The 57,671-nt window shown below is 46.5% G+C and carries 57 protein-coding genes and 1 riboswitch (1 of these 58 only partly in view); of the genes, 6 read left to right on the top strand and 51 right to left on the bottom strand.

Features of this window, described 5'->3' with window-relative positions:
• Nucleotides 1–38 precede the first annotated feature (38 nt).
• The 39 genes from DEP07_RS15510 to DEP07_RS15700 all read right to left on the bottom strand — a co-directional run bounded on the left by DEP07_RS15510 (nt 39) and on the right by DEP07_RS15700 (nt 38,067).
• Nucleotides 39–1,013 carry a Gfo/Idh/MocA family protein gene (locus DEP07_RS15510; RefSeq protein ID WP_173596418.1) on the bottom strand — a complete coding sequence of 325 codons (975 nt, stop codon included), beginning with the start codon at nt 1,011–1,013 and terminating at the stop codon, nt 39–41.
• Between the two features lie 12 nt (nt 1,014–1,025).
• Nucleotides 1,026–2,048: a Gfo/Idh/MocA family oxidoreductase gene (locus DEP07_RS15515; RefSeq protein WP_242775242.1), complete on the bottom strand. Its 1,023-nt coding sequence runs from the start codon at nt 2,046–2,048 to the stop codon at nt 1,026–1,028.
• Nucleotides 2,048–2,929 carry an SGNH/GDSL hydrolase family protein gene (locus DEP07_RS15520; RefSeq protein ID WP_173596416.1) on the bottom strand — a complete coding sequence of 294 codons (882 nt, stop codon included), beginning with the start codon at nt 2,927–2,929 and terminating at the stop codon, nt 2,048–2,050. The genes DEP07_RS15515 and DEP07_RS15520 overlap by 1 nt, the downstream gene beginning before the upstream one ends.
• Before the next feature lie 27 nt (nt 2,930–2,956).
• Nucleotides 2,957–3,784: an SDR family oxidoreductase gene (locus DEP07_RS15525; protein WP_173596415.1), complete on the bottom strand. Its 828-nt coding sequence runs from the start codon at nt 3,782–3,784 to the stop codon at nt 2,957–2,959.
• Nucleotides 3,765–4,484 (bottom strand): acylneuraminate cytidylyltransferase family protein, encoded by a 720-nt coding sequence (locus DEP07_RS15530; protein ID WP_173596414.1) that lies wholly within the window; start codon nt 4,482–4,484, stop codon nt 3,765–3,767. The genes DEP07_RS15525 and DEP07_RS15530 overlap by 20 nt, the downstream gene beginning before the upstream one ends.
• On the bottom strand, nt 4,481–5,392 hold the full coding sequence (locus DEP07_RS15535; RefSeq protein WP_173596413.1) for a Gfo/Idh/MocA family protein: 912 nt from the start codon (nt 5,390–5,392) through the stop codon (nt 4,481–4,483). Before DEP07_RS15535 ends, DEP07_RS15530 begins: the two co-directional genes overlap by 4 nt.
• A complete protein-coding gene (locus DEP07_RS15540) occupies nt 5,389–6,438 on the bottom strand; it encodes a nucleotidyltransferase family protein (RefSeq protein WP_173596457.1) in 1,050 nt (349 codons plus the stop codon). Before DEP07_RS15540 ends, DEP07_RS15535 begins: the two co-directional genes overlap by 4 nt.
• 13 nt (nt 6,439–6,451) lie before the next feature.
• Complete coding sequence (locus tag DEP07_RS15545; RefSeq protein WP_173596412.1) at nt 6,452–7,084, bottom strand: acetyltransferase; 633 nt, start codon at nt 7,082–7,084, stop codon at nt 6,452–6,454.
• Complete coding sequence (gene neuB / locus DEP07_RS15550; RefSeq protein WP_173596411.1) at nt 7,081–8,160, bottom strand: N-acetylneuraminate synthase; 1,080 nt, start codon at nt 8,158–8,160, stop codon at nt 7,081–7,083. The genes DEP07_RS15545 and neuB overlap by 4 nt, the downstream gene beginning before the upstream one ends.
• Before the next feature lie 15 nt (nt 8,161–8,175).
• Nucleotides 8,176–8,847, bottom strand: a complete 672-nt coding sequence (locus DEP07_RS15555) for a PIG-L deacetylase family protein (protein WP_173596410.1) — start codon at nt 8,845–8,847, stop codon at nt 8,176–8,178.
• The gene (gene neuC, locus DEP07_RS15560; RefSeq protein WP_173596409.1) at nt 8,847–10,007 is read right to left on the bottom strand and encodes a UDP-N-acetylglucosamine 2-epimerase; all 1,161 of its coding nucleotides are present in this window, start codon (nt 10,005–10,007) and stop codon (nt 8,847–8,849) included. The genes DEP07_RS15555 and neuC overlap by 1 nt, the downstream gene beginning before the upstream one ends.
• Entirely contained in the window at nt 10,004–10,663 is a 660-nt protein-coding gene (locus DEP07_RS15565) for an HAD family hydrolase (RefSeq protein ID WP_173596408.1), read from the bottom strand. The genes neuC and DEP07_RS15565 overlap by 4 nt, the downstream gene beginning before the upstream one ends.
• Complete coding sequence (locus tag DEP07_RS15570; protein WP_173596407.1) at nt 10,635–11,537, bottom strand: ATP-grasp domain-containing protein; 903 nt, start codon at nt 11,535–11,537, stop codon at nt 10,635–10,637. The genes DEP07_RS15565 and DEP07_RS15570 overlap by 29 nt, the downstream gene beginning before the upstream one ends.
• A 28-nt stretch (nt 11,538–11,565) precedes the next feature.
• Nucleotides 11,566–12,093, bottom strand: coding sequence for a TylF/MycF family methyltransferase (locus DEP07_RS15575; RefSeq protein WP_217365012.1), 528 nt, complete (start codon nt 12,091–12,093; stop codon nt 11,566–11,568).
• A gap of 179 nt (nt 12,094–12,272) precedes the next feature.
• The gene (locus DEP07_RS15580; protein WP_173596406.1) at nt 12,273–13,448 is read right to left on the bottom strand and encodes a LegC family aminotransferase; all 1,176 of its coding nucleotides are present in this window, start codon (nt 13,446–13,448) and stop codon (nt 12,273–12,275) included.
• Nucleotides 13,445–14,455 (bottom strand): NAD-dependent 4,6-dehydratase LegB, encoded by a 1,011-nt coding sequence (locus tag DEP07_RS15585; RefSeq protein WP_173596405.1) that lies wholly within the window; start codon nt 14,453–14,455, stop codon nt 13,445–13,447. The genes DEP07_RS15580 and DEP07_RS15585 overlap by 4 nt, the downstream gene beginning before the upstream one ends.
• Nucleotides 14,456–14,470: 15 nt before the next feature.
• On the bottom strand, nt 14,471–16,348 hold the full coding sequence (locus DEP07_RS15590) for a motility associated factor glycosyltransferase family protein (RefSeq protein ID WP_287102697.1): 1,878 nt from the start codon (nt 16,346–16,348) through the stop codon (nt 14,471–14,473).
• Nucleotides 16,335–16,916, bottom strand: a complete 582-nt coding sequence (locus DEP07_RS15595; protein WP_173596403.1) for a hypothetical protein — start codon at nt 16,914–16,916, stop codon at nt 16,335–16,337. Before DEP07_RS15595 ends, DEP07_RS15590 begins: the two co-directional genes overlap by 14 nt.
• Nucleotides 16,917–17,046: 130 nt before the next feature.
• Complete coding sequence (locus tag DEP07_RS15600) at nt 17,047–17,871, bottom strand: flagellin N-terminal helical domain-containing protein (protein WP_173596402.1); 825 nt, start codon at nt 17,869–17,871, stop codon at nt 17,047–17,049.
• 195 nt (nt 17,872–18,066) lie between these two features.
• Nucleotides 18,067–18,765 (bottom strand): class I SAM-dependent methyltransferase, encoded by a 699-nt coding sequence (locus DEP07_RS15605; protein WP_173596401.1) that lies wholly within the window; start codon nt 18,763–18,765, stop codon nt 18,067–18,069.
• Nucleotides 18,762–19,037, bottom strand: coding sequence for a carbon storage regulator CsrA (gene csrA / locus DEP07_RS15610; RefSeq protein WP_173596400.1), 276 nt, complete (start codon nt 19,035–19,037; stop codon nt 18,762–18,764). The genes DEP07_RS15605 and csrA overlap by 4 nt, the downstream gene beginning before the upstream one ends.
• An 11-nt stretch (nt 19,038–19,048) precedes the next feature.
• Nucleotides 19,049–19,465 carry a flagellar assembly protein FliW gene (locus DEP07_RS15615; RefSeq protein WP_173596399.1) on the bottom strand — a complete coding sequence of 139 codons (417 nt, stop codon included), beginning with the start codon at nt 19,463–19,465 and terminating at the stop codon, nt 19,049–19,051.
• Nucleotides 19,466–19,478: 13 nt separating this feature from the next.
• Nucleotides 19,479–20,057: a DUF6470 family protein gene (locus DEP07_RS15620; protein WP_173596398.1), complete on the bottom strand. Its 579-nt coding sequence runs from the start codon at nt 20,055–20,057 to the stop codon at nt 19,479–19,481.
• A 21-nt stretch (nt 20,058–20,078) separates the two neighbouring features.
• The gene (flgL, locus tag DEP07_RS15625; protein ID WP_173596397.1) at nt 20,079–20,981 is read right to left on the bottom strand and encodes a flagellar hook-associated protein FlgL; all 903 of its coding nucleotides are present in this window, start codon (nt 20,979–20,981) and stop codon (nt 20,079–20,081) included.
• Between the two features lie 17 nt (nt 20,982–20,998).
• Nucleotides 20,999–22,486, bottom strand: coding sequence for a flagellar hook-associated protein FlgK (flgK, locus tag DEP07_RS15630; protein WP_280648634.1), 1,488 nt, complete (start codon nt 22,484–22,486; stop codon nt 20,999–21,001).
• Between the two features lie 12 nt (nt 22,487–22,498).
• Nucleotides 22,499–22,990, bottom strand: a complete 492-nt coding sequence (locus DEP07_RS15635; protein WP_063230725.1) for a flagellar protein FlgN — start codon at nt 22,988–22,990, stop codon at nt 22,499–22,501.
• A gap of 36 nt (nt 22,991–23,026) precedes the next feature.
• Nucleotides 23,027–23,302 (bottom strand): flagellar biosynthesis anti-sigma factor FlgM, encoded by a 276-nt coding sequence (gene flgM, locus DEP07_RS15640; RefSeq protein WP_063230724.1) that lies wholly within the window; start codon nt 23,300–23,302, stop codon nt 23,027–23,029.
• Between the two features lie 132 nt (nt 23,303–23,434).
• Nucleotides 23,435–23,866, bottom strand: a complete 432-nt coding sequence (locus DEP07_RS15645) for a TIGR03826 family flagellar region protein (RefSeq protein WP_122962640.1) — start codon at nt 23,864–23,866, stop codon at nt 23,435–23,437.
• Nucleotides 23,867–23,951: 85 nt separating this feature from the next.
• Nucleotides 23,952–24,809: a ComF family protein gene (locus DEP07_RS15650; protein WP_280648635.1), complete on the bottom strand. Its 858-nt coding sequence runs from the start codon at nt 24,807–24,809 to the stop codon at nt 23,952–23,954.
• Nucleotides 24,806–26,839 (bottom strand): DEAD/DEAH box helicase, encoded by a 2,034-nt coding sequence (locus DEP07_RS15655; RefSeq protein ID WP_280648636.1) that lies wholly within the window; start codon nt 26,837–26,839, stop codon nt 24,806–24,808. Before DEP07_RS15655 ends, DEP07_RS15650 begins: the two co-directional genes overlap by 4 nt.
• Before the next feature lie 232 nt (nt 26,840–27,071).
• Nucleotides 27,072–27,449: a glycosyltransferase gene (locus DEP07_RS15660; RefSeq protein ID WP_254456800.1), complete on the bottom strand. Its 378-nt coding sequence runs from the start codon at nt 27,447–27,449 to the stop codon at nt 27,072–27,074.
• A gap of 67 nt (nt 27,450–27,516) precedes the next feature.
• Nucleotides 27,517–28,224, bottom strand: coding sequence for a response regulator (locus DEP07_RS15665; protein WP_287102698.1), 708 nt, complete (start codon nt 28,222–28,224; stop codon nt 27,517–27,519).
• Between the two features lie 35 nt (nt 28,225–28,259).
• Nucleotides 28,260–29,402, bottom strand: a complete 1,143-nt coding sequence (locus DEP07_RS15670) for a sensor histidine kinase (protein ID WP_287102699.1) — start codon at nt 29,400–29,402, stop codon at nt 28,260–28,262.
• Nucleotides 29,399–30,415 (bottom strand): polysaccharide deacetylase family protein, encoded by a 1,017-nt coding sequence (locus DEP07_RS15675; RefSeq protein ID WP_122962635.1) that lies wholly within the window; start codon nt 30,413–30,415, stop codon nt 29,399–29,401. The genes DEP07_RS15670 and DEP07_RS15675 overlap by 4 nt, the downstream gene beginning before the upstream one ends.
• A 143-nt stretch (nt 30,416–30,558) precedes the next feature.
• Nucleotides 30,559–31,770, bottom strand: coding sequence for a methionine adenosyltransferase (gene metK / locus DEP07_RS15680; RefSeq protein WP_122962634.1), 1,212 nt, complete (start codon nt 31,768–31,770; stop codon nt 30,559–30,561).
• Between the two features lie 132 nt (nt 31,771–31,902).
• Nucleotides 31,903–32,003: riboswitch (SAM riboswitch) on the bottom strand.
• A gap of 178 nt (nt 32,004–32,181) precedes the next feature.
• Nucleotides 32,182–34,752: a S8 family peptidase gene (locus tag DEP07_RS15685; protein ID WP_173596394.1), complete on the bottom strand. Its 2,571-nt coding sequence runs from the start codon at nt 34,750–34,752 to the stop codon at nt 32,182–32,184.
• A gap of 286 nt (nt 34,753–35,038) precedes the next feature.
• Entirely contained in the window at nt 35,039–36,034 is a 996-nt protein-coding gene (locus tag DEP07_RS15690; protein WP_122962633.1) for an SLAP domain-containing protein, read from the bottom strand.
• A gap of 40 nt (nt 36,035–36,074) precedes the next feature.
• Nucleotides 36,075–37,037 carry an SLAP domain-containing protein gene (locus DEP07_RS15695; RefSeq protein WP_122962632.1) on the bottom strand — a complete coding sequence of 321 codons (963 nt, stop codon included), beginning with the start codon at nt 37,035–37,037 and terminating at the stop codon, nt 36,075–36,077.
• Between the two features lie 82 nt (nt 37,038–37,119).
• The gene (locus DEP07_RS15700; RefSeq protein ID WP_122962631.1) at nt 37,120–38,067 is read right to left on the bottom strand and encodes an accessory Sec system S-layer assembly protein; all 948 of its coding nucleotides are present in this window, start codon (nt 38,065–38,067) and stop codon (nt 37,120–37,122) included.
• A gap of 229 nt (nt 38,068–38,296) precedes the next feature.
• Between DEP07_RS15700 and DEP07_RS15705 the strand changes: the two genes are divergently transcribed.
• The 6 genes from DEP07_RS15705 to DEP07_RS15730 are packed head-to-tail and all read left to right on the top strand — an operon-like array spanning nt 38,297 to nt 43,790.
• Nucleotides 38,297–38,494: a hypothetical protein gene (locus tag DEP07_RS15705; protein WP_173596393.1), complete on the top strand. Its 198-nt coding sequence runs from the start codon at nt 38,297–38,299 to the stop codon at nt 38,492–38,494.
• Between the two features lie 59 nt (nt 38,495–38,553).
• A complete protein-coding gene (locus tag DEP07_RS15710) occupies nt 38,554–40,128 on the top strand; it encodes a spore germination protein (RefSeq protein WP_287102700.1) in 1,575 nt (524 codons plus the stop codon).
• A gap of 31 nt (nt 40,129–40,159) precedes the next feature.
• Nucleotides 40,160–41,260 (top strand): GerAB/ArcD/ProY family transporter, encoded by a 1,101-nt coding sequence (locus tag DEP07_RS15715; RefSeq protein WP_122962629.1) that lies wholly within the window; start codon nt 40,160–40,162, stop codon nt 41,258–41,260.
• Nucleotides 41,257–42,432 (top strand): Ger(x)C family spore germination protein, encoded by a 1,176-nt coding sequence (locus DEP07_RS15720; RefSeq protein ID WP_287102701.1) that lies wholly within the window; start codon nt 41,257–41,259, stop codon nt 42,430–42,432. The genes DEP07_RS15715 and DEP07_RS15720 overlap by 4 nt, the downstream gene beginning before the upstream one ends.
• Nucleotides 42,429–42,650 (top strand): hypothetical protein, encoded by a 222-nt coding sequence (locus tag DEP07_RS15725; RefSeq protein ID WP_122962627.1) that lies wholly within the window; start codon nt 42,429–42,431, stop codon nt 42,648–42,650. The genes DEP07_RS15720 and DEP07_RS15725 overlap by 4 nt, the downstream gene beginning before the upstream one ends.
• A 36-nt stretch (nt 42,651–42,686) precedes the next feature.
• Entirely contained in the window at nt 42,687–43,790 is a 1,104-nt protein-coding gene (locus DEP07_RS15730; RefSeq protein ID WP_173596390.1) for a GerAB/ArcD/ProY family transporter, read from the top strand.
• Nucleotides 43,791–43,911: 121 nt separating this feature from the next.
• Here DEP07_RS15730 and DEP07_RS15735 read toward each other — a convergent pair whose 3' ends face one another.
• From DEP07_RS15735 to DEP07_RS15790, 12 genes are all read right to left on the bottom strand, one after another.
• Nucleotides 43,912–44,079: an aspartyl-phosphate phosphatase Spo0E family protein gene (locus DEP07_RS15735; protein WP_063230709.1), complete on the bottom strand. Its 168-nt coding sequence runs from the start codon at nt 44,077–44,079 to the stop codon at nt 43,912–43,914.
• A gap of 88 nt (nt 44,080–44,167) precedes the next feature.
• On the bottom strand, nt 44,168–44,878 hold the full coding sequence (locus tag DEP07_RS15740) for a YjjG family noncanonical pyrimidine nucleotidase (protein WP_173596389.1): 711 nt from the start codon (nt 44,876–44,878) through the stop codon (nt 44,168–44,170).
• Nucleotides 44,879–45,033: 155 nt separating this feature from the next.
• On the bottom strand, nt 45,034–46,329 hold the full coding sequence (locus DEP07_RS15745) for a glycosyltransferase family 2 protein (RefSeq protein ID WP_173596388.1): 1,296 nt from the start codon (nt 46,327–46,329) through the stop codon (nt 45,034–45,036).
• Nucleotides 46,322–46,465, bottom strand: a complete 144-nt coding sequence (locus tag DEP07_RS15750) for a hypothetical protein (protein WP_167470231.1) — start codon at nt 46,463–46,465, stop codon at nt 46,322–46,324. Before DEP07_RS15750 ends, DEP07_RS15745 begins: the two co-directional genes overlap by 8 nt.
• A 34-nt stretch (nt 46,466–46,499) precedes the next feature.
• Nucleotides 46,500–47,375, bottom strand: coding sequence for a GGDEF domain-containing protein (locus tag DEP07_RS15755; RefSeq protein WP_217022128.1), 876 nt, complete (start codon nt 47,373–47,375; stop codon nt 46,500–46,502).
• Nucleotides 47,376–47,411: 36 nt separating this feature from the next.
• Nucleotides 47,412–48,518: a glycosyl hydrolase family 8 gene (locus DEP07_RS15760; protein WP_287102702.1), complete on the bottom strand. Its 1,107-nt coding sequence runs from the start codon at nt 48,516–48,518 to the stop codon at nt 47,412–47,414.
• 278 nt (nt 48,519–48,796) lie between these two features.
• The gene (locus DEP07_RS15765; protein ID WP_122962621.1) at nt 48,797–49,075 is read right to left on the bottom strand and encodes a transposase family protein; all 279 of its coding nucleotides are present in this window, start codon (nt 49,073–49,075) and stop codon (nt 48,797–48,799) included.
• Between the two features lie 290 nt (nt 49,076–49,365).
• Entirely contained in the window at nt 49,366–49,572 is a 207-nt protein-coding gene (locus DEP07_RS15770) for a hypothetical protein (protein ID WP_287102703.1), read from the bottom strand.
• 405 nt (nt 49,573–49,977) lie between these two features.
• Nucleotides 49,978–50,850, bottom strand: coding sequence for a GNAT family N-acetyltransferase (locus DEP07_RS15775; RefSeq protein WP_287102704.1), 873 nt, complete (start codon nt 50,848–50,850; stop codon nt 49,978–49,980).
• A 75-nt stretch (nt 50,851–50,925) separates the two neighbouring features.
• Entirely contained in the window at nt 50,926–51,255 is a 330-nt protein-coding gene (locus tag DEP07_RS15780; protein WP_287102705.1) for a hypothetical protein, read from the bottom strand.
• Between the two features lie 1,000 nt (nt 51,256–52,255).
• Nucleotides 52,256–55,084 carry a hypothetical protein gene (locus DEP07_RS15785; protein WP_287102706.1) on the bottom strand — a complete coding sequence of 943 codons (2,829 nt, stop codon included), beginning with the start codon at nt 55,082–55,084 and terminating at the stop codon, nt 52,256–52,258.
• Between the two features lie 118 nt (nt 55,085–55,202).
• Nucleotides 55,203–57,671 carry the 3' portion of an S-layer homology domain-containing protein gene (locus tag DEP07_RS15790; protein WP_287102750.1) on the bottom strand. Its footprint extends 729 nt past the window's final position, so only the last 2,469 of its 3,198 coding nucleotides appear in the window; its start codon lies off the right edge, out of view; its stop codon occupies nt 55,203–55,205.

Consider the following 57,671-nt stretch of genomic DNA (forward strand, 5'->3'; position numbering starts at 1 on the left):
TTTTTTCACGATAAAGCTTTACTTTCTCTTCGTGCTTTCTACCCAGTACTATTGTTCAATTTCTCGACTAAAGACATTGTATGTACTGCATCATGGATAGACATACTTCCCTCGTAAGTAGCATCTGTTCGATTACTGCTCACGTTGGTAACAAAATACTTAAGTTGTGCAGCGAATCCCGGCTTCGCACCGACATCAGCCTCATCCGGAAGTAATCGATAAGGCTCGCGATTTCGAAAGAAAACAACCGCTTCCTCTAAGTTTGTAAATTGAATCTTACCGTCAGGGATGTAAAGCTCGTAATTCCAATTCCCCAATGCATGCCAATACGCCTGAAAAGTAATCGGTACATCTGTTTGTGATACAATCAGGGCTGCATATCGATGATTCAATGGCTCTGCCTTTAGCGGATTTTGAAACGTATTTACCGCTTTTGTCTCGCCACAATAGTATCGAATTAAGTCAATGCAATGGATACTGTTTCCGGTAAAGAGCATTTCTAATTTTTCCTCTGGATAATTCGCTTCTCGGAGAGTCCGGTACCGCTCAAATACGTCCATCCTCATCCCAAGCAGCCCTCCCATTTCATCAATTAGCAGCTTCGCTTGGCGAACCACGCTGTAAAATCGACGGTTAAAGGCTACCATCACACTGGTTTTAAACTGTCTGGACATCTCTGATAGATGATTGGCTTGCTGTTTCGTTAGTCCGGGCGGCTTCTCTAATAGCACTGGTATTCGGTATGGGATTAATTCAAGTGCAATATCATAGATTGCTGTAGCTGGAACCGCAACTACGATACCGTCCAACTTTTCAAAAGAAAGCATGTCAGAAATGCTCGTATACGTCCGAGGTATGTTTAAATCGCACCGCGCCCTTTGGTTACCAATCTCGGTACGATTTACCGCCGCTACAACTTGAATCTTCTCGTCATGGTTCTCGTTTAGCCAATTGATTGCTTGAATATAAGAAGGAGCAATCGTCCCCGTTCCAATTATGCCCAGAGAAATCATCGAATCGCTCCTTTACGTAAATTTGAATAATCGATTTATGCACTCCTCATCCGCAATCGGTAAGGCAATTTGTTTATTACCCTTTTCATGGGACAGATGAATCCCGATCACAGCTTCTAGAGCCTTGACCGCATACTCGGGGTCAGCAGGTGCCTCATCCTGAAATACAGCTTGCAGCAGATCATGACTTAAAGCGTGAATATCGAGTTCCAATTTCTCTTTTTCAACTCGCCGCAATGGTGTTCCATAACGAGTCACTGGCAGTGCCCAATCGTCCTCGTTTCTTGTTTCAATCAAATAGAAGCGCTCTATTTCGTTGATCGTAACACGCCCGCATTTCCCATTAATAACCATCAACGGAGGAATCCCCAAATCTTCTGCCATCTCAAAAAACATGCGTGCGCCCGCTTCAAAATGGACAATCGCATATCCACCTGGGTCTTTAAAATTAGCCCCTCTCGGGTTCGCTATATTTTCATCATTCAGGAATCCGCAAACTTGTACTACATTTTGCTCCAGCAAATAACCAGCAAGATCGATAAAATGGGTACCGTTGCACCCCATTTGTCCGCCGCCCATTGAAAACATGATACTTTCCACTGAACCGATAATTCCGCTGCGCAGCTTTTCCCGTAACGATACATAATCCTTTGACCATCGTCGCCCATGATTGACAGCCAGGGTAATGCCTTCTGCGCGGGCAATTTCAACCATTTCCCTAGCTTGGGCAATAGAAGTTGCGATCGGTTTTTCGCAGATGATACGTTTCACGCCATGCTTTACCGCATCCAGATAGATGGGGTAGTGGCTGGGGCCGTTCGTTGCAATGATCAGAACGTCAAGTTGCTCATGTTGAAGCATGTCCGCATGAGATGAATAGGCGACGACCTCATGCTTCAATTGCCGCTCTTTCACTTGCTGAATTGCTTCTTGCCTCAAGTCCACTACTGCCAGTTTAATCTGTTCCATTTTTTTCATCACTTCTACGTACCTAAGCCCCATCGGACCAAGTCCAACAATCCCAATTGTTTTCATCACTTCATTTGCTCCTTGATCGTTTCAACAAGCTCAGGTAAAACAGGATGCTGAATTTTATTTTGTCGAACGAATTTGATATATTCAGTGGTTTTCCCAAAGTCGTTCATTTGATACGAAAGAGCAATCAGGTTGTACAAGTTGTCGCCGTAATAAGGGTATGCCTCGAATGATTGGGAAAAATGCATATAACTCCTATGCATATCCTCTTCAAAGCATCGACACCCCAATACGTTCTCATAAAAGGCTCGTGTAATCTGGAGGAGATGCCGACTTACAAGCTCATTTCCTCTTTTATTCAAATGATGGTCATCCGGCAACAAATACGTATGCGGATGATAAGCATCAACATGTGATTCCATATCAATGAAAAATACTTGGTGACGGTTTGCACCACTTTTCAAAACTTGGTTGTATGCAGATATTTGATGCAAGATTCCGGGATAGCGTTGCTCCATCTTCATTGAAGTTTTGCAAATTCCCAAAACAACCAGTTTCGTCTGAGGACGCATCTCAGCAAGGTAGAGAATCTCTCTGTAGAATCTCTCAAAGTCGCCAATCTCAACAAGCTGTTTCCCGCCCAAATTTTCTCGAAACCAACAGTCGACAATCCCTACTTGAAGGACAATTACGTCTGGTTGAAAGAAGAACAAATGGTTTGCAAATTGTTCGTGAATATCCTTGATGGTAGAGAAGCGTTGAGCACGATTCGTTACGCTTATGTCCGCTTCAGGATAGTTGGAACGCAACTCTTTCTCTAAAAGATACCCGTACGTCTCGTTAAAATGAACGGCCAACTCTTTATCAACAACTGGATCAAAGTTGTTAATTCGGTGAGGGCGCGGCAAAGCAAGGGAATCACCCAAAATAAGTATGTTCATGAAATCCACCCTATGTCGATTTTTCCATTACCAGGCTGACAAACCACCGTCAATTACAAATTGCTGACCCGTTACGTAACTCGATGCATCAGAAGCCAAGTACACCATTACCCCTACAATCTCATCTGGTCTTCCCATTCTGCCTAACGGAACACGATTAGAGTATTTCTCAATAAAGACTTCATTTTGGCCGCTTTGAATTCCACCAGGAATCAGAGTATTGACACGAATTTCCTGCGGAGCCCAATAGCTAGCCAAATATTTAGTCAGTCCGACGACTGATGCCTTAGAAGCCGAATAAACGGCAGGGGTGTTAATCTGCCGCCCTAAATAATGGGACCCTTCATAAATTCTATTATCCGGAGCTACGATCCCGTAGATCGATGCCGTTTGAATAATAGATCCCCCTTTTCCCTGCTGTACCATTTGCTTCCCTACTGATTGAGCAACCAAAAACATGCCATCGATATTGACGGACATAATTTCACGCCATTGATCCATAGAATACTCTTCGAACGGCGAGAAAAATGCATCTAAATCTTTGGACTTGCTTGCAGCATTGTTGTGAAGAACATGAATCTCCCCCAACGTTTTGACAACTTCATTTACCATTTCTTTCACAGATGTTGGCGAGGAGACATCACATGCTACCCCCAAACACTTGACACCAAAGGACTCTGAAAGCTCTTTGGAAAACTCTTCTGCTTCCTGTTGATTTAAATCAATAACAGCAACATTGGCACCGAATTCAGCAAGTCCCTGACAAATTTGCTTGCCGAGTATCCCAAGTCCCCCCGTTACAATAGCGGTCTTTCCTTCTAAGCTAAACATATTTTTATACAAATAAGGTTTCATATTTCTCCCTCTTTTCGCTCATTAAAAACTCGACAAATTTAAAATCAATTTCCGAATCAATATCGATCGAGCGATCCTCAGGCATTACATACAGCAACGTCTTTTCATTAAAGAGAGTTTTCTGAGCGAAAAATTCTTCGCGCTTCCACACATAAATAGAAGCATTCATATCAAAACACTTTGGAGAATCCTGTCTTCTAACAACCTGTCGCTCCAATGGCTTCGACAAGCGGACAATATTATTCGGGTCGAGTTCAACCAAGTTAAAATATGGAGACCTTCTGGCAGGGGCACCCGTTATCAAGTTAGCTCCATCTTGTTCTTCCAGAATCCGAATAGCCTCTTGAATGTCCTCTACATATCTCAATGGAGAAGTCGCATCCATATCGATAACAATATCAAAAGTCGTTTTCATCTGTTGCTCCACGGTTGTTACACAATGCTGGATAGCCGGTAATTTCGCTGACTCATCAGTTGCCATCTCGCTGGGACGTTCAATCAGTATGTCTGCACCATACTTTCTGGCTGCCTCCAGTATTTCGCTAGAATCACTGCTGACCGCTACACATTCAAACATTCCAGAAGCCTTCGCCTGCTTAATGCTAAACGCAATGAGAGGATGACCTAGCAAGGGGCGTATATTTTTATTTTTCACCCCTTTTGATCCTCCTCTGGCACAAATGGTACATAACCTCTTCATCTTGTGACCCAACTCCGTTTCTCATTTGCCTCTTCTGCTGCTTTTATCATGCTCATTACTTGCATAGCTTCATCAGATCGGCAAATGTCATGATCCACTCCACTCAAAGCAGCTCTGTGTTGCTCGATATACGTAAAATCACGTGATACGTTAAAATCCGTGTGTTCCTCGTTTACTGTTATCGTACTTTGAATCATGTCCAGCTTTATGGTGCCGTGGTCTGTATTCACTATTACAAAACGTTTCGCAACTCGATCTAAATAATTCACACTGATGGTTACAGCAGGGCAAAGCTTTGTTCTCATCAATAGCGTGTACACATCGTCGCTGCTTATCTCGAGTTCACTGAACTTCCCGCCTACCGCAGTCAGGCTTTCCCAACCTCCTAGTAACCAATTCGTATAATCAAGTTCATGGCTCAAATCTCGTAAAACACCGCCCCCCTTTTCTTTGCTCGCAGAGTAAGACTCTCTATAATCAGCCTGAGGGCGCCACTGCGGAAGATACTGACCTGTATATACATGAAAAGATAAAACTGTTTTATTGGCTAATAGCGACCGTAATTTTTGAATACCTGGATGAAAGCGAAGATTATAGCCCACATATAATTTTTGAAAAGAGTTGTTGGGCATGTTACATTCATGATCAAATATCGGCTTTTCTATAAGGACTTTCCCTTTAAATCCGTTCGCATTTAATTCTGAGATGGTGGCTAAATGTTCGGATGTTCTGTTAGCTACAATGACATAGTCAGGCTCTTCTCTTATTAACGCTTCCGAAATAGAAGGATAATAACAATCCCATTCAATTTCACGACGACTCACAACAGCTACTTTACAACCAAGACTGGTTAGCACTCTCGCATGCCGCATCCCGATAGACCCGAAGCCAATAACAAGTGCCTTCAACTGAATACCTCCATGTATTCCCTATTCGCTTTCTCAAAGTCTGTGATTCGCCCAATGTCCAACCAATACTCTCGAATCGGGAACGCAATCGTATCTTTTGCTTCTTTCAATAGCTTGTCGAACAGGCTTGGCATATCCAGATATGTGTTATGCGGGATATATTCAAGTACACTTGGATTCAACACATAGATTCCAGCATTCACAAAAAAGCGCTGTATTGGCTTCTCTTCAATGCTTGTCAACCGCTGCTTGTCCAGTCTGACTACCCCGTACGGAATCTGATGATCGTACTCACGAACACACATAGTTGCATGAGCCTGATAGTTCTTATGAAAGTCAAGCAATTGTTCAAAATGTACCTTCGTCAATAAATCGCCATTCATGACGAAAAATGGATCAGTCGGTCTTGCCGGCAACAAGCTCAGTGCTCCTGCCGTCCCTAAAGATTGCTGTTCTTCAATATAGCGAATCGTCACACCCCATCGCTCACCTGATCCAAAATGTTTCTGGATCATCTCTGCTTTATACTTCACTGAGATATAAAATTTATAGAAGCCTTGGTCTACAAAGCTTTGCAAGATCGTTTCTAATATTGGTTTGTCCCCCACCTTTAAAAGCGGTTTAGGGCAATCATGCGTGAGGGGATGTAACCGGGTTCCCAAACCCCCGGCCATTAATACGACCCAGTTTTCCTTCTTCTTCGGCCTAAGCAGTTCATCTAAAATTTCCACATGAACAATCCGACCATCCTCGTCAACAACCGGGATCTGGTGGAGCTGTTTAATTTTCATCAAAGCCAGCACATTATCCCTAGTATCGTAGGGAGAGGCCACAGTAGGGAACGAGTTCATTACTAAAGAAATATGATCGGTCAAAGCTCGTCCCTTTAACAAGCCTCTACGTATATCACCATCGGTTACAGTACCCAGCAAGCGATCTTCTTCATCCACTACAAGTGCAATTTGCCGTGCATTTTTATCTATAATTTCCAACGTATTAATGATAGGAGTTTGAGGAGATACTAGCAGATCTCTCCAGTTCACTATTCCTCACACCTTTCTAGCTGCAAGTCCCAATTATTTTAGCAGGTACTCCCACTACCTTCGTCTGTTCCGGGACATCCCTTATCACTACGGTCCCAGCTCCGATGATGCTCGACGTTCCTACTACGATGCCCTGAATAATGACAGCGCCCGTGCCTATATGAGAACTCGCATGAATTGTTATGCCTCCAGACAATGTAGCCCCAGGTGCAATATGAACGTGCTCTCCTATGATACAATCATGATCTACTGAAGCACGTGTGTTGACGATGGTATTGCATCCCAACTTGGTACCCGCTTGGATAACTGCCCCCGCCATAATTTGCACGCCTTCCCCTACAATTGCATTAGGAGAGATGATTGCACTTGGATGAATTGCATTGATAAACGAATACCCTTTTTCCTTAAAAGAAAGGTAGAGTCGCATTCTGCCCGAATTATCGCCTATGGAACCAAGGCCGTTGGCTAACAAAATCTTGTCCGCTGAGTAGGTCTCCACAACAGAATCATCGCCCAAGTAGTGAATACCCCAAAGCTTTCCTTTATTCGTTACATCTGTGTATCCAACAATTTGATAGCCCTGAAGCATCAACACCTCGGCGACAATTCTGGCATGATCACCTCCACCAAGAATTAGCACACTTTTCATAGTTCAATCACTTCATCAGGCTGATAATCTTTCATTGCTGGCTTTCCAATCAGTTCCCAAAAATGCATTGGCGTAATTCCATTCCCCGGCCGTTTGGCAGTAATATTTTCGCTGGTTAACAGCTCTCCCTTTTTAATACTGTGCGCGGCTACCAAGCTTTTGCGTGCAACATGCTTGTTTTTTAGTTCCGACAATGTCGGCATTTTCACGTTGGTTCCCAACGCCAACTCGATCTGCCTGATGGATTCTATCATTTGTTTCAACTCTTGCGGCTCAAGAGAAGCTTTATGGTCCGGGCCAGGCAAATTTCTGTCCAGAGTAAAGTGTTTTTCAATAATAACGGCACCACGCGCAACGGCTGCGATGGGAACAGCAATACCTTCTGTATGATCAGAGAATCCAACAGGGAGACCAAATGCTGTAGACAACGTATCCATTGCCCTCAAGTTGACTTCCCTAAAAGGGGCTGGATATTCCGTTGTGCAATGAAGCAATGACACTTTCTGTTGTAACGCTCGTTGTCCTTCAGCACTCGCGAACGCTCTCTGAAAGGCTGAAATGGATGAACTCTGATCCGAATGCACATATCCAAACGCAAGGACACCGAGTGCATCCTCAATTTCCCCCAAGGTAGACATTCCTGTGGAAAGAATAATCGGCAAGCCTGTCATCGCAGCTTTCAACAAAAGTGGAGCATTTGTAATTTCCCCAGAAGGCAGCTTGAGTTGATCCACGCGGATTTGCTCGGCCAATAAATCCACACTTTCAAGGTCAAATGGTGTAGACAAAAATTTAATGTTCAATTCTTTGCAGTATGCCACTAACTCCTCGTGCATGTCTGCCGTCATTTCAAGCTTTTCGACCATGTTAAGCTGGGACTCTTGCTCATCAGTCGTCTTCTTTTGATAATCGGCTTTTTCAGCATGTTTGCTGATAATATTTTTCGCCTTAAACGTCTGAAACTTCACTGCATCAGCCCCTGCTACTGCCGCTTGATGCACAAGTTCTTTTGCCATTTTCAAGGAACCATTGTGATTGACGCCTGCTTCAGCAATGATAAAGGTTTTTCTTCTCACAAAATCACCTTCTTTTTACAATATCTCTTTTAAGAGCATGAATGCTTCCGCAGCTTCAACACCAGCAGCCGATCCGCGGACATATGCGAGAGAACGAATAGTTTGTTCACTTCTTGGAAACGGAAAAGTACCCACTTCGCTTTCAAACATACGCATTACTTCTAGTTTTTTTTCTAAGTGGTCGGTAATATCCACAAAAACATTTGGTCGAAACCCGTTCGTATCCGGGTTCAAACCGAATTCCGTTTCAGATAAGGTTTCGTAAGCCAACACTCTTTTTACAAAGGAGTAGCGAAACCATTTAGTACATGAGACGGCAGCATCGAAGACATATTTATGATCGGTGTGGACATCTCCTGGATATGGAATATAGAGCACTTCTGGTTGAATGGCAAGAATAGCTGCACCCATTCTCTCCACAATCAGGCTCATCCCTACTTCATCCAGTTTCGTAGTTGGTAACTTTAGCTTATGTGTACTTGTGAAATTGTACTTCGTGGCAACCGCTTCTATTTCTCGCTCTCTAACCGCAATTTTCTCAGCGGAAAATCCTTGCTCTTCCCTCATCTCCGTAACAATTATCCAATGAACCTGATCGCCCTGTTCACCGTGTTTATAAATCGTCCCCCCACAACCCAATGTCTCATCATCGGGATGCGGAGCAATAAAAAGTACATTTCTGCTCATTAGTATGTAATGTCCTTTACTAAAAGATTGTCATCAATAGGAATATCAGCCAGCACATTTGCTATTTTCTGTGAAGAAAATCCATCGCCATAAGGATTGACACAATTCTTTACCTGTTCTCGATAATTCCTATCTGAGATAGCCTTGATAACAGCCGAACATATTTGCGGAACGGAGTGCGGAACAAATTGAACATTTTCTGCATGTAATCGGCCCTTCTGCCTGTTTCCTATATTAATTACAGGCAGATGCAATAAAGGAGCTTCAAGAATTCCAGCGCTAGAATTGCCAATCATGCAGCTCGCCTCTCTCATGATATTAACAAATTCCAGTCTGGGAATGTTTTTTGCCATATAAAGATACGGAAGATCTTGATATTCTTGTATAGCTTTAATTAATTGCTGGCTACCTGCATCTGAGTTCGGGTAACTTAGAATCGTTTTGATTCCCAGTTCCTTAACCGCTTCCATCGTCTGCTTCATCTGAAAGTAGGCTTCGTTAATTTCTGTCGAGATAATATGCTGAATCAGCAAAAGGAGTGGCTCGTTTTCTTCGATTGTAAAACCCAGTCTTGTAGATAATTCTTTTCTAGAAAGAACTGGTGTCTGTCGAATACGATCCAATCCTGGATTACCTGTATTGTAAACGCGGAAAGATTGTTCCCCCATTTTAAGCAACCGGGTAGCACTCTCTTCGTTTGTAACAAAATGCAAATGAGCTAGCTTGGAAACTGCATGCCTAACCTGATCATCTACGTTACCCACTACGCGGTCTCCTCCAGCAACATGAGCAACAGGAATGTTCATGTATGCTCCCACCAGAGCAGTCGTCATTGATTCTTCACGGTCTCCCAATACTAGTAAAAAATCTGGTTTTATCCGATTTACTGCCTGTACCAGACCTTGCAACTGTATAGCCAAGCCTTTTACTCGCGCAGAAGCCTGGTCACCATTTATCAAACTCTCGATTTCCTCTGCAATAAAAAAGCCGTCTTGTTTGATTTCGTTAACAGTAAGTCCATAAGCATCACTTAAATGGGCTCCAGTCACAATCAATTCCAGTTCCAAGTTAGGATGGGATTCAATCGCACAGTAGACAGAAGACATGATGTCATATTCAGAACGAATTCCGGTCACACCTAGCACTTTCCGCTTTTTCATCTTGACGCTCTCTCCCTTTGCAAACAATGGGTTAAAACAAACTGATATCCAATTCCTTTGGCGAACTGTTCGTCTACCTCTCTATCACCGAAAAAAACTACCTGTCTTGGATTCTTCACATCATGTAAAAGCTTTATTTTGTTTACTATGAGGGGAGATGGCTTCCCATATGCACTTCCATAAAGACCTGTAAAACCAACATTTTCTTCTTCAAACCACTTTGTTAACCCAAGTGCGTGGAATTTGGACCTCTGTAATGGAACCCTACCATCCGTTATAAGAAACATACCGTATTTTTGGTGAAAGTGCTGAAGCAAGTAAGTAACTCTATGTGTCAATGCCAATTTTGGCGAATAATTTCTGAATATATGCAAGCATTCCTCAATGATAGCTGCTTTTTCGCTCTCACTTAATTCACCATTCGAGAGGATTTCGTCAAAAATTCGATTGTACGAGCTTCCTTTCTCCAGCCATCTTTCTAGTAGACTTTGATAGACATCAGTAGCAGGCGAACTGACAAATGGGGCTATCAAGCTGGCAATAGGCTCATACACCTGCCTGATAAACTCCAGTTCATCATATAAGGTCCCATCCATATCAAATCCGACGTATTTCACAATATCCCAATCAATTGTTGGAAACAAAGACTTCAGCATAATACCTCTTCATTTTCAATCCATATTGGATAGGCTTAGGAGTGATTCGTTTTCCATAAATAAAATGATCTACCATCAACGAGATCCAATTTTCTGTGGCCGCAAAACCTAGAGCCATGCCGCCCGCAATTCGAGGATTAATTTCAATAAATTGAATCTCACCATTTTCTTGCAAAAAACATTGCATATTAACCGGCCCGGCAAAAGGGATAGCCCTGCATATTTTTTGCACCCATTCTTCGATCAAGGGTTGCTTCTCTACAATTCCTCCAGTAGACTTCCCTTGAATAACCCCTTCTCTGCGACGTGGTACAATGTATACTGGATGTGACTCTTTATCACAAAAAACATCTACGGTATATTCAATTCCACTTGCAAGCTCTTGTGAAATCATCCCGTCCATTTCCACACTGGATTTTTCCACTCGTACTCCAACTGCCCCGCGACCATTCCTTGGTTTTACCAACGGGAATATTTGCTCAAGGCTCGTAGCAGGAGTCGGTATTCCTTCACGAACAAAAAATTGATAAGTTTGCCACTTATCCTGAAAAGTACGTACCGTTTCTACAGGAGACAAAATTATATCAATACCTAGTTGGGACATTTGCTGTTGGCGCTCTGCCCAGCCACTCAATGTTTCATCTAGCGAGGGAATAACCGCATTCACTTTATGATCTATCAGTTTTTCCACCGTTTGTTCCCAAAGATCAGGGGCATTCTTAGATGGCATCCGAATGAAATCTGTTGCGAGGTATCGCCCGACACAATCCGGGTCGATATCAGATGCAATTGCCGCATGACCAGCTTGTCGAATGGCACGAATGATGTAGGCGGCTGACATGCTCCCGGATGCTTCAGTCAAAATCCTTAGCATAGCGAGTCTCCCCCTATCTTTTTATCTACTACAAGACTATATACGAGATATTTGGCTCAAACGGAAAGCGATTGACTTGTGTTTTTCTAAGGTCCAATGTTTCTAGTAATGCTTGTGTCTCCCCAGGCCACCATGGGTTGTGAATTTCGTCAAAAGCCAAAATTGCTCCTTTTGGCATCCGATGGAGAAAATGATCTAATGCTACTTTTGTCGGCTCATACAGATCAAAATCCAAAAATAACAAGCTTACCAATAAATGTGGATTTTCTTTTATATATTGCGGAATAGTATGAGTCGCATCGCCTTTTACCAATTCCACTTTAGAAAATTGATTCAAGAATCGGTTTTGATCATATTCTTGAATCACATCTGTCAATTCCTGAAAAGAATCGTAACCTGTAGCAAAACCACCTACACGCATTTGACTATTCTCGTTACTAATACTTCCTTGATCGCTCTCATGAATAGAAGGAAATCCTTCAAATGTATCAAATCCAATAACTCTTCGATCAAAAGCATACGGTTCAAGACCCGAAGACAGTTTTGCCCATGCCATTACGCCACCGCCATGATGCAACTATGCTTCCCTTTATATTGGCTTGTAGTTTAAACAACTCATATCTAGCTAAAAATCTAGTCATCGTTTGTCGCCGAATATATTTCTCAAAATTATCAAGTCTATTCTGTAGAGAACCATATCCTTTTTCAAAAACAGTCGACACTCTGATTCCTCCTTTATAAGGATATCAACCCAGGACTACTTGGAATATTGATCAATTTCCGTTCAATGACTGTCGCTGTGTCGATTTTCATACTCGGGCATCCCTCGAAAATTTGCAGTGTATGTAACAGCTTCCACACAGGCCTTGTCATAATGCCCTCTGAATTAGTTAACTCCAGTATCTCATCGCGAAGCTCCACGTTATCCTGATCCAGCAACAATGCATTGAGCCAAAAATTACTCGAAACGTTTTCTTGCTCCTCCCAAAATGAAATCCCAGCCAATTGGCTAAAAGCATCTCGATATAAATTGGCCAGCTTTCTTTTTCTGCTCAGGAAGTCTGGTAACTGTTCCAGTTGTGCGCATCCCAGAGCTGCGTTTATGTTGGGCAAGCGGTAGTTATAACCGACTTGATCATGCTCGAATTCCCATTTGTGCATTTTTTTGGCCGTGGTGGTCAAATGCTTCGCCAATTTCCCTAATGACTCATCATTGGTTAAAATTGCGCCACCGCCACCTGTTGTAATAACTTTATTCCCGTTAAAACTGAGTGCCGAAACACGTCCCCAGTTCCCGGTATGCTTTCCCTTGTAATAAGATCCTAGTGATTCAGCCGCATCTTCTATCAATTCCAGCCGGAACCGCTCGCATACGCTCACAATCGCGTCTAGGTCCACAGGATGTCCAAAAGTATGCATCGGCACTAACGCTTTAATTCGCCTTCCGGTAATTCGGTTGTAGCAACCATCGCCGCGGACTTCTGCAATTTCCTGCAAATAGCCTTCAAGCTTGTGAGGATCAACTCCCAATGTCTTTTCACATGCATCAACAAAATGAGGAATCGCTCCGCAGTAAACAACTGCGTTTGCCGTTGCAATAAAAGTCAGCGTTGGAATCAACACCTCGTCCCCTTGCTCGACCCCCACCAGCTTCAAGCAAATATGCAAAGCAGCTGTGCCATTTACCACGGCAACAGCACGCTTCACACCTGTATATTCGGCAAGCATTTCCTCAAAACGATCTACATATTTGCCAACAGACGACACCCAGCCAGTATCCAGGCAGTCTTTTACGTACTTCCATTCATTCCCTTGGAAACTAGGTTCATGAAGAGCAACAAATGCTTTATCGGTATCGGCTACTGCTTTTATAGTGGATACTACCGCTTCAACTGAAAATGGTCGCATCATACGTTATATATACCTGCCTTATACTGCGATAGATTCGCTGGATTCGTAAACCACTCGATCGTTTCCTGCAATCCGCGTTTCAACCCGTTTTTGTCCCCATATGCCGGTTCCCATCCCAACAATTGCTTGGCCTTTGTATTATCCGCCCACAAACGCTCAACTTCACTTTTTTCTGGACGAATCCGTTTATCATCTGTTTGGATGTCAATCGATTGCCCCATCAATTCAGCAATGATCTCTGCTGTCTCTCCGATGGATACTTCGTAGTTGCTACCTATATTAATTACCTCTCCTACGGATTGACTCGACTGTGCTATCGCTATAAAGCCACTTACTGTGTCCTGTACATAATTAAAATCACGAGTCGGATGAATGGAGCCCAGACGAATAACGTTTTGCCCACTCGCGATTTGCGTGATAATGGTAGGAATCACAGCGCGAGCGGACTGTCGAGGGCCATAGGTGTTAAAAGGACGAATAATAGCGACAGGTAAATCAAACGAGTTATAGAATGACATTGCCATTTGATCAGCACCAATTTTGCTTGCCGAGTAAGGCGATTGGCCTTGTAACGGATGCTCTTCAGTAATAGGTACAAACTTTGCTGTCCCATAAACTTCACTGGTAGAGGTATGTACAATCTTTTCCACGCTACATTCACGAGCAGCCTGCAGAATATTCAGCGTCCCTTTAATGTTCGTATCCACATAAGTATCGGGTGAATGGTAGGAATATGGAATGGCAATAAGAGCCGCCAAATGCATGACGACGTGACAGTCCTGCATCGCTTTTTTTACTCCATGCGGATCTCGAATATCCCCAGCAAAAACATCCAATTCGCTCAGGATTTCTCTTGGGGAATGATCCAGCCATCCCCATGAGTTAAACGAGTTATAATTCACAAAAGCCTTTACATCTACTCCATCTCGCACTAATTTCTCCGTCAAATGGGAGCCGATAAAACCATCCGCTCCAGTAACAAGCACTTTTTTTCCACTGAGGTTCATCTCAGCGCCTCCAGTCTATACTACAATTGGTTCCCCCAGTATTTTCTCGTGAATATCTTCCAAGATCTTTTTGACAAGCACAGAATCACTTTTGCAAGAACTCAAATAGTTACCGAATTGATCAACCACACGACGTGATTTTGTTTTTGGATCAGGCTCTGGCCGTATATCATCAAACATTTTTAGTACCAACTGAAACTCCATATGATTCATCGGTTGAACGATTCGCATATTAAGTTTATTCGCCTGGAGTCGATCAAACAATTTATCAAATTTGGTAAGGCAAACTTCCAACTGCTTGTTATTTTGACTCTCAATAAATCGATCCATATCCTCCAGCAGTTCAGCAAATCGTCGAATGATTTTGCCAAGTTCGTCGCAGGAAGAAAGCAACTCTCGAATCACCTTTTTAAAATACTCCAAGTCGTAGCGATAACCATCTTGTTGGGAGATTACTTCCAGCCAATCTGTCTTTACTACATGCGGGATCGTTAGTTGTTCTGCAATCAACTGTTCCATAGGAAGGAAGACGGTACCCTCTATATGTGCGCCGCCTTTGGTTGTGTTTATAATATCTGTTCTTGCAATCTTTTGAATGAGGGCTTCCATTTCCTCTCTCATTTCAACATGACCCCGACCGCTTAATGTGACATTGCCGTGTACATCTTTTACCTCAACCGCATATTCTTTTTTCTTATCTCCCAAATCAGTACCTGTATATTCGACACCCTGGGCGTATACCTGGCCGCCGCGATAGGCAAGGTTTTGTCCTGTGAAAATGATAGGGGAGAAGCCCAATTGGTCCAGAATCTGCAAAGTTAAGGTAGCAATGCTGCCGAACCTGTCAATATAGTGGAATGGACGATTATCTTCATCCTTCAAAAACAGATCGATGATATAATCATCACGCACCAAAAAATTGCTCATTTTCCCTGGATAATTTTGTACTGTTTCAAATCCCATCGTACTACCAAAAATCAAAGGAACACTGTCAATCTCGTTTTCGAGTACCTTTCGGAAAACTTTCGTGTTCATCGCGCTACCATCGTATGCGAAAGCGGCATCTGGCACTATTCCAGCATTCAGCAATTGGTTGATAGATGATCCAACAGCAAAAATGTATGCTAAACCATTTTCCTTGATATAACGCAGGTTTTCGAATTCGTCGTTGAGCGATGGTCCCGCCCCAACAATGATCGCTGGCTTCCCTTTGAAGTACCCGTTATGTGCAGCAAGGATATTGGGTGTCTTGACGATGGCGGGCAAATTAAACAACCCATTAATTGCCATTCTTTTCGCAAAAACTTTTCCGGTAATAATCCGTTCATGCGCAGCATATACAACATCGCGAAACATTTTGATGAAAGTTTGCGTCTGTTCAGAAAAGATCCGTTTATAACTTGGTAAAATAACGAGATAAATTTCGTCTTCCAAAAGATTAGTCAGTTCTATTAAATATTTTCTGCAATCGTCTGGATTTTCCTCAACCATCAAGTTTTTCAACCTTTTGACAGGAATCCATTCATCAATTTTTTTACGCTCGATCAGATGCTGAAAAATAGCCATATTCGGCTCATAAATGGAAAAGGGCGTATTGGGAAATTTTTTAATGAACGCATCAATATGATAACCAAATCCCGCACCATAAAATAATACATGCCGATCCTGGATCTCTTCCAACGAATCGATAAAACGCTCGGCTTCCTTTTCCGGATTATACTTGCTGTGAACGTAATTCCATCCAGACTCCATAAGAATGGATACTGTCCAACCTTGCATCTGAGTTGGTTCCAATTTCACCTGATCTTTTATTTCAAGCTTCGGGTTTCGACACTTCGCCCAGATTTCTGGATAGTGCTTTTTTAAAGAGTTCACATTATCAATTAGCACCATTCCCATTCACCTCTTGAGAGCCAATATCCTCCAGCGCTTCTTGGATAGCTTGATAGCGAGGGATAATCTCATATTCAATCATGTCGCCAAGCAAACCAGTATCCTGTTGAATTACTGCCGTATTGATGGTTTCCATTTCGCTAGTGAAAGTAAAGAGCGTTTCATACTCTGGATAAAATGGAGTGGTATTTTGGATCCACATCAGTCCTTCTACAAGCTTGCCCAAATCCTCCCACGTTTCAGAAGTGACATTCTCTGTCTGAAAGTGGTAAGCCAACCCATTGAGATACTCTATCGAACGGCTCGTATAATCCTTTATCGATAATAACGTTTCCTTCGCCAACTCTTCTTCTGTCATTAAAATTGGTTCAATCGTTTCAATCGTTTCAATCGATTCGGCGATTTCTTCCTCAAAATCTTTGTATACCTCTCTGCCATCGATTCGCACTCCGCAAAACGTCATTGTTTTTTCTGCCATCGTTGCTTTTATAATAGAAAAAATGTATTCGATAACGTTTTCTTGTGTCCGATCAACATGGTACTCTTGGCCAGCTACTAGTATCTTCATGAGAACCTCCCTTTCATCGCTCTTTATGTATATCGGTTCCTTTTCAACATTCAATTATATGATAAACATGGAAAAATAAAAAAGCATGGGCTTCCAGGTGGAAACCCATGCTTTATTTTGCACTGAAAAATTAGCGGAGCAATTGCAGAACGCCTTGTGGCAATTGGTTTGCTTGTGCCAGCATTGCTTGAGAAGCTTGTGTAAGAATGTTGTTCTTAGTGAACGCCATTTGCTCTTTCGCCATATCTACGTCGCGGATACGGGATTCAGCAGCTGTCAGGTTCTCAGCAGTGATGTTCAGGTTGTTAATGGTGTTTTCCAAACGGTTTTGGTTAGCACCCAAGTAGGAACGAGCAGCAGATACTTTGTTAATGAATGCATCGATGCTTTTCAGCACGCTTTTCGCAGCGCTTTGAGTATCGATTTTCCAAGCGCCAACTTTAGTTGCAACGCTGGTCAGATTGAACTTGGAAGTGTCCAGAGTCAGAACTTGGGCAGCATCTTGACCGATTTGCAGGTCGATGTCTTTATTGGAGTTTCCATCCAACAGGCTGATACCGTTGAATTTGGTGTTAGTTTTGATGTTTGTTACCTCGTTGGACAGCTCTGTCAACTCTTCTTGCAGGCGTTTGCGGTCTGCATCGGAATCGTAAGTACCGTTCGCAGATTGAGTAGCCAGTTCTTTTACACGAACGAGGATGTTGTTTACAGTTTGCAATGCACCTTCAGCTGTTTGTACCAAGGAGATACCGTCTTGAGAGTTGCGGGAAGCTTGCTCCATACCACGGATTTGTGCGCGCATGCGCTCGGAGATGGAAAGACCAGCAGCATCGTCAGCAGCACGGTTGATACGGTAGCCGGAAGACAGCTTTTCAACGTTTTTCGACAGGTTGCCTGTGTTGACACTCAATTGACGGTGAGTGTTCATTGCGGAAATATTGTGGTTGATAATCATTGTTTTTCCTCCTTGATTTATACCCGTCACGTCCATGTGACTGAGATCTATTTAGGACTATTTTACAATCGCGCGCTTGTAACTTTGTCCCTACATTACTTATATCGGTAAATTACTCGTCAACTTTAATGGATTTCAAAAGTTTTTTTCAAAAAAATCTCCTCTTTGTACACTTAACCAAAAAGGAGATTCAAGTTACTTCATATTTCGCAAAATGAGATGATACCTGGAAGAGTAGCCACCCGTATTAACGTTCTCGCGTCTGATCAGATTACATTCCAATATTTCGAAATTACATCCAATCAGCTTTTCAATTTTCCCGTAGTTAAAATAAGACTGGACGGTTCCTTTCTCATGAAGAGTTTCCACGTCTTCTTCTCCCGAAAATTCCCGAGCATGACGAGAATCATCTCCGGAGATTAAATCACAGTAGAATAGCCCGCCCTTTACCAATACTCGCTTAACCTCGTCCATGGTTTGAGTGGCCTCTTCAAACCGCATACTATCCAAGACTCCGTGACTTATAACGAAGTCAAAAAAATCATTTTCCCACGGCAGACTTTGCGTGTATCCTTGTCTAACTTTACTGTCTAAATTTGAAATGCCTTCTTTTTCCGCCCATGTGACCGCTACTTGAATCGCCGTATCAGAAAGGTCGATGCCGTAAGCATCCAGCCCCATCTGATGAGCATATATTACATGCCGTCCAATTCCGCATCCCAAATCCAATATTTTAGGCTTAGACGAATTCGTGTAAACATCTCGAAACTCGAACAGACCTGTTCGCTTGCGAATATACTTCGATGTGAACCTGATAATTTCTTCATGAGGATAAAAAACAAAGTTATCTTTGTTCTGATAGGAAGCTTCCCATTCTGACTTGTAGCTACTCATGTCTCATCATCTTCTTTCTCATGAACATCCTCATGTACAGTCCTCTGTTCTTCTTTCAAAATAGCCTTCATAGAGGACCACGACACTGTGCTTTCAGAGGCTACACGATTCTCTTCTTGAATCGCTTCATATATTTCGGTTCGATAAATTTCTACATCTCTTGGTGCTTCAATCCCTAGTCGAACCGTTTCTCCATCAACAGAAATCACTTTAATGACTATATTGTTATTCAGCATGATAGACTCATTTTTTTTGCGAGATAATACTAGCATTTGAACATCACCTACTCTCTTGTCGAGATTTGCTCGACTAACAACGGCTGGTGAATGGAATATGTGTCGTCCTGTAAAATTACTTGTTTGGCCATACGATTTGCGAGATTAACCACAATAGGTGCCTTCAAGTTCACAGAGACACGCTGCATTTCTCGAATAGTTACAATTGTAAAGATTGCTATGGGGGTTTCATCTTCTATGCGGAGTGAAGTCTTAGCTGCTTCAGAAAGTTCAAATTCGTATCCGCTGAAAAAAACAAATGGATTGACCACCCAAAACCCGATCTCCCTTTCTTCAGCAGACTGAATCAGAAAAAAAGGGCTTTCTTCTTCCTGCATCAACTGAAAAAACTGCAAATGGGAAAACCCCGGGATACCATCTTCAAAAAATAGCTTGCCCAATTCCACTCGTTGACTTGCGTTCATGTTTTCCCCTCGCTTATATCGTTTGATCCAGTTGACCGCCTACAGTATCAATTTTCAGGCTATTGTACTGTATCATATATGGCTCCACCTTCCCCGGCTTGTATGACAGTTCAGGTTGTTTAATCACAGGATCAATACTCATTCCGTTGCGCTCAACATGGATGTTCACAGGCGTCGACTCGACACGGATCTCTACACCTTCATCAGTTGACGCTGCCGGCGGTGTATATCCACTCTCCAACATGCGCAAACCTTTTTCTCTGCCAATAGATGCTATGACATTCTCTTTTGTATAGATCCGCATCATTCTGTCTCCCTCCTGACTTTTCTCCGCAATGGCTTGGAGGGCTTTTTGTTGACCATATGAAGCAAGACTAGCTGTAAATTCCATAGAAGTCATAATACCAATGTTGGTACGCGCCTGACTAGAATCAATGGACAAAACAGTGCGAGCTTGTTCAATTCGCAGCTTTGCAGGTACTTGTCGCAGGTTCAATTCAGCTTGCGGCTGTTTAATCTCCTGGACAGGCTTGTTTATATTTAATCCTAGTTGAGCAAACGTGCTCTCCAATCGAATTTTTGGAATTTGCATCGGCTACTCTCCCTACTTTTTCTAACGCAGAAAATCCAGCAAAGTTGGCTGAATGATTCTGGCGCCTGAACCTAGAGCTGCGGAGTGAACACTCTCCTGTGTTTTCAGATCTGTCATCACCTTTGCCACATCAGCATCTTCATTCTTTGACATTAGCTCATTAATACTTACCTCTTGCGTCTTTAAACGGTCCGCAATTAGTTCAACACGGTTTACACTTGCTCCCAGTGCGGCTCGCTCAGCTAATAATTTGTCAAACTGCTGCTCCATCCCTGTGAGAAACTGAGTAGCATCTCTACCATTTTCTAACTCACCAATAATATTATCCAATACCTTAAACATATTGTTTGCATTATCCGGAAAATTGAATAGGTTTTGCGCATTAATATTTGATGTTACAAAAACATTTTGGCTTACTTCCAAATTGATAGAAGAGCTATTCGTACTGACAAAATCACCTTTGCCCCCATTAGCTGTAAAATCGTACGGCGCTTTATTTGTATCTGTACCAGCAAAAATATACTTTCCATTAATTTGCTGATTGGCTAAAGTTCCTAAGTGGATTTTCAGTTCGCTAACTTCAGACGCCATTGTCTTCAAATCGTCAGGCGAAATAGCTCCATCCCCGGAGTATACAAGAAGCTCCTTAATACGCTTCATGACGTTCCCAATTTCATCCATCGTACTATCCGTCATATCCATCCAGGACTTCGCTTCATCCACGTTCCGCTTATACTGATCATTCTCCATCAATGAGGAACGATAAAACATCCCGCGTGCTGCCACTACCGGGTCATCGGATGGTTTGGCAATTTTGCTCCCCGACGACAGCTGTTGCTGTAGCTTGTCCATGCTGCGCATGGAATTATGCAGATTCCGCAGCATATTGCTGTTCAGCATGTTCTGCGTTACACGTACCGCCATGATCTATTTCCTCCTAACTAGAGGCCAACTCGGCCCATGCCATTGATGACTTTGTCCAAGATTTCGTCCATGCTTGTCATGACGCGGGCAGATGCGCTGTAAGCGTGCTGAAATTTCACCATTTCTGCCATTTCGTCATCGATCGATACGCCTGATACGGATTGCCGCTGGCTGTCTACAGTTCCGACCAGCATTTCCGAGTTCAACTGATTGCGGGTAGCTTCTTGTGCGTCCACACCCAATTGGCTGATCGTATAACGATAGTAGTTATCCAAAGTTGAGCTTTCCGCCAGATCGTTCGAGCCCGTTCCGGCAGCCAACACTTTAAATTTGATGGAGGCAATCGCCAACGCGTTTTCGTTGTTTCCAACCGGTGTATGGACTGCTTCCGGTTTTGCCGCAGCGATAGCATCCAGGCTTCTCATAATCTCGGGATTAACGACAAGACTAGAGGCACTTGTTGGATAATTTTTCGTTGTAGCATCTGCAGCCAAAGCAGTTGCATCTACAAAGAATGGCAGATCCTGTGCGGTGCCATTATTAATATCGTTCAAGCTCCGTCCTGCGCGATGTATATCATTGATTTCCTTAGCCAAATTCACAGCCAAGACATCCAGACGTTTTAGCATATTTGGCACAATCTGATCACGCGATTGGAGAGTGCCTGCCATATAACCAGATGTCGGAACGAAAGCCGCTCCACCCAGCGTGAGATCACTCAAACCCGTGGCGACATTTCGCTGAGCAACTACTGGTTGGGCAGCAATGCCGTTAACAAATTCGCGTCCTTCAATCGTTACGTTCACCATACCTGCAGTGGTTTGCGTCACTCGGATATCTACCAGCTTGGAGAGCTTATCCAAGAGAACATCACGTTGATCATACAAATCGTTTGGCTGGTAGCCATGTGGCACGATATTGGAAATCTGATTGTTCAAGCTGGCTATTTGCTGTCCCAAAGAGTTGATTTCCATCGCCTTCACATTCACTACATTGTCCAGATCAAGTTGCACTTCTTTGATATGGTTCGTCAATGTGTTAAATGTATCCGCAACCGCCTTGCTGCGTTCGCGAACAACAGCACGTGCCGATGTATCTGTCGGGTCTTTAGCCAAGTCCTGCCAGGCTTGCCACATCTGGTCCATGACTTTTTGCAGCCCTGTATCAGAAGGTTCGTTCATTATCCCTTCCAGCTTTTCAAGTGTTTCCAAGCGACCATCCCAATATCCTTGACGCTTGTGCTCATTTCGATATTGAATATCCAGAAACTCTTCTCGCAACCGCTGAATACTGTCAGCTTGCACACCCGTACCAAGCAATCCTGGCTCGATGGTTGCCTGCATCCCAACATAAGGCAACCCGGTAGTAGCCTGCATGTTGACCCGCTGACGGCTGTATCCTTCCGTATTCGCATTCGCAATGTTATGCCCAGTCGTATTCAACGCGGATTGCTGTGCGAACAGGCCGCGTTTGCTTACTTCAATTCCGTGAAAAGTCGAGCGCATGTCAGCACCTCTTTACGCTTTTTTATTGAAAAAAGTTCGGCTCGCCTGACGGTAGGTGTCCGTGCTCGGATTGCCGTAAATGAAGTCGTCCTCCGGCGTGTCCGTGATCAGGTCGAGTGTCATGTTTACAAAAGAAAGGGATTGCTCCAGCAACTGCTGATTCAGCTCGTTTGCCTCACGCAGTTCGGCGACAATCCGGACAAGCTCGTCTCGATAGGATGCAAGCCGCGTCTTCTCTTCCGCACTGGTCGTCAACTTGATCAATTCAGCCAGTGTGCCTTCCTGAAGCGCAAAGCCTTTCTTTTCGGTCAGTTCTTGCACCAAGGTTTGGCGGGCTGCTTCAGCAGCAGTGACGCCCTTGATCAGCTTTTGTTCCTGGCGGGTAATCGCCACCAGCTCATCGACATCTCCTTTTACCAGCACGTCTTTTTTGTGTGCGGCCAAAGTGTACAAGGCTTTGTGCAACCGGATCAAGTTGTCGAGCAGATCGTAGAGTCTATCCATGTTCGCGCTTCTCCTCGTCTTCCCTAGAGAACTGGTTTATAGCTTTTTCCAAAAGGACAGGAGCTTCTCTGCAATTCGCTCGCTGGAGACACGATACGTGCCTTCCTCCACTTGCTTCTTCAATTGCTCCACCTTTTCACGACGCTGTGGCGCGTTCGTGTCTTCCACCTGGCGCTGCATTTCCAACGCTTCCGTAGAAATGTTTACTTCATCCTTGCCCATCGGGATTTTCCCACTTTTGCCTACCTGGTTGTTGCTCGTCTTGTTGTAGGCGTTGATCATCCCGACACGGTTCGGTTCATTAATCCGCATCTGATTACCATCCTCTCAATCCACCGGACATTTTCATGGGAACACGTCCCTTTATCAAAAGAAAAACCGATGATACCTCTTAGTAGTATCATCGGCAATTTCCTGATTGACGATTAGTTTTTTTGCGCAAAACTATTCGTCAGTATTCTTCCTTCTTCGATAAGCGGCTGCTTCCGCCTGACGTGCGCGAGCATCTTCTGCAAGGCGCCGATCCACTTCAAGCTGCTGCGAAATCTCGTGTTTCAAGTCTTTCATGCACGAGTCGCACATGTTTCCGGTACGGATCAAAATTCCACAAATTTCGCATGGGTAACCAAGTTCCGGGTTGCCTTCTACAGAAATGCGCCCTTCCTTGATAAACTTCGTAATTTGCTTCACGCTCACACCAGTAGCTTCGCTCACCTGATGAATATTAGCTCCGCGATTCTCGCGCTTGCGCAGAAACCGGGCGCATTTTTCATATTCCTGCTCCACTTGTTGATAGCATTTGGGGCAAATGTCACGGACTGTTTGTACAAATAAAGCATCACACCGCGAGCAGTTTGCCAGTTTGCCCAGAGACATAGAAACAACCCCTTCAACATCCAGAAAGTTCATTTGGTTCGCAACTGCTGATTGCTTCCATGATAACGTAATTTTACCAAACTGGCTATCTGTATATTGTCAAGGAGTAAATTTCACAAACTGTTCCCAAGTGTGCTCGCAACGTGCTGGCGCAAGAACGAAGAGTCGAGCCTGTCGTATATATATCGTCGATCAGGAGAACTCGCAGAGGAGTGCCGGACATTACAGGACTATTCGCCCCGCCCTTGACCTTGGCTCGCGCGATCCCGCCAGAGCAAGCGGAGGATAGGTCTGCAAGCACAGCCCCTTGCGCCCACGCAAAAGCATCTCTCATGCTCTCCTCGCGATGCACGCGCCCGCCTTGCTTGCTCAGCTTCTCTGTCGCTTTCGTTCGCTCCAGCAACGTTTTGACCGGAACTCCTATGGCGTGTCCCAAAGCTTTGGCAAGCAACTCCACCTGATTGAAGCCTCTTTCCCGAAGCCTTGTTGGATGAAGCGGAACAGTCGTGATGCAAGTAAAACGCGAAGGCGTATGGTAGCGGTAAATCGCGATGGTTAAAAGCGCACTGAAAAAACTAGCCAATCGCTCATCCCCACGGTATTTGAACAGGCTGACCAGACTTTTTCCTTTCTCGTCATATTGGAGCAGGCTGCGGTTGTTAGACAACGGCACGCTCGCTCGATCTACGCAATCGCGGCACAATCCATCGCGACAAATGACCTCGCTGCACATGTCTCGCCCGCACTGACGACAAATCTGCTCTCCGATGAACGGCAGGGCTTCCAAGCAGCCTGCACACACCTGGAGCTTTTGCAGCAAACGATATACGACCGGGTAAGTAGCGGCTGAACTGGAAAGAGATCGCGCACGCTTGCGGACAATCCCTTCTCTTTGCAGGGCATTCAAATGTCCGCCACAAGCCACACATGACTGGATTGTCACGCATTATCCCCCCCAGCTTCCGCAAGCTTTTTCGCCAATTGATTCATCCGGCTGATTTGCCTGACTGCCAGCTTCGTGGCCGCAGCGCGCTCAGCCTGCAAGAAAAGCACAGAGCCTGCCGTGTCATCGAACGATCTGCCCACGCGCCCCGCAATTTGCACCAAAGAGGCTTCATCGAAGACGGGCGCCTCCGCTCCTACGACAAGCACATCGCTCTTCGGAATGGTGACCCCGCGTTCCAGAATCGTGGTTGTCACCATGAGCGTATAGCGTCTGTTGCGAAAAGCGAGCACCTTTTCTTCGCGCAACGGGTCGGAGGCGTGGACGCCCGCCATCTGTTCCGACCGATCCGGCATCGCCTTTTGCAAATAGGCAAGCACCACGTCCACGTCGTCAATGCGGGGAACGAAGACGAAAACTTGCCGCTCGGCATCCAGTGAACGCTTGACTGCATCTGTCATCTGCGGCACCGCTCGCTTCGTCCGAACGCGCTTGTGCAACCCTTTGATCGTGAGAATCTCAGGCACAGGCAATGGCTTGCCGTGGTAGCGACCGGGTAAAAGCACATGAGTGGCTGAAGCAAGCGGCAATGCCGCGGAACTTGCTGATTTTGAACGACCGTTTGAAACGAGCCGTTTTTGCAAATAGAGCGGGGGAGTCGCGCTCAAATAGAGCAGCTTGCCCGTCTCGTGTACGGCTCTCGCCAGCGCCCGATAAAGCACAGGATTGTTGTGATAAGGAAAAGCATCGGCCTCGTCAAGTACAACCAGCAGGAAGCGGCGATGATAACGCATGACTTGGTGGGTCGTTGCAATCGTGATATCGCTCTCTTCCCATTTCTCGGCACTGGCGCCATGGACAGCAATTACACGCGCTTCGGGAAACACTCGCCGAATACGCGGAGCCAGCTCCAGCACTACGTCTTTTCGCGGAGTAGCGATCAATACACGCCCTCCCGACGAAAGTGCCTCAGCGACAGAAGGAAAGAGCAGCTCGGTTTTCCCAGCCCCGCACACTGCCCAAATCAAAAACTCCGACCGCCCCGGATGTGAGCCCGCTACGAACCGCCGAGCGCGTTCGGCAGCTCTCGCCTGATCTTGCGAGTAGCGCCCTGTCCACTCCAGCCTGGCCGACTGCCCCATGCCTGTTTCTCTCCCAACGGCAGTTGAGGCACTTGACGCAATCAACATATACGGCGTGCAGCACTTGCTCCTGCCCATTCCCAGGCATATCGTGCAGTAGGCGCAGCCTTGCTCACACGAATGGCAGTATATCAGCTGCAACGCTCTGCCCTCGCTGCCGCATCGCTCACAGAAAAGCACCAGTCGCTTGCGCCGCCAATTGCTGACGACTCCCATGCGCACTCCTGGAAGCCACTGCACTTTGCCAGCGAGGACTCCTTCATGCAGCGCAGCTGCCAAATCGCCAACTTCTACCCCTCGCTTGCACAAAAGCGTCTCGATCTCTTCCCAGAGAAGCGCTCGTCCATCCAGCAGTTTGCCGAGAACGCTTGCGCTCGCTCCATCCGCTGTGAGCGAAGTTCTTCGAAGCAATGAATGGCGCGGGAAAATCTTGTACCCTCCTGCTGATTCAGCATCCTTTTGACAAGCATGCACTTCGCATCTGAACTCTACAACCTTCCATGCAAACCAGTCTTTTGGCGGCTGCCTCATGCAAGCGAACGCACTGGGCCAGAAAACTTGATTGTCATCCCGCTCCCTGTCGGTCACTTCCCGCCCATACAGCACACTCGCCTCCCGAACCTTCCCCACAGCCAAATGCCGCAGCTCAGCGACCACTCCATCCGTCAGCTTTTGCCGCTCTGCCAGCCGCTTGCGTATGTATTCGTTTATTTGCTCCCGCAAGGAAAAGGCCAAAGCGAGCGATGACGTCTTGCCGATGACGTGCAGAATGCAGCTCTCTCGCTCCTGCCAAAAAGATTGGTCGACAGCAAAGCTCGGTGTCACATACGTCTGAACCGACGACACTGCTTCTGTGCCCGATTTGATGTACAGCAAAAACTCGCGCATGTGCCTTCCCCCGCTCCCCACCTGTCCTCTTACCATCAGTTTGCAAAAAGACAAGACGGGTCAGCAAATCTTTTTCACGAGCAAAAACGCAGCATCACCGTCTCGCTGACCGCAAGCAGCCCCATCGACTGTCAGGAAAAGGACCGAGACATTTTTCACACAAACACAAAAAAAGACTGCCGATGTCCTCGACAGTCCTTTTCGTTCATCCATATGCCTGAAAACAAAAACATCAGGCTCCTTCTTGCTTGTTCCGCAGATCAACTACAATAGCTCCCACCAGCTCCGCTTGGCTGTCAGCTACAGGCAACCCACAGCAGTACGGCTCGCGAGTCAAAATCGATAGCATCCGGGATGTATCATCGGTAGATCCTTCATCTATCAAAGTAATCCGGACAGGCTTGCCACTCCATTCGGAGCGAAACAGCAAACTTCTGACCGCCCGCTCCAGCACCTGCTCCGAATTGTGCACCAACAAGCGGTAATGCTCGTGCGAAAGCTCTGTCACGCCGTCCATTCGACTGGCCCATCGATCAGCGATCATCACCAGCAATGAGGAGAAGCCAAATGCCGCCAGTAGCCATACAACCAGTTCTTCCATCACGGTCATACCCCCTCCTATACAAAGGTATGCCGAACAGCTTGAACAGGGTGCCAACTGGACGCTCATACGGATTCTACCGTTTTACCCATCCGTTTTTGATCGAGATGACAACCGCTTGCGTGCGGTCTTGAACGTTCAGCTTTTGCAAAATGCTGCTGACGTGATTTTTCACAGTTTTCTCACTGATGAACAAAAATTCTCCGATCGCCCTGTTGCTCTTTCCTTCAGCCATCAGTTGAAGCACTTCCCGCTCGCGGCGAGTCAGGGACTCGATCACTTTTGGATCGATCGTTTGCGAATCATCCACGGAGAAGCTTCGCTCTGTGCTGCCTTCATGCTCGCTGAGACGACGGAACTCCTCGATCAGCTTGCCCGTTACCTTCGGATGGATGTAAGCGCCGCCGCTTGCTACGACGCGCACGGCATCCACCAGATCGCTGGTGCCCATTTCTTTGAGCAAATAGCCCGATGCACCGGAACGCAACGTGCGGTAAACGTATCCTTCATCATCGTGAATAGAAAGCATGATCACTCGCGTAGAGGGACTCACAGAAATTACATTTTCCGCAGCAGAGACGCCATTGATGTTTGGCATATTGATATCCATCAACAAAACATCCGGCTTGTGCTCTTCGGCGAGCAAAGCAGCCTCTCCGCCGTCCGCTCCTTCTCCGACGACCTTGAAGTCATCTTCCATTTCCAAAATGCGCTTGACTCCTTCACGGAACAATTGGTGGTCGTCCACAATCACGATGCGGAGCTCTTGCTGTCTTTTATCCATGTTTCATCCCCCTGTGTACATAATTCTGTATCGGTTCATATTTTTAACGGTATTTGGAAAATAACCTTTGTTCCCTCACCCGGAGCTGATTGCAGGTCCACATTGCCTTCCAGCAGCTGCACACGCTCGCGCATTCCCAACAGTCCAAAGGAATTTCCGTTTGCCATGCGCTTCTCCAGATCGAATCCAACGCCATCGTCTTTGACGACGAGACTCAGCGACTCCTGAAGAAACTCAAGCTTCACTTGTACCGAAGAAGCTCCTGCATGCTTCTCCACGTTGTTCAGGCACTCCTGAACAAGCCGGAAGATTGCAGCCTTGACGGAACTGCGCAGCGGTGGCTCCACACCAAATACTACCAGATCAATCGAAGCCCGGATACGTTCTTCGCACGTCTGAATGTATTTTTGCAAAGTGGGAACCAAGCCGAGGTCGTCCAAAGCCATCGGACGAAGGTCAAAAATGATCCGTCTTACATCAGCCAAACTTAACCGAACCATTTCTTTCAGCTCGTGAAGCTCCATTTGCGCTTCCAGAATACGTTCGTTTTTCAACATGCGCTCGACGATTTCGGAGCGCAAGACGACGTTTGCCATCGATTGAGCCGGACCGTCGTGAATCTCGCACGCGACACGTTTGCGCTCTTCTTCCTGCGCCTGAATGATCTTCAACCCCATCAGTTGATGCGGCTTGGCCGATTCCAGCGCTTCCCCGATCTTGCTCAGGTCGCCAGTCAGGTAGCCAAGCACCACACCCATCTGGGATACAAGCTTCTCGGCGCGTACAATCGTTTCCTCCAATGTACGCAATTGCCGCTCCAGATCATTGCGCCGGCGCTTCAAGTTGTTTTCCCGCTCGCGATAGATGGAAAGCTCCACCTGGATGCGGCTTGCCTCTTCATAGGCGATACGGATGTCATCCTCCGTGTACATGTGAAAGTTGCGGCTGACCTGCACAAGCCTGTTGCGCGACTTTCGATAGGCCAATTCCAACGCATCGACCTTTTGGATTACTTTGGAAATTTCTTGCCTCAGCTCATGCAAATCAAACTTTAGCGAGTTGCCTTGTTGTCTTGCATCTTCGGCTATATCAAAAATTTGCGTTTTACTTGTTTCTACTGTTTCAATGGTTCTCTTGATCACCCCATCCAGCACGCTGATGTCGATCGCTTTGTTCATGATTGCTCTCCTTCGAACTCTTTTTTCGCTTTCGTGAACAGCTGTTGGAGTTTGACCTCATCTACGTCTCGCAGACCCACATCATTGCGTGGGATGGCAAAAGGATCTACCCCTCGTTTGGCGAAACCGGGCGTAGAAGTAAACACATACTCATACCCTGCTTGTCGGGCTGTTTCCAAAACGATCGGATTCGTGTAGCCAAAAGGCAGTGAAATCGCCTTAATGTCCTTGCTCATCCAACCGTGCAAACCTGCGCGAGACATACTGAAATCAACATAGAGCCGATCCCTGTATTCTTTTTCATTTTCTAATCGCTTTACATCCTGCAAGTAGACGGGAGCAGTCTCTGGTCCCATCTCTCCCCATTCATTCCGCGCTTCCTCTTCATGCAGGCTGTAGGTATGGGAACCAATATCAGCCAAGCCAGAGTGAAGCATTTCCATGACTTGTTGACGCGTGAGTGGCGTCGTCATGTTCTCCCGTTTTCGTTCGGCTACATCTCGCAAGCGTCCTGCAATCACGAAGTTCACTGACGGGTAGCCGTATGTACGCAATATCGGAAAAGCCTTCGTATAATAACTTTCGTAGCCATCATCAAACGTAATCAGGACAGCATTTTCTGTCGGCAAGCTCCCGGTATCGACAAAGCGCAAAAACTCATCCAGCGTAATGGGATGCAGGTCATTTTCGTGCAAAAATGCCATATGTTCTGCGAATTGTTCGGGCGCAATCACGTAACGTTGGCCTGCAGCATCTGTCACATGATGATACGTCAGGACGACGACTTGATTGTTATACCACTTTTGCGGCTTTACCGTTGCTTTTTCGTTTCGCGTGACGTTTGGCTCAGCGTTTTCCGTCTCGCTTATGCTTATAGACGTATCGACTTGGGGAAAAGGTTGCACTTTTTGCGCATTCTTTTTTGACTGGTACAAATCACCAAGCCCCAATATCGTCACAACCAACAGTAAACAACTGATAAACACTGTCAGGAAGAGCCTTTTGTTCGGCAAAGAAACCCCTCCTTCACTTCCTCACTAGGAGATTCGACACAGTCCTACATTTTCCCTTTGATCAGGATTCACCAATAATTGGAAATTTCTTCCCATAACAAAAAGAGCCCAGTAGCTTTTACCAGGCTCTTTCTTTGCCGTGCTTATTTTGCCAGTTGAGCAGCCTCTTGCTTCAGAACTTCTGCTTTGTCTGTTTGCTCCCAAGGAACATTCAGGTCATTGCGTCCGAAGTGGCCGTAAGCCGCTGTTTGTTTGTAGATAGGACGACGCAGGTCGAGCTGTTTGATGATACCAGCTGGACGCAGGTCGAAATGTTTGCGAACGAGTTTCACGAGATCTTCTTCGGAAACAGTTCCTGTACCAAAAGTATCAACTGCGATGGATACTGGTTGTGCTACACCAATCGCATACGCTACTTGTACTTCGCACTTGTCAGCCAAGCCAGCTGCCACGATGTTTTTCGCAACATAGCGAGCAGCATAAGCACCGGAGCGGTCTACTTTTGTCGGATCTTTACCGGAGAACGCGCCGCCGCCGTGACGAGCGTATCCGCCGTAAGTGTCTACGATGATTTTGCGGCCAGTCAATCCAGCATCCCCTTGTGGTCCGCCGATAACGAAACGGCCAGTTGGGTTGATGAAGTATTTGGTTTCAGCATCCAGAAGTTCAGCTGGAACTACTGGTTTGATTACATGCTCAACCAGGTCTTGTTTGATTTGCTCCAAAGTTGTTTCAGGAGCGTGTTGAGTAGAGATAACGATCGTGTCGATGCGAACAGGCTTGTCTCCATCGTACTCAACTGTTACTTGTGTTTTACCGTCAGGACGCAGGTAAGCGAGTGTGCCGTTTTTGCGAACTTCGGTCAAACGACGAGCCAGTTGGTGGGACATGCTGATCGGCAATGGCATCAACTCAGGTGTTTCGTTGCAAGCAAAGCCGAACATCAGACCTTGGTCACCTGCACCAATCGCTTCGATCTCAGCGTCAGTCATTTTGCCTTCGCGCGCTTCCAGTGCTTGGTCTACACCCAGTGCAATGTCAGCGGATTGCTCGCCGATTGCTGTGATAACACCGCAAGTGTCAGCGTCAAAGCCGAACTTAGCGCGATCATAGCCGATTTCACGAATGGTTTCGCGAACCAGCTTTTGAATGTCTACATAAGTGTTGGTTGTGATCTCACCCGCTACGAGAACCAGACCTGTCGTTACAGAAGTTTCGCACGCTACGCGAGCGTTTGGATCTTTGGACAGGATGGCGTCCAGGATGGAGTCGGAAATTTGGTCACAAATTTTATCCGGATGTCCTTCGGTTACAGACTCAGATGTGAACAGACGACGACCTTTTTGCAAAGCCATGAGAAAATACCTCCTTTGACCTCATACAAATAGTTTGGTAGCCGAGTCAGGATTTTATCGACGTAAACGCAAATAAAAAACCTTTTCCATCTTTCGGAGGAAAAGGTTTGAGCGCTTTTAGCTTCCTTCATCCTCTTATCGGCCAGAACAGATTTCCGTCCTGCTGGTTAGCACCGCTCTAGTCGGTTGCCGGGCTTCATAGGGCCAGTCCCTCCGCCTGCTCTGGATAAGAGTATCCATTACGGATTATAGAATAATTGTTTTTCGGGGTGGTGTCAATAGACTTTTCCCACAACTCCGGTTCGAAGCAGGCCAGCCTGTACAAAACGTTGATGAAATCGCCTGCGGGAAGCGAGCGATGATGACTGTAACGCATGGACAGCGCCTTTTGCACAAGCTGGTCAAGCCTCTTTATACTTGGTACGATTTGGCGATCAATACAACAACCTCGGCCCGCGTAGCGGTTCCCTGAGGCTTGAAGGTCTTGCCATATCCGTTCAGCCACTTTTTTTGCGTCAAAGCCTCGATCGCCGGCGATGCCCAGTAGTTGACCGGAACATCGCGATAAGAGGACACGCTGCGGCTATTCACAGCTACCCCTTTCGCCCTGGCGATCATGGTGGCCATCTCGGCCCGCGTTACCGCCTGATCAGGCTTGAGTTGACTGTTTGGATACCCCTTCAAGACTCCGAGCTGATAAGCTACCCCAAGGGTGTTGTACGCCCAGTGCTTTTTTGGCAAATCGGAAAAGACGTCCTTGCCCGTGTACATACTGGCTACTTTCGAGCCGGTGACACGCATCGTCGAAACGAGCATGGTCGCAAATTGGGCGCGGGTCACTGCCTGATCCGGCTTGAATGTTGCGTCGTCGAAGCCTTTGATGATGCCTTTGTCGCTGAGCTTGGCGATTTGCGCACGCGCCCAGTGGTTAGAAATATCCCGATAGCCGGAAATGAGCGGCTGCGGGCTGAGCGTCAATTTGTAGGAATCGTACTTGAAAGGCACGATGCTGCTCATGCGCACGAAATACTTCCCTTTAGGCAGCCGTATGCCGAAAATTTCACTGCCTTGGTCTGACCGCTCTGCCACTTCGGTTGTCGAAGCAAGCGCCACGTTCATGTTTTTCTCATTGTAAAGGGCGATGTGAAACCCGCTTGCTACCGGGATGAACGGAGCGCGAACTGTGACGTACGATTCCGCATCCAATGTAAATTGAAACCAGTCTGAATCTGTCGACGCCGGAATGGTTCCTGACATGACTCCTCCACTGGCAAGCGGAGCAGCTTTGCTATACGTATTATTCGGCTCGTTCCCATCTTTTTTCAACGGGGTAAAGGCGAGATCGAGGCGATATTCGCCGTTCATTGCATTTTGCTGATACTCGCTGATGCGAATGTAGTATTTTCCTGGCGAGACGTCCTTGCTTGCACGTTCGGAAGGATTATCCCTGTCGCTGTTATCGTATACCGGGTCCCAGACCGTATTTTTTCCCGGCTCTTGCTTTCCGATGGCAAGTACCAAGTCCACCCGCTTGTTATCAGGTGTGACCGTCACGTCCATATGCCCGTACTCGCGGACATAGTAGGAGAACCAATCCTGATCCCCTTCCTCATGGAAATTGCCCGTCACGCTGATCTGGTTGCCCACCAGCGGCCTTGCCGTAGCCATCGTATTGTTCGGTTCATTCCGATCCGGGTTGATGGTGAATTTGCTCGTCAGCACATAAGTAAACGCATTAACTCCACCGTTTCTCACCAGCTTGATGTTCATTCGCCCAGCTTTTGCAGGAACCGTTATCGTATCCCCGTTCCCGATATAGTAAGTGACCGGCTGACGATTTGCCGGATAAAAAGTCGCTGACATGGCTGAAGATACGCCTGAGTTTACGGATGCGGTGAGACTTACTTTTCCATCGTAAGGAACGTCCATCTTGAACCAGTCAACCGTATCGTTTGGCCCCAGATTGCCACGGACTTGCGCTTCGATCGGAAACGCCTTGGCTCTCTCCAAAACGTTGTTCGGCTCCAAAAAGTCGCTGGACAGCGCACTGCGCACTGCCTTGTTTACGTCCAGAAGACCGTAGCCCGCTTGCCGATCCCAGCCGCCTTCGCCAATATCTGTCGCCGTCTGATAAAGCATCTGCCTGACGTCGAGAGCAGACAGCTTGGGATGACGAGCCAGAATGAGAGCAGCCGCGCCTGCTACCTGAGGCGCCGCTACAGATGTTCCGGAAACTGAACCGTATTTGCCGCCGAGCTTGGTTGTATACACATTAAGCCCCGGTGCCACCAGATTCATCTCCGGCCCTGTATTCGACTGGTAAAGGACCTGGTTTCTTCCGTTTATCGCCCCCACCGCAATTACGGTCGGGTACGCTGCCGGATACGCGACACGGCTTGCCTCATTTCCGCTCGCCGCCACCAGAACCGCTCCGTTTCGTTCCGCGCGGTCGACCGCATTTTTCATAGCCCGGGAGTAAGCCATGCTGCTAAAAGACATCAAAATGACCTTTGCCCCCCGATCGAGGGCGGCGTTGATTCCTTTGGCGATCATGTCAACATCCGTAGTAGATGCGTTTTTGTTCAAGACTTTGACGGGCAAAATTTTGGCGTTCCAGACCACCCCGGCTACGCCGATCCCGTTGTTCCCTTTTGCCCCGAGGACCCCGATGACTTCTGTTCCATGCCCATTGTCATCCTGCGCACTTTTCCCCGGATTGACCAGGTTAACACCAGGGAGCAAATTCCCCTTCAAATCAGGGTGATTGTAATCGGCCCCTGTATCGAGTACAGCAATCGTGATCGCCTGATTGCTGTTCACCACTGACCATGCCTTGTCCGCTTTGATTTGACTCAGGTGCGTCTGGTTGCTCAGGTAGCTGTCATTGGAGGCAGGAGCAGCAGCGAGTGCCTGCCTGGCTTCCAAAGGAGCGACGGTGAGCAGCAGCGCCAGTGCGACGGTCACTTGAATTGATTTTTTCATAAAAAACAGTCCTTCCCTCTCTCCCTGCAAATCATGCAGCAAGAAAACCTCTGTCGAAGCCGTTTCCGTCATAAGGCCGCGTTTTAGCGGAAGGTTTTCTTAACGTATGAATACCCGCAAACTTTTGCAATCAATCCCAATACGTTCAAAAAGGTATTCGAGTATGATATTCCTCGTCCTAGCATAGCGGATAAAAAGGGCGAATTGCAACCCTAATTCCCCAATATTTGGAACGTTTTGGCAGTAGAAAAACCCTTTTCACCAGTGGCAAAAAGGGTTTCGTTCATTACTGCAGCAGACCTTTATTGTCTTCGGTTTCAGGCGCTACGTATGTTTCCTGTTTTTTTCTTTGGCGCGCTTGCGGAATGAAAGCAGTCAACTCTGTCACGTCTACTCCTGCTTTTTTAATCGAAGAGGACGGGATGTCAAATGCCCAGACACGCTGGCTGTTCGCTTCCACCTTCATGTTTTGCAAGGTGTAGTTGACGCGGGCAACCGCTTCGCCATCCTTGTCGTGCACCAGGATCGGCACCTCGGTAAACTCCAGGCGCTTCTCCAAACCGTTGCGGAATACAACAACGACTTTCAGACCGTTATCCTCGTTCGGCTTGATTGCGAGAACTTGCAAGTCCACCTGCCCAGCTTCTACCGGAGCTTCTGCCGCTGCTTTTTGCAAATACTGCTCTTGCTCACTGGCACTCAGCCCCATGTTCAGCTCGTGGCTTCCTTCGAGTCGCTGTTTTTGCGGCTTTTTATACACAATCGTCAGCGGTACTTCTTGCTCCGGAATGCGGTCAAACTCTTCCCAACGGAACATAAACTCCGCCGGACGACTGGACATGGAATCGACTGGTCCGCTTGTCATCAAGTCGAACGTCTTTTTCGCCACCTCTTCGCCTTCTGCTGTTACGAGAGAGAGCGGCAGTTTTTGCAACAGTACGTTGCGGTCTGTCGCATTGCGAATGTAGGCAAGCACCAAATAGCCTTCTACGGTCGCCTGTGTGAAGAACGGAATGACACCGACCTCATCACGTACTACAGGCGGCAACTCATCGTGCACATATTGCAGCAATTCCTGCTCGGCCTCGTCCAGCTGCGCGTCCCACGGACCGTTCATCGACAGGAACAGCTCTTTTGACTCCACGCGGTTTGCAGACTGCTGCGGATTTTCAATACCGGATACGCCCAAGTAAAATTCATTGTGCAAATACTCATGAATGTCCTCTCGTACCTGCTCCAAGCTTTCTTTGGAACCAAACCAGTTTTCCAATAACCAACTCATATGTCAACCTCCTCTTTCCCACTTTAGAAAAATCACGCGTCTACTCTACGTCAAGAATCCATCTACGCAGATTGGCATCAGGCTTTTTCACAAATTCCGGCGGGAACACGATCAGCCACGGACGACTGTTGCCAGGCTGGACACAGATCTTTCTGGCGTCAAGAACGCCTCGCGCAACGACATCCCCGTCTGTATCGGAAATCGTTACTTTCAGTTGCTCAGGGCGATACTCCGTCGACAGACCATTGCGGAACAGCATCGCAGCGACCAGTTGCCCTTCTTTCGTTTTGCCGATATCAAAACCCGTAACTTGTACGGTATTCACCGGGATTGGCGGCAAAGAATTGGCGAGCTTCTCCAGACGATCCTTTTGCCGATCGGTCATGCGGTTCTCCATCTCCGGGTCCAGTTCAAGCGTGCGTGGCCAAATATGCGCGCGGTTCCCTGCCTTCATCACGACTTTCCAGCGACTGAACTGGAAGTTGTCGTGCAGATAGGACTCTTCCGGGAACAGCACTTCCCATGGACGGCTCGTATGCGGCGGAATCGAGCCCATCTCGGACAGATCGATTCTGATCCGCGCAAACGGCTTGTCGTCCAGATAAATCGCCAAACCAATCGTTTTAAAACGAACTGGCTTATCTGTCGCATTGCGGAAGAACATCGTCACGATCATGCCGTTCGGTTGGGGAATCATACTGAAGCCCGTCACACTGATCAAACCGCGCGCGATTTCCGGAAGCTCCTCCTGCAAAAAGCGCAGCGTGTACTTTTTCTCGGAATCCAGCTCTTGCTCCCACAAAGGATGCAGCGACAGCTCTGTCTTGATTTTCTCGCGTTTAGCCGGAGCGCTGGTCTTCGCCTGTTCCTTTTCCACTTCCACTTCGGTTTCTTTCAGTTCGTCAATGTCGAATGCCGACTCTTCCTGAATTTCTTTCTTCAATTCATCCAGAGCTTTCTCGCCCTGTTCCTTGCCAAACAAATTCTTCATAAAAGAAAACATGTGTTACCTCCTCACACACGTCCGAACCCGAACGCAATTTCTCTCTCTTCATCATAAACATTTCTATACGGCTCATGCAAATCTAGGCTTGCTGCGGAACATTCACTCGCCAGCGAGAAAGATCCGGCTGCTCCAGCAAAATGCTTTCCGGAGGATAAATAAACAGCCATGGCTTGCTCGTATTGGCATTCACCGTCAAGCTTCCCAGTTCAAACACTCCTTCAGCCACCTTTTCTCCTGTCGCATCATAGAGAGCAAGCGGCAACGTTTCAAAGGAAAGAGACTGCGGCGAGCCGTTGCGAATCAAAAGCATGACGTGAAGTGCGCCTTCCTCGGAGCGACGAATTTGCACACCCTGGATATTTACTTCTCCCTCATTGAGCGCAGGAAGTGTTTTCGCCAGCTCGATCAAGGAATTTTTTTGTTCATTCGACAGCGCCTTGATCCAGGACTCTTCCAGTTCCAGCTGCTGTGGCAACACCATTTTCTTTTGTGCCATCTCGAATGCAATCTTCCAGTTCGCCAGCAGCACGTTCACTTGCAGGAAGTGTTCACGCGCAAATACAAACGACCACGGTCTTGCAGATCGCGGCGGAATTTCCCCTATCTCGCTAAAGTCAAACGTCTGGCGGGTAAATAGCTGCTGATCCCCGAACAATACCACCAGCGTCATTTCCTTTAGGTTGATTGGATGGTCCGAACTGTTGCGAATAAACGCCGTGATTTCGATTCCATCATCATGCGGAACGAGCGCTGTTCCAGCGAGGGAAATGTTCCCTTCCTGCAGCGGCTCCAGCTCCTGTGCCATAAAGGAAAGCGCGTATTTCTCCTGCGCACCCAGATTCGCTTCCCACGATTCATGCAGGGACAGCGTGGTAATGACGCCGGCAGATGTTTTGTGTAGACCTTGCTTTTCCTGATGAGACTGTTCGGTATCAGAAGCGGACAGAATGGATTCCTCCTGAACCTGTTCTCGCACCTCTTTTGTGGTAGGCGTCTTCCCCATTAAACTCTTCAAGAAGGATAACATAGCACCGCTCCCAACTTTTCTCTACATCTATATAGTGTTTGCGTTCGTCATTCACTATAGCATAGTGACATCCTTTTGCAACATAGAAAACTTGGCATTAACCCGCCTGCTGCAAGCGCGGTTCCCGCGTCTTTGGTCCGGCAACAAACCACCCGCCTTGCCAGGGGAAAGCGGCGAGTAATATTTGTTAGGATACCTGTACGAATCAGTGATGTCAAGGAATGGAAAGATGTCACCAGAACGAGGCCAATTCCATTTGATGAGAAAGTTTACAATATTATTCATTATTGATAAAATGGAAGTGTCTAAACAAATAACTTGGGGAATACCTTTTGCGCCAGCTGACCGATTCAGCTGGTTCTTTTTTTGGGCAAAAACAGTGAAAATGCCGACAAAGCTGCCAGCGTTGGATTATAAAAATTCATAATTGGACAAACTGTCTAGTAACAAAAATTGGCCTCACTGTGTCGGAAAGGAGGACCTTGCTTGAATCGCAACGGACGAAAATGGTGGAGAACAAACAAGCATAAACTCGAACCTGCCAGGCAAAACAGCCCAAGTCCCTACGCTCATTTGACCTTATCAAAAGAGACGAAGGAAAACCTCCAAACGTTGCAAGACATCTACTCCAAATGCTCGGACGTCATTTTTCGGCCTTTTTATATCGGGAAAACAATCAAGGCGCATGTCGTGTTTATTAGCGGTCTGTGTACCGTTCAAGACGTAGATCAGTACGTGTTGACGCCGCTCATGCAAGCAAATGAAAACGAATTTCCTGACATGGAGCAAATGGCTGAGCAGGTTTTGGCTGTCTCTCGCATCAAAAATCTTGCTACGATTGCCGACTGTATTGAAGAAATCGGCAGCGGCAATCCCGTCTTGCTGTGGGAAGGAGAAGAACGGGCGCTGTCGCTTGGTCTGGCCAAATGGGAAAAGCGAAACATCGAGGAGCCTTCAGCAGAGGTGGGGATACGTGGGCCGCGAGAAGGCTTCACGGAAACATTGGACGTGAATACCTCCCAAATCCGCCGCAGAATCAAAGATCCGGCTTTGAAAATGGAACGCATGAAAATCGGGGGATACACGCAAACGGAAGTGATCGTGGCCTATATGGAGGGAATTGTCGACCAGACCTTGGTCGAAGAGGCAAAAGCGCGACTGAATCGCATCCAGATCGACGGGATTTTGGAGAGCGGATATATAGAAGAAATGATTGAGGACAATCCTGCCTCGCCTTTTCCGCAGTTAAAAGATACGGAACGACCGGATACAGCTTGCTCCGCATTACTGGAAGGCAGAGTCGTCATTCTCGTGGACGGCACGCCTTTTGCCCTGATTGCTCCCGTGACGTTTTTCGCTCTCTTTCAGGCTGCGGAAGATTATTACCAGCGTTATATCATCAGCACGGCGATTCGCTGGCTGCGCTATCTGTTTCTCGGGATCTCTTTATTGCTCCCTTCCTTGTACGTAGCCATCATTACGTTTCATCAGGAGATGGTGCCGACGTCTCTTCTGATCAGCATGGCGGCTTCCCGGGAGGCTGTGCCTTTTCCCGGCCTGGTCGAGGCGCTCTTGATGGAAGTCACCTTCGAAGCTTTGCGCGAAGCCGGAGTAAGACTGCCCAAGCAAATCGGGGCTGCCGTCAGTATCGTAGGGGCGCTCGTCATCGGACAGGCTGCCGTTGACGCCGGACTCGTATCCGCTCCGATGGTCATTGTCGTAGCCATTACCGGAATCGCCAACTTCATGGTGCCGCGGTACAGCGTCGGTACGGCCGTCAGACTGCTGCGCTTTCCGATCATGTTTCTCGCGGGCACACTCGGACTGTTGGGAGTCATGCTCGGACTCATTGCGATCGTGGTTCACCTGTGCACCTTGCGTTCGTTCGGCGTGCCGTATTTGTCCGGGATTTCCCCGCTCAAACCAAAAGAATGGAAAGACATTTTGTACCGCTCTCCATGGTGGGCCATGAAGACGCGCCCCCACTTCACCGGAGAATTTAATCAGTACCGTCAGGCTCCCGACCAAAAGCCTGGCCCCGAACGCTCGGAAGATCCATAAACAGACAAGGGAAAGCGAGGTGTAGGAAGCAATGCTGGAAAAAGGAAAAATATCCGCCTTTCAAATGGCCGTTCTCATGTACCCGACCATCGTCGCTACGGCTTTGCTGACGGTCCCAAGCATTACTGCCGCCTACGCCGACAATGATCTGTGGCTCTCCCCCATCTGGGCTTCCTTGATCGGTTTTGTCACGGTGCTGGTCGTAGACGCCTTGCACAGACGTTATCCGCAAAAGACGATCATCCAGTACAGCGAGCATATTCTCGGGAAGCTGCTCGGAAAAGCATTCGGCGCATTTTTGATGCTGTTATATGTACTGCTGACCGCTCTGGTAGTCAGAATCTACGCGGAGTTTCTCGTAGGCAGTTTTCTCACCCAAACGCCAATCGTAGTCGTCATCTCTACCATGCTGCTGCTTTGCGCTTTTGCCGTCCGCGGAGGCGTCGAAGTAATCGCGAGAGCGGCAACGGCATTCTCGCCCTTTTTTGTCCTGCCGCTGCTGCTCCTGATTGTCTTGCTGTTCACGGACTTTCAGCTCGACCGGATTTTCCCGATCATGGCAGACGGCGTAGGACCATCGCTAAAAGGAGCGCTCATTCCGCAAGGCTGGTTTACGGAGTACATGCTGCTTGCCTTTTTGCTCCCCTTTTTGACCGATCGGGAAAAGGGCAGAAAATGGGGTGTCCTCTCTGTTTTTGCTGTCATGCTGACATTGCTCATCTCCAACCTGATCGTGCTCTTTTTGTTCGGAACCGATGTGGCAACGATGCTTTATCCATTGATGGCAGCCGCTCGCTATGTCAGCTTTGCCGACTTTTTCGAAAATCTGGAATCGCTTGTCATGGCGATCTGGATTATGGGCGCCTTCATCAAAATTTCCGTCTTTTATTACGCCACTGCCCTTGGGAGTGCGCAATTGCTCAACTTGTCAGATTATCGCCCGATCGTTCTCCCGCTAGGTTTTCTCATTACACTATTCAGTTTTTGGAGTATCCCCAGCCTGATGGAAACCAGCAAGTTTGATGTGGCCGTCTTCCCGTTTCTCGGCCCGCTCGTTCTGACTCTTTTGCCTCTGCTGCTCCTCTTGTTGTCCTTCGTGCGTCCTGCCAGACAGGAGGGAAAATCGTCATGAAGCGGATTTTGCTGACGCTTCTCATGATGTCGCTGTTGTTTCTCGGCGGGTGCTGGGACCGAACCGAGATCAATGATCTGGCGATTATTACTGGAGCTGCGATTGATGCAGCAGATGACAATCAGATCGAGCTGTCTGTCCAAGTATTCATCCCCCGCGCCCTTAGTGCGGGCAGAGGCAGCACAAGCAGCGGCGGCAATCTCACGCTTGTAAAGTCGGCGAAAGGTGCCAGTATTGCCGATGCCATCGCTCTGCTGCAAACGAAGATTCCGCGAAAAATTTTTTGGGGCCACTGCGAAGTATTCATTTTTGGAGAGGACATGGCAAAACGGGGAATTGCCGAAGAAATGGACTTTCTCGTTCGCCACCCGCAACCGCGCGAAAGAGCTTACATGTTTGTCAGCAAAGGCAAGGCAGCGAAGACCCTGGAGCTTCGTCCCGAGCTTGAACGCTACTCGTCCGAAGTCATACGCGAAATGTCAAATATGCATATCGGAATGCTGGTCACGATCATTCAGTTAAAAGAAATGCTGCGCGGCAAATCAAATGCTGCCGCTCTCCCCCTGATCGATGTCATGCCGCCGCCAAACGAGGCCAAAGGGTTGGAGACAGCGCCATACATCATGGGAACCGCCGTTTTTCGAAAAGGCAAGATGGTCGGAGAGATCAACGAAAAAGCGACGCGCGGCGTCATGTGGATACGCGGAGAAGTAGAGCGCTACACCGTCACCGCCAAGCTTAAAAATGTGCAGGGCACAGTCTCTCTCAACCCCATCCACTCGGATATCAAATTCATCCCTTCGATCCGCAATGGACAATGGCAAATGACGATAAAGGCGAAAACGGAAGGAGACGTTGTGCAAAACGGCACGAACCTGGACATGAGCAATCCCGAGATGATCAAGCTTGTGGAAAAAGCATTTCAACAGGACATCGAAGACCGCATTGAGCTTGCCCTCAAACAGGTGCAGCACGAAATGAAGGCAGACATCTTCGACTTTGCCACGGACTTTTATCGGGAATATCCTCAAGAGTGGAAGGCAGCCAAAAACAACTGGGACGACATTTTCCCCAACGTAAAAGTAATCACGGATATTCATGCATACGTTCGCCGACCTGGCCTGGTTACGCTTCCTGGCGGCATACCCGAGGAGGAGGTGAGAGAAAAGTGAGATGGGGCGTTACGCTAGGCGTTACATTGCTTGTCCTGCTCATCATTCTCTTTGAGCTTCCAGCTTTGCGGCAGAAGCCGCTTCGAGACAAAATCGCTTTTTTCTCCCTCTTGTTGTGTGGGTGGGTATTGGCCCAATTCGATTTGCCCAATATGGCCGGGCCTGTCACTTGGCTGAATGAACTGTTCAAGCCTTGGGGAAATTTGATGAAAAAATAAATGGCGGCGCGTGTGATCTGCCAGAGGTGATCATCTATGCTTGAAAAAGGCAAAATATCGGCTTTCCAGATGGGCGTCATGATGTACCCCACGATTATCGCCACAGCCATCCTGTCCTTGCCGGCAACGATGGCTACCTATGCCCATAACGATCTGTGGCTGTCTCCCATTTGGGCATCATTCGCCGGTTTTCTGACGGTTTACGTCTCCCATCGGCTTCATCAGTATTACCCGCAGCAAACGCTGATCGAGTACAGCTGTCAAATCGTCGGGTTGATTCCCGGAAAACTGATCGGCTTGCTCTACTGCTTCCTCTACTTGATGTGGACGGGGCAAATCGTCAGAAACTACGCCGAGTTTGTCGTCGGCGCTTTTCTGTTCAACACTCCGATCGTCGTCGTCATCGCAAGCATGATTTTGGTCTGTGTCTTTGCTGTTCGCGGCGGCATTGAAGTAATTGGCCGAGCAGCCCTGTTGTTCATGCCGCTGTTCGTACTTCCCTTATGCCTCATGGTCCTTTTGCTGCTGCCTGATCTGGATTGGCAAAACTTTTTTCCGGTACTGGAAAACGGCATTGTCCCTTCGCTGAAAGGAGCTGTTGTTCCGCACATCTGGCTTGGCGAGTTTTGGCTGACGGCTTTTCTCTTTCCGTTGTTAGCCGACAGCAGCAAAGGCCGAAAGTGGGGAATGCTTTCCGTGCTGGCTGTAACCATCACGATGATTGCCACCAATTTGTTTTCCCTGTTCTTGTTTGGCAGCGATGTTTCCAGCATGCTCTACCCTTTAATGATTGCTTCGCGCTACGTCAGTATTGCCGATTTTTTCGAAAATCTGGAGTCTGTGGTGATGGCAGTCTGGGTGCTGGGCGCTTTTGTCAAAATATCGGTATTTTTCTACGTCATCGTCCTCGGCAGTGCACAGCTGATGGAAGTAACTGACTATCGACCGCTCGTATGGCCAATCGGCTTTTTGATCGTGCTGTTCAGTTTTTGGGGTATCCCCAACATGATTGTTTTTAACTATCTCGACGAAACTTCGCTTCCTTACTACGGCTTTTTCATGCAAATTCTGTTGCCGCTGCTTCTCTTGCTGATTGCCAAACTGCGAAACAAGCCGCAACGAATGAAGTCAGCCGCATAACAACAGAGCGCGACTTTGAGCAAAAGCCAGCCTCAGGTTATGCGGCTCGGTTTGTATAGTTTTATTATTCAGTCAATTAATAACAGGTTTATCCACAGGTTGTGGATAATTTTTTGCTCATTTATGTGTGTAACTGGAGGCATTTTTGGTATTTGACGATATACTCATCCAATTTTTGCGACATATCGATCACAGTCGGATGCAGAAAGCTTCCTTTTTCCAAAACAAGTTCGGATAACTCTTTACGCATGCTCTCGATACGATGCAACAGATCAGTTGGTTGATCCATGCTAATTCCTCCAGAAACAGTTAGATCATAAGTCCTAGGATTATTATATCATTCGATAGACAGGAAATATAAGGGAAATTATATATTCTTATATAGGCAGCCGCTCATCCGCTGTCAGTCTGACAAGCTCAAGCAAATGAGTCAGATCGCGAATCTCGTACGTAGGCTCGATGTCCAACCGATTTTCCTTGCCTTGAGGATTGAACCAGCATGTATCGATCCCGTAGTTGTGTCCGCCTCGAATATCGGAAGTAAGCGAATCTCCTACGATCAAAGCTTTCGACTTGTCTGTCACTTGCAGTTTGGAAAATGCATAGTCAAAAATTCGCGCATCCGGTTTCTGAAACCCGGCCTCTTGGGAAATGATCAACTGTTCGAAAGCATGGCGAAGAGGCGATGCTGCGATTCTCGCTTTCTGCACTTCGGCAAAGCCGTTTGAAATGATAGCCAGGCGGCATCCCGCCAAACTGCTGCATACTTCCTGCGCTCCTTGAATCAGCGGCGTTTCCTGTGCCAGATTGGCCAAAAACTCTTCGTTGAAAGCAACAGCATCATAGGACAGCTCATGCGCTGAAAACAGACGGCTGAACCGCTCCACTCCAAGCTCGTCCAGTGACACGATTCCTTGTTCCAGCTCCAGCCACAGTCTTTTGTTGATTTCACTGTACGTTGCTTGGTAGGCAAGCCAGCCTTCGGGCATTCCAAAACGGTGGAAAGCTTTATCCATCGCATTTTTTTCCGAAATGCCAAAATCGATCAACGTATCGTCCACATCAAAGAAAATCACTTCGTATTTCACAGTTCTCTCCACCCGTCTCTTCCGGCTCGGCACCAGTCGTTTCTTTTTTCATCAATCAATCTATCATCTTATTATAACAGATTTGACATAAGGAACTGCCTATCATCTGGAAGAGTACGGAAGAAAAGTAAAAGAGTCTCCTCTTGCACAGCCCATCAGGTAAAGCGTTGCGTCTTGTACCATCTTCTCTTTCTTTTTGTCACTTTATCAGCCAGCAGTCCCCAAAATGCTTGCACCGAGATGACGATGAACAACTGCGCATACGTAAAATACGAGAGGCAAGACAAGACGAAGTTTCTCGTCGTGCTTTGACCGATATCGGTAGCCAGAGCCAGATTGATTTGCAGCACATACATGGAGTACATCAGCGCCCAAGCCACGACCAAGTAGACGTAGATATCCTCGGAAAACTGGAAGGGAGACACGACCTCGGGATGAAACCAGGAGATCACCTTGTATACGAGGTTCGTCACAAAAATGATGTCGGAAACAACAATCGCCACCATAAACCAAAAGTAGCTCGCTGCATAATACAGCACCTTCAGCTTGATGCGCCAGCTCGTGCTGTCAAATAAATGCGAGATGTTCCCGATAACTGTGTGGTAGTTCCCCATCGCCCAGCGTTGACGCTGCTTCATGTAGACGTCAAGCTTTTCCGGCTCCTGCTGGTACGCCTCTGCCTGCGGTGCGAGAGCAATCAGCTGGCCCCGCTTTAATATTTCAAAAGAAATCGCCGTATCCTCCGTAAGGGACTGCTCGTCCCATCCGCCCAACTCCGCGATCAGCGAGCTTTTGACGATAAAGTTCGTTCCCGGAATAGACCCTAGCTGAAAAAGCTCCCATAGCCCCGTATGATAAACACGATGCATGGTCACCAGTTCCAGATTGATGAATTGGGTGAGTAGAGTTTGGTCGCGATTCCGTGCCTTGTTCCGTCCAAAAACCGCCCCGTACCGCTCCGGTTGCTCCAGCGCTTTTTGGATCAGAAAAGCCAGCGCGTTTTTCTCTGGTGCGGCGTCGGCATCATACACGCAAATCCATTCCCCGGTAGCGAGTTTGAAAGCGTCATTCAACGCTCCCGATTTCCCTCCCTTCCCGGTTCGTTCCAGAACAGTCAGGTTGCGCTGCGAAAACTCTGGCTTGCCATGTACCGCCCGCACGATTTGCGCCGTTTGGTCTGTGCAATTGTCGGCAATGACGATCACTTGCAGCTTGTCCGCCGGATAGTTCAGCCGTAAAATGTGCTCGACTGTCGCGGCGATGACCAGCTCCTCATTGTGGGCCGGAACGAGTATCGTCACAGCTGGAAAAGCGTCCATCTCCGTCGGAATCACCAATTCCTCTTTGCTCTGCCGGTACACAAAGCGTATGGCTCCAGCCATAATCAACGCAGATTCAAACACCGCGACCCAAATACTGATAATTGCGAGCAACAAGAGCCACTCAGCCACTGATTTTCCTCCGATCGTATTTTTTGCTCACTCTGTCACGAAAAACCAACGTGGCGATCGTCAGAAAAACAATCGTAACGGCGAAGATCATACTGATCGCAATGCACAAGGGGATAAACCAGCTGGTGTATGACATAAGAAGCCCCCTCCCTTTTCCTGGCCAGATCGGCTTACACGTACTCTCCGATCAGATCAAGTTCCGCATTTCGTTCAAGCGCCGCTATGACGCTGTCGATTTGCTCATATTGATTGAATTGTTCCTTTTGAAAAACAAGCGCTCCCGAGCGAATGACAAGCTTCAACTGTCGTCCTTTTTTGTCCGGAAAATCCTTGTTCATCATGGCGTGTTTAATTCGTTCCGTCAGTTGCCGCAAATAGTCCTTGTCCGTCATCGGCAGCAGCACGACAAACCGTCCTTCATCGAGCGAAAACTTGTAATCTTCGAAGCGGAGTTGCTTTTGAATCGTCTGGGACAATTCCAGCAAAAGCCGCGAATACCCCTCTGAGCCAAGAGATTCTTGTACGAACGGCAAAAACTCGATTTTGAACATCGCCAGGCAAAAGCTGTATTTTCCCTCATAACGTTTTGCCAGATTAGACTGTCTGAGCATCGTTTCCGCAAAGGCCATTTTGTTGCCCAGTGCCGTATCGAGATCAATGACCGGGTTGATTTCTTTCAGTTCTTCCAACCGTTCCACGAGTCGCTTGCTGCGCAGCAAGTACGTTTTGATAAACCCTGCAATCAGCACGTTCGCGGGCATGACCAGCAACCAGGCGTACACAATGACACTCGTATTCGCATACGTAGCCAGCCAAACAACATAGCTGACCAAGTAAACAAACACCAAAACGACCGATACCCCCATCGGCAGCACATAACCGAGCAGGAGCGCCAGCAAAATAGCCATGCTCAAAACAAACTCAACCATCGCAAACGACTGATCTATGTAGACATGGACATAAACCAGCGCTTCCTGAAGCACCGTAAGCAGGAGCAAGATGCCGTACCCTATCTCCATCTTGCGTGTCGGAGAATTGTTGTTCATAATTCAGCTCCTCTCATTGCTTATTCGGTTTTCTCATCAGTCCTTATACGTTCGCAGCGCCTCCTCGGCCAAAAGCGGCACCAAATTATCGAAGGCATGCGTATCTTCCTGAAAAACATAGCCGCCCAAAAAGCGGGAGTCATTACTGCGCAGCTGCACCATTCTGGCTTGCAGTTGATTTGCCCATTGCGGATCATCCAGCTTCAGAGCCAGCAAGATTGCCAATCCGTAAACGGCAGGAGATTCATAGGACACAGCTGCTGTGCGACTAGCCCGGTCGTAGCGCCCCGGCAATTGGTGCTGCTGCGCGAACTCCTTTTTCAAAAAAACAACCAGCTCCCGAGGCGTACGCCCGGCCTCTGCCAGATTTATCGCTACAATCAGTTGATCAATGAGATTCACCGAGTTAGCATAGCTGTACATTTGATTCTCGATGTGGAATATTTTAGGGTAAAATATTCCGTCGTTCGGCATGTTCATTAACAGATCACGGTAGCGCTGGTACACATTCGCATCTATTTTGTTGTGATCCGCCATCCTTTTCAGGGCGGACATGTCGACGTAAACGAGGCTGAGTGTCTGCGGAGACTCCTTTTTTGCGAAGTCATAAAAGTCGACGAGATATCCATGTTGTATGGACGAAGCGAATAACGATTGTGTTACCGCTTCTGCCGCTTTTGCGTATTCCTCATTTTCCCAACTGTCAGCCGCCTTCCAGAGCGCATCGACAATTCGCAGATCATCCCCGAGAGCATTTGTCGTCACATGCGGCTGCCCGTCCGGCGACAGCTTCCAGTAAATTCGGTTTTGTGGAGACAGAAAAAAAGTCCGCAACAACCGAAAGCTGTCGGCAAACAATTGCCGGTCACCTTTCACCCACGCATATTGCATCCATATGCCGAGAGACTCAGACAGCACTTCTCTGCCTGCCGCTATGTCTTCATTCGTGGAACGGGCTTCCTGCAAATAAGTAGCCAACGTGCCATTCGGATTCGTCATGTATTGCCGGATAAACGTCTCTGTCGGGGAAACAGGCGAAAGCCGCTCTGCAAACACGGCCAAATAAGTAAGGGAAGACACCGTCAGAATGGACAAGCCGGTAACTAACAGCTTTTTCTTGTTCGTAAGCAAAGCATTGTGCAAGCTGGCATCATTCCTGTCCAATAGAAAGGATTATTTCGTTTAATTTACTTTTATTTACTAATTATGTTATTTGTTATTCAGTATAGTATATTGGTTTTTGGCCGTCTATTTATATTGTAAAAAGTAATATAGAAGATGTTTCCATTTGCAATAATCATGGCCATTTGATTGGTCAAAAGCAGTCACATCCCTGCTCATGAACACCCTCGAAACGTTTTTTCACGAAAAAAAAGCCTGTCAGCTTTCCGACAGACTTGCCTATTGAGCGTGAGCAGCCATTACTCTCGCTTCTGTTGCGCCTTCACGAGCTGTTTCTCCCAGTCGATCAGCCGCTTGCTTTTTTTCGAATAAGAGGATGCCCCGACGACTTTGTCCCATTCCTTGCTTCCACACATCGGACATCGATATCGTTGTCGCCTCACTTCGATCTCGATAACCTGACCATCAATCATGTCTTTGAACATCTGGTCTTTATGATCGGTTTTATGCAGCTTTTCATGTCCGCACCCATTGCATTTGATAACAGGGATAATAAAGAAATTCCATACAGGTTTCATCACACTCACCTCCCAGAACTTTGGACATGTCCTGTGGCAGGTACGGCCTTTTTATTGTATCAGGGGCAACTGAACAAATTCTAAACAGGCATCTGCCTTTTGCCTAAAATGTAACGCCATACAAAAAAACCGTTCTATAAAACGAACGGTCTTCTGCTTTGTGTGTGAGTCTAAAATTTGATCCATCTGTTGCCCGTCTTCCATCGGCCTTGGCATTCAACCGCTCACTAACATACAGTTCGTCCGAAACGGTGAGCATTAACGCGCTTTTGCCGCTAGAAGAACCAAACTCACTCTTCGTGCAACCCATGCCGGAAAATGCTTTGCCGAGCCCATTTCTTGCTTTGCTGAATGCTGCCATCATCAAAAATAACCGTAACGCTTCCGTCGTTCATCGCACTCGTTTTGGCAAAATCCAGCTTGTTCATTTCAGTCCTGCCACCAGCCTTAGCCTCACCTGCCACCACTTGTTTTGCCTTCCACTCCATTTCTTTCACGCTATTCTCGCCTTATCCCTGCATCTCTTCGGATTATAGCGAGCCTACACCGCACAGGCGACTTTCATCGCATACGGCGTGTCATCAACAAATAAAGAAGGTGAAAATATACAACGGGCATGTTCAGTATATTTATTTGCACTGAACAAATCGCTTATGCAGTCCCTCCTAACGAAAAATCTCCATATCGAGTGTCTTTCATCGGCTCGGCCACTAACTGCTGCACTCGCTTTTTACATAACAAAAAGCCCTGCATCTCCGATAGAGAGACAGAGCTAGATTTGGGTGCTGCCACCGTTTTTGATTTTTACAACCTTCTTTAAACCATCCTGTTTTACTTCCACTTTCGTTCCTGATTTACATAACAGACGAAACAAACTTGAGCATGTGATTGAAAAATCCAGCCTACAAAATGCTCTTCTTAAACGAAATGAGCTTCTTTCGCCGAATGATATAAGGAGTAAAATGCTTTCTGACCATTTGCAGCATCGCCGCATTGTCTTTTTCCACAACAAACATCGCGTATCGTATCTCCTGATTCTCCAATACTTTTTTCAAGCCTTCGACGAGAACCACGCCAGCTCGGCCCAGTCTGGTAAATTCCTCTCGAACAAACAGACTTTTAAAGAGAGCCATGTTGCTGGCTGCCCGCTTGACCATCAGCCAACCGATTATCTCTCCTTTGTATTGGAGAGCGACACTAAGTTGATGGTCAATGTCGTAGCCTTCCTGCCAAGGGGAGAATTTCTCCGGATACCACCGATTACACCCTTCTTGAATGGAAACCAGCTTTTCTTCAGTCAGTTCCGCCCAACTGAATGTACGAAAATGCAGGGGAGCACGTATCGTATTCATCCATTTGGCAGATTTCAGTTCCTCCATGTCTGCGATATACACGGTAGATAAAACTTGCCCGCTATCCCAGCCATCCTCCGGCTGCAAAAACTCCCTGGCAGCATTCTCTGATTCCTGTACAACGATGTCATAAGTGAGATAATGGTAGCTTTGCTCTTTAAGCTTGCCCTCCAGAAATTGCAGCAAAATTGTCTCAAGCCCGTACCCACTGTAACTTTTCTCTACCTCTAGAGCGATAATCGAAGCCTGAGACTGTTCACGCGATATTCGAACCACCATATACGCAATGGGTGTGGATGACTCCCGGACGCCTATGCCAATGTGTTCACCTTGCGTTTGGCTTACCAGGTATACATGCTCCGGCCGCATCAATCTCCCGTACAGCTCCAAATCGTTTCTTATGTCGTCCAGGGTAAATTTCATCCACGCCCTCCATTTCAAGCTTCCTCATTAAATCATAAGAAAGAGCCAGACTACTTCCAGTCTGGCCATTGGATTTTAAGGTATCAAAAAGCAATTAACGTCTACATTGACACTGCCTACTTCTACATCTTGAGCATCTTTCAGTGTTGCTTTGAGATGACCAACTGAACCATTAGTCATCGATGCCTGAGGGTCAATGAAAGCACCTTCGCTGAAGTCAAACATCCCATCTACTTTGGTGAATGTGACACTGCCAACTTCTGTTCCGGATTGTTTTACTTTGAAGCTATCGGTTACAGGGTCATATTCATATTGTACAGCATTGGAGTTGTTTGTAACGGTGATGAGATTGCTAACATTTTTTCCAGTTCCTGAGCTGCTTGGATTATTGTTCGAGTCTCTCAATACAACCAAATCCGTGTTGTCAGACTTAACCGTATTAACTTCAACATGAAAAGAACCATTAACAATGTTTAAGCTCGAGCTATTCTTGACTATCCTTTCAGATCAAGGATTTCGTCAAGCCTACACCGTGCAAGCAACTTTCATCGCACACGGCGTACTATCAACAGTAAGAGTATGTACTGGTTTACAATGGGCAATATAGATTGTTGCATAAAATCTGATTTTTTTCAATAAAATTGCGACAATTATACCAGTAAATTAAGCCCCTAAAAAACACAAATAGGACTGCAGCTATATCTCCCGCAATCCCTTTGGTTGGTTTTCAATTGTAATCGGTTCTACGAAAAACATTACAATGCCCGTTGTAAGTTTTCCATCCTTCTTATCCGCTGACTGGGTTCCTTCGCTCCGGTCAGTTTTCTCCTCCTCGCCTGTGTTACCACTACGAGTTCAAACGGCAGACCATCGACACTACTACAAACCCGCCGCCATCTTCCCGGCCTCTTAGGTGCCAACCCACCTCTTCCGGCAAGACTTCAAACGTTCCACCTTGTCTATCCCTTGTTTTGCTGACCTTAGGTCTCCACTATACAATCCGAGAAAAACAGGTTTAACAGCCCAAATTGTTCCTGTCTCGTCTATGCGATCTCGCGCATATCGACTACTGCCAATCCGCTAGCGCTTGTTTACCTGGCAACAGCTATCTCGAACTGGGTCACCATGGATTCGTCGCCTGACCATAGCCAACTTTTAAGGAGCCCCGCCTTGCTTCAAGCAAGTACGACTTCACCTGACTTCACGGCAGCAATGGGTATAGGACTGCATTCCGTGCAGGAGGATTAGGCACATGAGTCTTCGGCTGTTCTCATGGATTGGAATTGCACCAATCAATTTAACAAGATAGTTAGAAAAGTCCCCCTAGTCCTCTTTAAAAGGACTAGGGGTCGTTCTCCACTTCTTTCACTCAGTTACTGAGTTTATGAAGTAACGTTTCGTAATTTTATTCAGCGGAATATGTTTGTTCAACGCGATTGCTTTCTGTTTTTCCAGTGTTGGTAACAGTCACCCACACACTTCCAGAAGCAACTCCAAGTTGTGTAATTGTTACTGTAGCAGAAGTCTGACCTACAGCTACTGTAGCTTCACCAATTTTAGTTCCATTGGTTGCTGCATCGTATACTTTCACAACATCGCCAGCAACCAAACTTGAGACTACTACTGTATCATTGGTACCTACAGGGTTATTAGTAACAGCGATTGTAGCAACATCTGGTGCAGTTGTTTGAACAGGCGCTGGAACTACAACTACTTTGTCAGCACTCACTGTTGCAGTAAAGTCAGCTGCAAGGTTATGAGCTGCATCTTCAATAACATTGTTGTTAGAAAGAGCTACACTTACAACATCATTCAGACCAGAAGTAGTGAAGGTCAATGTAATAGTTTCTCCGTTTACAGCAGCAGTATAATCAGTAGTTGGTTTCAGGAGCGTACCATTAGAATCTTTCACAGTGAAGGCTTGTGCAGCTACCGATCCAGATGTTGCAATTGCCTCATCAAACTTGATAGCTACACTAGCACCAGTAGTAACCAATTTACCGTCTACAGGAACTAGCGAAGGTGCAATCTTATCAGAAGCATTTTGGCTGGTAAATTTAAAGGCAGTTCCAAAACCAGTTGCAGTACCTACTGGAGTTGCTACTGTTTCAACTGTAACCAAAGCAGCATTGGTTGGTAGATCAGATGCCAATTTAAGTGTAATCACACGATCTGCAATAGTTGCACTCTTAACTACAACATTCTCGGAACCTTTTTTAACAATAAAGTCACCAGCGTACAACGTTGCTGGAACAGAACCTGTATTTGCAAGTGTAACTTTAAGTGTATCTTTTGCAGTTGCTTCAACGCTGCTAACTGCTGCAATTGTTTCGCCAACATTGACATTTACTGTTTTACCGATGTCAACCATCGTGTTGTTCGCCAAATCTTTCACGCCGGAGACGTACAATTTAGCTACATTTTGAATGGTTTTAGTATCTGCTCCAACTTTCCAAGAAGCCGGGAAAGTAATCACTACAGTTTTTCCGCTTGCATCAAGGGAGACATTGGATCCAGTTGGAAGGGAATAAATACCTTGCCCAGAAATCTCATACTTGTAGTTAGCAAGATTTGTTGCAGAAGTGAGGTCTACTTTTTCGCTGAAGTTTACAGCCAATTTGTAGTTAGTAGCGTCTGCATAAATGTCACCAACGATTTGCGGAGCAGTCTTATCTGGAACGCTAACTTCTTTGTCAACAATAGCGTCAATAGGGTTACCAGCAAGGTCTTCAACTCCACTAATGCTTACTTTAAAAGGTCCTTTAGCAGGATCAAACGTACCAGTAATAGCAGCTTTTGTTACGATATCTTTGTTAGCATCTGTTTTTGCAAATGCAACAGTAGTACCAGCAACTACTTTACCATCTTTGTCTTTTACAACAAACGTTCCTGTGTTTGTTGGGTTTTGAATCTCTTCACTAAACTCAGCTACAATTTTTGTTTCGCTGCTAGCAGTCATACCAACCAAAGTTGGTTTTACAGTATCAAAAGCCGGTTGGAAAGACAGCTTGATATCTTCTGTAGTTTTGTTACCATACAGATCTTCAAGGCCTTTCGCAATTGTAATTTGACCACCTGCATTTGGAATAGTACCAGCTGCGAAAGTAACTGTGAATTTAGTTTTATCAACATTATCTTGTTGCACTGTACCAGTTACTCCACCAAATGTAACAGCTGGAGTGCCTTTAATTTCACGATCAAACTTAAATACTACTTGTGTAGTTGTTGCACTTACAACACTCGCAGTTGGAGCAGTCGTAACTGCGTCAACAGAGAAGTTAGAAGTAGTTTCGCTGTTTTTAAAAGTAGCATAGTCTTCTACTGTAGCAGCTTTTACAGTCAATGTATGTGCCCCAGCAGTAAGTGGAGTAGCCAATTCAATCGTTACAAATTCACCAGCTGTAGGATCAAGAGTTACAGAAGTAGCCGAGAACAATTGTCCGTCAATAAGGTAGTTAGATGGTACTGTTGCTGCAAGACCTTTAACTGGCTCACTGAAGTATACAACTACTTTTTTATTACCAGTAGCTGCCACTTTCGTAACTGTTGGTAATACTGTATCTGTAAAGGAAACATCCTTTTGAATAAACGGATCCCCAAGGAGAGCTCCAGATGCAGATTTGATATCACCACTTACTGTTACTGTTACTTTTCCAGTTTGGTTAACCAAATGTGTACCCAAAGTCAACACTACAGACTTTTTATCTGCAGAAACTGCTACATTTGTTACTGTATTGTTAGAAACAGTGTAGTATCCAGCTTCACCAGCAATTTCGGCATCAACTGTTGTGTTAAAGTTTACCTTGATTTGTTTCAAGTTAATAGCACTTACAGAATCAACTTTCAGATCGCCAGTAGGTACTGGATCTACTTTAGGAACTTCAGTACCGTTAATAGTACCGTCTTTTTGTACCACGCCATAGGACTCAAGGAAATCGCTTTGTTTCAAAGGATCAGCCATAGCTACTTTAACACCCAGGTCGATCATTTCTTGGATTGTAGCACCTTGACCTTTAAAGTTTACGTAAACGAGATTTTTGAAGCCAATAGTTTTCAGCTCGTTTTTATAGGTAGCGCGAGCATCTTTGGTCATGTTGATCAGGGTGTCATTGGAGTAGAATTTCTTTACATTTCCACCGATATACAGACCAGTTTTAGGTGCGGCAAATGCGGAAGCAGCCATGCTAGCTACTACAGCGGTCGCGAGGACAGAAAGAACAACTTTTTTATTCACGTACTACCCCTCCGTATTTTTGATAGGAAGTTCTCTGTATATAGGGTATGTAGAGCATAGAGGGGGCTAATCCCCTCTATGCCCAGCAACAATCCCTACATGATTGTTAGAGGTAATCTTATTCAGCTTCTACAAATTTTACAGTTGCTGTGTCGGATTCACCTTTTTCGTTTTTAACTACCAGTTTGCTGGAAGTTACTTTCTCGTCAGTAGAGTAATCAAGAATTTTCACTTGATTGTCTTTAATTTCGAGAGCGTATTCATCAGTAGCAACTTTGTTACCGTTGATGTAGAATTCAACTGTTTTGATGTCTGTAGCCTTAACACCACTTTCCAGTGTAGCAACTACTTGGTAACCGTTCATGCCACCAGCGATTGGAACAAATTTACCAGTTACAGTGGAAGGAAGAGCGTTCCAACCCTCAGGCGTACCTGGATCGTAACCACCAAGTCCTTGAGCCAGGAACTTCTTGATAGCATCATTGCTGATGTCGTTCTTATCTGCCCAATCTTCGCTACCTACGATCAGGACATAGTCATAACGATCGCCATCGATGTCTTTGCTGTCCATCAGAACGATGTAGTCGCCTTCTTCTACACCATCTTCACCTGCCATGTCATCGTAAGTGTCGATGAATGCAGTGGAAGCTTTCGTGTACAGTTTTTGTACGCGATCTTTTCCATCTTCATCTTTGAATTCGTAAGTGATGGTGTTGCCATCTACTTTGTCAACGCGAGCAACTGTCATTTTCTCGATGTTTGCTTCGGACCATTGAGATTGTTTCAGCAATTTTACTGTTTTGTCGTCTTTGTTGCTGAGAGCTTTGTTGTTTACTACTTCAACAACATCCTCAACAATCACTTCATCATCGGAGTTCAGTTGGAACGCGATGAAATCGCCACGAACGATGCCTGCATCTTGCATATCTTCACGATCATCGTTGAGTTTGAACTCTTTGGAAACAACGTTGCCGCTGTCTTTGTCTTTAGTCAGCACTTTGACAGTATCTTGCTTGTTGGAAGTGTTGTAGTCTTGAACTACACCATAGATAGTGTCGCCTTCAAAACCTTCACCTTCAACTACGAAGATTGCTTCTACTTCATCTTTCTCTTCATCGATGGAGTAGTAAACTTTCAGATCGCTTTCATCCGCAACGTCTTTGAACTTCGCAATACCAGCGTTTTTCAGTTCAGCGCGTTTTCCGGAATCATCCAGTTTACCAGTCATTTTGAAGATAGCAGTTTTGTCAGTTACTTCGTAGTCGCCGACAACGTCATCCTTCTCATCTGCAAGCTTATCCCAAGCAGTGCCGGAAGAAGCAATCAGTTTAGAGCCAGTGATTTTAACTTTGTCAACTTCGCCCTTGGAATCGAAACTTACTTCCAGCAGTACGATAGAATCGTCTTTGCTTGGTTGAAGGATTCCTTCGAGTTCGTCTGCATCTTTGTCATTTTTGTTATAGCTTTTGCCAAACTCATCATAGATGTCTTTCTTCTCCAAAGAAATAGCTTTGGATTTGCCTTTTTGAGTCATCACAGTGAAGTCATAAGTGTCTTTGGAAGAGTTGTAAACTACACCTTTTGTGATGATTGCTTTTTGTTTGCGATCGTCGATTGGATCTTTTGTTTCAACGTGACGAACGCGACCGGAAGCATCCAGGACCAATTTCACTGTTTCGCTATCCAGGTTGGTGATCAGATCCCAGTTGGAATCGTCGAGTTTCTTAACATCTTTGTTACCGTTGTCGGAGTAAGTAGCTCCTTTGTAGATGCGGTAAGTTTTGTCACCAACAGTCAGACGTACGTCTGTGCTGCTACGTGTAACAACTTTGTCAACTTTACCTTCTACTACTTGGCGGTTAGCGAATACCAACAGTTTGTCATCATCGCCATCTGCATAGTAAACGGAGTATACGTCTCCTTCTTTCAGATCGCTCAGTTTAGCTGGTTTGCCATCGAGGAATACCAAGAAGTCTTTGCCTTCTTCTTTGTCTTCCAGCTTGTTGTATTTACCAGTGTCGAGGTTGGTGATTTTTTTCTTCTCAACATCGATTTTACCGATAACCTCAGAACCGTATTTCGCTTTGGAAGTTTGGTCCATTTGAGTGTCATCAATTACATGCATGTAAGAAATTTCGTTGTTGTCATCCAATACAACTTTCACGCCGAAAGAATCGTTAGCAGCGATGATGTCTTTCAGAGCATCAACTGGATCGTTGTAACGAGTGAAGTTGTAAGTGATTTTTGTGTTTTTGTTTACGCGGTAAGTTTTGCCACTAGCATCCAGTTCGATTTTCAGATCGGACAGGGAAGAAGTGCTCAGGTCTTTACCGTCGGAAATGGATTTGCCTTTCAGGATGAAGTCGCTCAGACGATCCAATACTACTTCTTGATCTTCGGAACCTTCCATCCAAACGATTACGTTTTCACGGTCTTCTTTGATCCACACTTGTACGCGTTGACCATCGAAATCGTTAGGGTTGATGCCATCAGCTACTTTGTAAGTAGTGTTGCCCAGACCAGCATCTTTACCGTTCAAAGTAACTTCGTTAGCTTTCAATTTGCCCAGACCGATAGCTGGTACGTT

It is taken from the genome of Brevibacillus sp. (genome assembly GCF_003521185.1).
In the GTDB taxonomy this organism is placed as follows: Bacteria; Bacillota; Bacilli; order Brevibacillales; family Brevibacillaceae; genus Brevibacillus; species Brevibacillus parabrevis.

Coding starts and splice junctions, on each gene's coding strand:
- DEP07_RS15510 (WP_173596418.1), bottom strand. CDS start 1,013: ATGATTTCTCTGGGCATAATTGGAACGGGGACGATTGCTCCTTCTTAT.
- DEP07_RS15515 (WP_242775242.1), bottom strand. CDS start 2,048: ATGAAAACAATTGGGATTGTTGGACTTGGTCCGATGGGGCTTAGGTAC.
- DEP07_RS15520 (WP_173596416.1), bottom strand. CDS start 2,929: ATGAACATACTTATTTTGGGTGATTCCCTTGCTTTGCCGCGCCCTCAC.
- DEP07_RS15525 (WP_173596415.1), bottom strand. CDS start 3,784: ATGAAACCTTATTTGTATAAAAATATGTTTAGCTTAGAAGGAAAGACC.
- DEP07_RS15530 (WP_173596414.1), bottom strand. CDS start 4,484: ATGAAGAGGTTATGTACCATTTGTGCCAGAGGAGGATCAAAAGGGGTG.
- DEP07_RS15545 (WP_173596412.1), bottom strand. CDS start 7,084: ATGAAAAGTGTGCTAATTCTTGGTGGAGGTGATCATGCCAGAATTGTC.
- DEP07_RS15555 (WP_173596410.1), bottom strand. CDS start 8,847: ATGAGCAGAAATGTACTTTTTATTGCTCCGCATCCCGATGATGAGACA.
- neuC (WP_173596409.1), bottom strand. CDS start 10,007: ATGAAAAAGCGGAAAGTGCTAGGTGTGACCGGAATTCGTTCTGAATAT.
- DEP07_RS15565 (WP_173596408.1), bottom strand. CDS start 10,663: ATGCTGAAGTCTTTGTTTCCAACAATTGATTGGGATATTGTGAAATAC.
- DEP07_RS15570 (WP_173596407.1), bottom strand. CDS start 11,537: ATGCTAAGGATTTTGACTGAAGCATCCGGGAGCATGTCAGCCGCCTAC.
- DEP07_RS15575 (WP_217365012.1), bottom strand. CDS start 12,093: ATGGCATGGGCAAAACTGTCTTCGGGTCTTGAACCGTATGCTTTTGAT.
- DEP07_RS15580 (WP_173596406.1), bottom strand. CDS start 13,448: ATGATGCGACCATTTTCAGTTGAAGCGGTAGTATCCACTATAAAAGCA.
- DEP07_RS15585 (WP_173596405.1), bottom strand. CDS start 14,455: ATGAACCTCAGTGGAAAAAAAGTGCTTGTTACTGGAGCGGATGGTTTT.
- DEP07_RS15590 (WP_287102697.1), bottom strand. CDS start 16,348: ATGGTGCTAATTGATAATGTGAACTCTTTAAAAAAGCACTATCCAGAA.
- DEP07_RS15595 (WP_173596403.1), bottom strand. CDS start 16,916: ATGAAGATACTAGTAGCTGGCCAAGAGTACCATGTTGATCGGACACAA.
- DEP07_RS15600 (WP_173596402.1), bottom strand. CDS start 17,871: ATGATTATCAACCACAATATTTCCGCAATGAACACTCACCGTCAATTG.
- DEP07_RS15605 (WP_173596401.1), bottom strand. CDS start 18,765: ATGAGTAGCTACAAGTCAGAATGGGAAGCTTCCTATCAGAACAAAGAT.
- csrA (WP_173596400.1), bottom strand. CDS start 19,037: ATGCTAGTATTATCTCGCAAAAAAAATGAGTCTATCATGCTGAATAAC.
- DEP07_RS15615 (WP_173596399.1), bottom strand. CDS start 19,465: ATGAACGCAAGTCAACGAGTGGAATTGGGCAAGCTATTTTTTGAAGAT.
- DEP07_RS15620 (WP_173596398.1), bottom strand. CDS start 20,057: ATGCAAATTCCAAAAATTCGATTGGAGAGCACGTTTGCTCAACTAGGA.
- flgL (WP_173596397.1), bottom strand. CDS start 20,981: ATGGCGGTACGTGTAACGCAGAACATGCTGAACAGCAATATGCTGCGG.
- flgK (WP_280648634.1), bottom strand. CDS start 22,486: ATGCGCTCGACTTTTCACGGAATTGAAGTAAGCAAACGCGGCCTGTTC.
- DEP07_RS15635 (WP_063230725.1), bottom strand. CDS start 22,990: ATGGATAGACTCTACGATCTGCTCGACAACTTGATCCGGTTGCACAAA.
- flgM (WP_063230724.1), bottom strand. CDS start 23,302: ATGCGGATTAATGAACCGAACCGTGTCGGGATGATCAACGCCTACAAC.
- DEP07_RS15645 (WP_122962640.1), bottom strand. CDS start 23,866: ATGTCTCTGGGCAAACTGGCAAACTGCTCGCGGTGTGATGCTTTATTT.
- DEP07_RS15655 (WP_280648636.1), bottom strand. CDS start 26,839: ATGCGCGAGTTTTTGCTGTACATCAAATCGGGCACAGAAGCAGTGTCG.
- DEP07_RS15660 (WP_254456800.1), bottom strand. CDS start 27,449: ATGACCGTGATGGAAGAACTGGTTGTATGGCTACTGGCGGCATTTGGC.
- DEP07_RS15665 (WP_287102698.1), bottom strand. CDS start 28,224: ATGGATAAAAGACAGCAAGAGCTCCGCATCGTGATTGTGGACGACCAC.
- DEP07_RS15670 (WP_287102699.1), bottom strand. CDS start 29,402: ATGAACAAAGCGATCGACATCAGCGTGCTGGATGGGGTGATCAAGAGA.
- metK (WP_122962634.1), bottom strand. CDS start 31,770: ATGGCTTTGCAAAAAGGTCGTCGTCTGTTCACATCTGAGTCTGTAACC.
- DEP07_RS15685 (WP_173596394.1), bottom strand. CDS start 34,752: ATGAAAAAATCAATTCAAGTGACCGTCGCACTGGCGCTGCTGCTCACC.
- DEP07_RS15690 (WP_122962633.1), bottom strand. CDS start 36,034: ATGAGTTGGTTATTGGAAAACTGGTTTGGTTCCAAAGAAAGCTTGGAG.
- DEP07_RS15695 (WP_122962632.1), bottom strand. CDS start 37,037: ATGTTTTCTTTTATGAAGAATTTGTTTGGCAAGGAACAGGGCGAGAAA.
- DEP07_RS15700 (WP_122962631.1), bottom strand. CDS start 38,067: ATGTTATCCTTCTTGAAGAGTTTAATGGGGAAGACGCCTACCACAAAA.
- DEP07_RS15705 (WP_173596393.1), top strand. CDS start 38,297: ATGTCACCAGAACGAGGCCAATTCCATTTGATGAGAAAGTTTACAATA.
- DEP07_RS15715 (WP_122962629.1), top strand. CDS start 40,160: ATGCTGGAAAAAGGAAAAATATCCGCCTTTCAAATGGCCGTTCTCATG.
- DEP07_RS15720 (WP_287102701.1), top strand. CDS start 41,257: ATGAAGCGGATTTTGCTGACGCTTCTCATGATGTCGCTGTTGTTTCTC.
- DEP07_RS15730 (WP_173596390.1), top strand. CDS start 42,687: ATGCTTGAAAAAGGCAAAATATCGGCTTTCCAGATGGGCGTCATGATG.
- DEP07_RS15735 (WP_063230709.1), bottom strand. CDS start 44,079: ATGGATCAACCAACTGATCTGTTGCATCGTATCGAGAGCATGCGTAAA.
- DEP07_RS15750 (WP_167470231.1), bottom strand. CDS start 46,465: ATGTCATACACCAGCTGGTTTATCCCCTTGTGCATTGCGATCAGTATG.
- DEP07_RS15755 (WP_217022128.1), bottom strand. CDS start 47,375: ATGAACAACAATTCTCCGACACGCAAGATGGAGATAGGGTACGGCATC.
- DEP07_RS15765 (WP_122962621.1), bottom strand. CDS start 49,075: ATGAAACCTGTATGGAATTTCTTTATTATCCCTGTTATCAAATGCAAT.
- DEP07_RS15775 (WP_287102704.1), bottom strand. CDS start 50,850: ATGAAATTTACCCTGGACGACATAAGAAACGATTTGGAGCTGTACGGG.